This window comes from Erythrobacter sp. F6033, from assembly GCF_023016005.1.
Taxonomy (GTDB): domain Bacteria; phylum Pseudomonadota; class Alphaproteobacteria; order Sphingomonadales; family Sphingomonadaceae; genus Erythrobacter.
On the sequence record NZ_JALKAZ010000001.1, the window covers coordinates 623,575 to 681,245 of the forward strand.

Annotated in this window: 41 protein-coding genes (2 of these 41 only partly in view); 18 read left to right on the top strand and 23 right to left on the bottom strand. The window is 56.2% G+C overall.

The window, feature by feature from the left end:
• Positions 1-1,121, bottom strand: partial view of a TonB-dependent receptor gene (locus MWU39_RS02980; RefSeq protein WP_247158490.1) — the 5' end (the start) only. The gene continues 2,017 nt to the left of window position 1, outside the view; the window shows 1,121 of its 3,138 coding nt (coding positions 1-1,121); its start codon is at positions 1,119-1,121; its stop codon lies beyond the left edge, outside the window.
• A gap of 191 nt (positions 1,122-1,312) precedes the next feature.
• Positions 1,313-2,191 (bottom strand): LysR family transcriptional regulator, encoded by an 879-nt coding sequence (locus MWU39_RS02985; RefSeq protein WP_247158491.1) that lies wholly within the window; start codon positions 2,189-2,191, stop codon positions 1,313-1,315.
• A 125-nt stretch (positions 2,192-2,316) separates the two neighbouring features.
• Here MWU39_RS02985 and MWU39_RS02990 point away from each other — a divergent pair, with 125 nt between their 5' ends.
• The gene (locus MWU39_RS02990; RefSeq protein ID WP_247158492.1) at positions 2,317-2,793 is read left to right on the top strand and encodes a lasso peptide biosynthesis B2 protein; all 477 of its coding nucleotides are present in this window, start codon (positions 2,317-2,319) and stop codon (positions 2,791-2,793) included.
• A gap of 12 nt (positions 2,794-2,805) precedes the next feature.
• Here the strand turns inward: MWU39_RS02990 and xylA are convergent, their stop codons facing one another.
• The 5 genes from xylA to MWU39_RS03010 all read right to left on the bottom strand — a co-directional run bounded on the left by xylA (position 2,806) and on the right by MWU39_RS03010 (position 7,627).
• Positions 2,806-4,125 carry a xylose isomerase gene (gene xylA / locus MWU39_RS02995; RefSeq protein WP_348646392.1) on the bottom strand — a complete coding sequence of 440 codons (1,320 nt, stop codon included), beginning with the start codon at positions 4,123-4,125 and terminating at the stop codon, positions 2,806-2,808.
• Positions 4,119-5,576: a xylulokinase gene (gene xylB, locus MWU39_RS03000; protein WP_247158494.1), complete on the bottom strand. Its 1,458-nt coding sequence runs from the start codon at positions 5,574-5,576 to the stop codon at positions 4,119-4,121. Before xylB ends, xylA begins: the two co-directional genes overlap by 7 nt.
• Positions 5,546-6,391 (bottom strand): aldose 1-epimerase, encoded by an 846-nt coding sequence (locus MWU39_RS03005; protein ID WP_247158495.1) that lies wholly within the window; start codon positions 6,389-6,391, stop codon positions 5,546-5,548. The genes xylB and MWU39_RS03005 overlap by 31 nt, the downstream gene beginning before the upstream one ends.
• Positions 6,385-6,507: a hypothetical protein gene (locus MWU39_RS14520; RefSeq protein WP_281501062.1), complete on the bottom strand. Its 123-nt coding sequence runs from the start codon at positions 6,505-6,507 to the stop codon at positions 6,385-6,387. The genes MWU39_RS03005 and MWU39_RS14520 overlap by 7 nt, the downstream gene beginning before the upstream one ends.
• Positions 6,508-6,574: 67 nt before the next feature.
• The gene (locus MWU39_RS03010; protein WP_247158496.1) at positions 6,575-7,627 is read right to left on the bottom strand and encodes a LacI family DNA-binding transcriptional regulator; all 1,053 of its coding nucleotides are present in this window, start codon (positions 7,625-7,627) and stop codon (positions 6,575-6,577) included.
• 301 nt (positions 7,628-7,928) lie between these two features.
• Here MWU39_RS03010 and MWU39_RS03015 point away from each other — a divergent pair, with 301 nt between their 5' ends.
• Both MWU39_RS03015 and MWU39_RS03020 read left to right on the top strand, forming a co-directional pair.
• A complete protein-coding gene (locus tag MWU39_RS03015; RefSeq protein WP_247158497.1) occupies positions 7,929-8,387 on the top strand; it encodes a cupin domain-containing protein in 459 nt (152 codons plus the stop codon).
• Positions 8,384-9,748 (top strand): gluconate:H+ symporter, encoded by a 1,365-nt coding sequence (locus MWU39_RS03020; protein ID WP_247158498.1) that lies wholly within the window; start codon positions 8,384-8,386, stop codon positions 9,746-9,748. The genes MWU39_RS03015 and MWU39_RS03020 overlap by 4 nt, the downstream gene beginning before the upstream one ends.
• Here MWU39_RS03020 and MWU39_RS03025 read toward each other — a convergent pair.
• Together MWU39_RS03025 and MWU39_RS03030 are read right to left on the bottom strand one after the other, a co-directional pair.
• Positions 9,737-10,228 (bottom strand): gluconokinase, GntK/IdnK-type, encoded by a 492-nt coding sequence (locus MWU39_RS03025; RefSeq protein ID WP_247158499.1) that lies wholly within the window; start codon positions 10,226-10,228, stop codon positions 9,737-9,739. The genes MWU39_RS03020 and MWU39_RS03025 overlap by 12 nt on opposite strands.
• 7 nt (positions 10,229-10,235) lie before the next feature.
• The gene (locus tag MWU39_RS03030) at positions 10,236-12,788 is read right to left on the bottom strand and encodes a glycoside hydrolase family 3 protein (RefSeq protein ID WP_247158500.1); all 2,553 of its coding nucleotides are present in this window, start codon (positions 12,786-12,788) and stop codon (positions 10,236-10,238) included.
• Between the two features lie 122 nt (positions 12,789-12,910).
• Here MWU39_RS03030 and MWU39_RS03035 point away from each other — a divergent pair, with 122 nt between their 5' ends.
• The 4 genes from MWU39_RS03035 to MWU39_RS03050 are packed head-to-tail and all read left to right on the top strand — an operon-like array spanning position 12,911 to position 17,443.
• Entirely contained in the window at positions 12,911-13,960 is a 1,050-nt protein-coding gene (locus tag MWU39_RS03035; protein ID WP_247158501.1) for an SMP-30/gluconolactonase/LRE family protein, read from the top strand.
• A gap of 13 nt (positions 13,961-13,973) precedes the next feature.
• Positions 13,974-15,329: a glycoside-pentoside-hexuronide (GPH):cation symporter gene (locus MWU39_RS03040; RefSeq protein WP_247158502.1), complete on the top strand. Its 1,356-nt coding sequence runs from the start codon at positions 13,974-13,976 to the stop codon at positions 15,327-15,329.
• Between the two features lie 10 nt (positions 15,330-15,339).
• Entirely contained in the window at positions 15,340-16,395 is a 1,056-nt protein-coding gene (locus MWU39_RS03045; RefSeq protein WP_247158503.1) for a LacI family DNA-binding transcriptional regulator, read from the top strand.
• 43 nt (positions 16,396-16,438) lie between these two features.
• The gene (locus MWU39_RS03050) at positions 16,439-17,443 is read left to right on the top strand and encodes a glycoside hydrolase family 5 protein (protein ID WP_247158504.1); all 1,005 of its coding nucleotides are present in this window, start codon (positions 16,439-16,441) and stop codon (positions 17,441-17,443) included.
• Positions 17,444-17,464: 21 nt separating this feature from the next.
• On the opposite strand, the gene MWU39_RS03055 is transcribed toward MWU39_RS03050, so the two are convergent.
• The 6 genes from MWU39_RS03055 to MWU39_RS03080 are packed head-to-tail and all read right to left on the bottom strand — an operon-like array spanning position 17,465 to position 24,272.
• The gene (locus tag MWU39_RS03055; protein WP_247158505.1) at positions 17,465-18,316 is read right to left on the bottom strand and encodes a sugar phosphate isomerase/epimerase; all 852 of its coding nucleotides are present in this window, start codon (positions 18,314-18,316) and stop codon (positions 17,465-17,467) included.
• Entirely contained in the window at positions 18,313-20,025 is a 1,713-nt protein-coding gene (locus MWU39_RS03060; RefSeq protein WP_247158506.1) for a GMC family oxidoreductase, read from the bottom strand. Before MWU39_RS03060 ends, MWU39_RS03055 begins: the two co-directional genes overlap by 4 nt.
• A 24-nt stretch (positions 20,026-20,049) precedes the next feature.
• Positions 20,050-20,550, bottom strand: a complete 501-nt coding sequence (locus MWU39_RS03065; RefSeq protein WP_247158507.1) for a gluconate 2-dehydrogenase subunit 3 family protein — start codon at positions 20,548-20,550, stop codon at positions 20,050-20,052.
• Positions 20,551-20,609: 59 nt separating this feature from the next.
• Positions 20,610-22,016, bottom strand: a complete 1,407-nt coding sequence (locus MWU39_RS03070; RefSeq protein WP_247158508.1) for an MFS transporter — start codon at positions 22,014-22,016, stop codon at positions 20,610-20,612.
• Positions 22,017-22,038: 22 nt separating this feature from the next.
• Positions 22,039-23,097 carry a sugar phosphate isomerase/epimerase gene (locus MWU39_RS03075; protein WP_247158509.1) on the bottom strand — a complete coding sequence of 353 codons (1,059 nt, stop codon included), beginning with the start codon at positions 23,095-23,097 and terminating at the stop codon, positions 22,039-22,041.
• Positions 23,094-24,272: a Gfo/Idh/MocA family oxidoreductase gene (locus MWU39_RS03080; protein ID WP_247158510.1), complete on the bottom strand. Its 1,179-nt coding sequence runs from the start codon at positions 24,270-24,272 to the stop codon at positions 23,094-23,096. Before MWU39_RS03080 ends, MWU39_RS03075 begins: the two co-directional genes overlap by 4 nt.
• Positions 24,273-24,450: 178 nt before the next feature.
• Between MWU39_RS03080 and MWU39_RS03085 the strand changes: the two genes are divergently transcribed.
• From MWU39_RS03085 to MWU39_RS03125, 9 genes are all read left to right on the top strand, one after another.
• Positions 24,451-25,977, top strand: a complete 1,527-nt coding sequence (locus MWU39_RS03085; RefSeq protein ID WP_247158511.1) for a tryptophan halogenase family protein — start codon at positions 24,451-24,453, stop codon at positions 25,975-25,977.
• Entirely contained in the window at positions 25,974-27,014 is a 1,041-nt protein-coding gene (locus MWU39_RS03090) for a tryptophan 7-halogenase (RefSeq protein WP_247158512.1), read from the top strand. Before MWU39_RS03085 ends, MWU39_RS03090 begins: the two co-directional genes overlap by 4 nt.
• Positions 27,011-28,543: a tryptophan halogenase family protein gene (locus MWU39_RS03095; RefSeq protein WP_247158513.1), complete on the top strand. Its 1,533-nt coding sequence runs from the start codon at positions 27,011-27,013 to the stop codon at positions 28,541-28,543. The genes MWU39_RS03090 and MWU39_RS03095 overlap by 4 nt, the downstream gene beginning before the upstream one ends.
• On the top strand, positions 28,540-30,045 hold the full coding sequence (locus MWU39_RS03100) for a tryptophan halogenase family protein (protein WP_247158514.1): 1,506 nt from the start codon (positions 28,540-28,542) through the stop codon (positions 30,043-30,045). The genes MWU39_RS03095 and MWU39_RS03100 overlap by 4 nt, the downstream gene beginning before the upstream one ends.
• A 148-nt stretch (positions 30,046-30,193) precedes the next feature.
• Positions 30,194-33,370, top strand: coding sequence for a TonB-dependent receptor (locus MWU39_RS03105; RefSeq protein ID WP_247158515.1), 3,177 nt, complete (start codon positions 30,194-30,196; stop codon positions 33,368-33,370).
• A 225-nt stretch (positions 33,371-33,595) separates the two neighbouring features.
• The gene (locus MWU39_RS03110) at positions 33,596-37,255 is read left to right on the top strand and encodes a hydantoinase B/oxoprolinase family protein (protein ID WP_247158516.1); all 3,660 of its coding nucleotides are present in this window, start codon (positions 33,596-33,598) and stop codon (positions 37,253-37,255) included.
• Positions 37,252-38,463: an Nramp family divalent metal transporter gene (locus MWU39_RS03115; RefSeq protein ID WP_247158517.1), complete on the top strand. Its 1,212-nt coding sequence runs from the start codon at positions 37,252-37,254 to the stop codon at positions 38,461-38,463. The genes MWU39_RS03110 and MWU39_RS03115 overlap by 4 nt, the downstream gene beginning before the upstream one ends.
• Positions 38,464-38,934: 471 nt before the next feature.
• Positions 38,935-39,624 (top strand): response regulator transcription factor, encoded by a 690-nt coding sequence (locus tag MWU39_RS03120; protein WP_247158518.1) that lies wholly within the window; start codon positions 38,935-38,937, stop codon positions 39,622-39,624.
• A gap of 30 nt (positions 39,625-39,654) precedes the next feature.
• Positions 39,655-40,203 carry a hypothetical protein gene (locus MWU39_RS03125; protein WP_247158520.1) on the top strand — a complete coding sequence of 183 codons (549 nt, stop codon included), beginning with the start codon at positions 39,655-39,657 and terminating at the stop codon, positions 40,201-40,203.
• Here the strand turns inward: MWU39_RS03125 and MWU39_RS03130 are convergent.
• The 6 genes from MWU39_RS03130 to MWU39_RS03155 all read right to left on the bottom strand — a co-directional run bounded on the left by MWU39_RS03130 (position 40,194) and on the right by MWU39_RS03155 (position 53,182).
• Positions 40,194-42,362 (bottom strand): CHASE2 domain-containing protein, encoded by a 2,169-nt coding sequence (locus tag MWU39_RS03130; RefSeq protein WP_247158521.1) that lies wholly within the window; start codon positions 42,360-42,362, stop codon positions 40,194-40,196. The genes MWU39_RS03125 and MWU39_RS03130 overlap by 10 nt on opposite strands.
• 15 nt (positions 42,363-42,377) lie before the next feature.
• Positions 42,378-43,718 carry a FecR domain-containing protein gene (locus MWU39_RS03135; RefSeq protein ID WP_247158522.1) on the bottom strand — a complete coding sequence of 447 codons (1,341 nt, stop codon included), beginning with the start codon at positions 43,716-43,718 and terminating at the stop codon, positions 42,378-42,380.
• Between the two features lie 126 nt (positions 43,719-43,844).
• On the bottom strand, positions 43,845-47,441 hold the full coding sequence (locus MWU39_RS03140; protein WP_247158523.1) for a hypothetical protein: 3,597 nt from the start codon (positions 47,439-47,441) through the stop codon (positions 43,845-43,847).
• Positions 47,441-49,657 (bottom strand): SdrD B-like domain-containing protein, encoded by a 2,217-nt coding sequence (locus tag MWU39_RS03145; RefSeq protein WP_247158524.1) that lies wholly within the window; start codon positions 49,655-49,657, stop codon positions 47,441-47,443. Before MWU39_RS03145 ends, MWU39_RS03140 begins: the two co-directional genes overlap by 1 nt.
• A gap of 29 nt (positions 49,658-49,686) precedes the next feature.
• On the bottom strand, positions 49,687-51,891 hold the full coding sequence (locus MWU39_RS03150; RefSeq protein WP_247158525.1) for a DUF11 domain-containing protein: 2,205 nt from the start codon (positions 51,889-51,891) through the stop codon (positions 49,687-49,689).
• A 1-nt stretch (position 51,892) separates the two neighbouring features.
• A complete protein-coding gene (locus tag MWU39_RS03155; RefSeq protein ID WP_247158526.1) occupies positions 51,893-53,182 on the bottom strand; it encodes a DUF11 domain-containing protein in 1,290 nt (429 codons plus the stop codon).
• A 719-nt stretch (positions 53,183-53,901) separates the two neighbouring features.
• Between MWU39_RS03155 and MWU39_RS03160 the strand changes: the two genes are divergently transcribed.
• Complete coding sequence (locus MWU39_RS03160; protein ID WP_247158527.1) at positions 53,902-56,001, top strand: adenylate/guanylate cyclase domain-containing protein; 2,100 nt, start codon at positions 53,902-53,904, stop codon at positions 55,999-56,001.
• Position 56,002: 1 nt separating this feature from the next.
• Entirely contained in the window at positions 56,003-56,719 is a 717-nt protein-coding gene (locus tag MWU39_RS03165; protein ID WP_247158528.1) for a hypothetical protein, read from the top strand.
• A gap of 37 nt (positions 56,720-56,756) precedes the next feature.
• Here the strand turns inward: MWU39_RS03165 and MWU39_RS03170 are convergent, their stop codons facing one another.
• Positions 56,757-57,182, bottom strand: coding sequence for a lasso peptide biosynthesis B2 protein (locus MWU39_RS03170; RefSeq protein WP_247158529.1), 426 nt, complete (start codon positions 57,180-57,182; stop codon positions 56,757-56,759).
• A 58-nt stretch (positions 57,183-57,240) separates the two neighbouring features.
• On the bottom strand, positions 57,241-57,671 hold the 3' portion of the coding sequence (locus tag MWU39_RS03175; RefSeq protein WP_247158530.1) for an EAL domain-containing protein. Its footprint extends 1,903 nt past the window's final position; only the last 431 of its 2,334 coding nucleotides appear in the window; its start codon lies beyond the right edge, outside the window; the stop codon is at positions 57,241-57,243.

Sequence of the window (57,671 nt, forward strand, 5' to 3'; positions counted from 1 at the left end):
TCGCTCAGCTCATAGTTGAAAAGGGCCTGCGCATTGTAACGCTTCTTCTCGGAGTAGAGAAACCGGTTCGCGCCAAGATCATGGCGCAGCACGCGGTCGATTGTGCCGCCATTGTCGGCGCAAATACCGTTGCCCAGATCGATCACCCGGCCGTCGCTGTCCGCAGCGCCTGCTGGCCCGAAAAGAACGCAAGGTTGAAGATGGAAATCATCATCGCGCAGGGCGGTCGTGTTGGATGATGTGGCGCTGGAGCCTTGAATGTCGAACGCACCCCAAGGGCTATTGATCGATCGGTTATCGAACTGCGTATCCCCTTCGAAATCGGTTCCTACCAAGAATGGGCGCAGATCGCTCGACGCGGAGTAAGGGCGGTCTGTAGCGCGCAGGCCATTTTCGTAGAAATAGCCGCCATAGAGGGTCAGGTTTCCGCGATCATCGGCAAAATCGAAACCGACCCCGCCATTGACCCGGAAACTGAAGAGACCAGTGCCGTCAGAGGCGCGGTAGTTAGCCTGCAGGAATCCGCCATCGCGGTTGCCGCGCAGGATCGTGTTGACCACGCCCGCCACAGCATCGGCACCATAAACCGCAGATGCACCATCACGCAGCACTTCGACGCGGCGCACACTGCCCGGTGCAATTGTGTTGGTGTCAGGCGATACGACCGGGACAAACAATTCTGTCTGGAAACCCGGGTTAAGCAGCATCCGGCGGCCATTGATAAGCAGCAGCGTATTGCCTGTTCCGAGCCCGCGAAGGTTGATTGAGGCGATATCGCCACGCGCGCCGTTCACGCCGCCTGCTGTGCTTTGCTCGTTGAATTCAACTGAGCCAGCCTGAGGGATCGCGCGGAAAATTTCGTCACCTGACGAAGGGTCAATAGAGTCGATCAGGTCTTCGCCAACGACCGTTACCGGCAAAACATCATCCACTTGGGCGCCGCGGATCTGTGTTCCCGTTACGACGATTTCCGGCTGATCTACGTTGCCTTGCGTGGAAACATCGACTGGCTGTGGCTGTTGATCCGTCGCAGTGTCGGTTGCCTGAGCGTGCGCGTTAGCGCTGGCGAGAGCCAGAACAGATGCACCTGCGAATGAGATAATGCGCGGTCCGGTTTTCATGAATGTCTTCCCCTATTGTTTTGCGCAATCCGCCTCCTCAAACGAATTACGCGCCCTCCATTTTGTGTCATGATTAGACGTCAATCCGCCTTATCACGCAACAGCATTCCAAAATCATATGCCATAAGGGCTATAGCCTTACGTTATGACCAGCCGCAATCGACCGGTGGGTGACCCGGTTCTTTGAGCGGTTAACCGAACAGATGGCGCAGGCTGTGAATTCCCGACGTAACCAGCGCACTTTCGCTTTCATCGGCGAGTGTCATGGCGACAAATGGCAGGGTCGGGGACCCGGCGAGCGCAAATGACTGGACGTCATCACTGACGAAACGTTTCGCGGTGAAACCATCGACAATCGCGAAGCCGGCGCCAAGCGCAACCAGTTCGGCGGCGACATAATATGTCTGTGCCGAAATCGCGACAAGGGGTTCGACCCCGGCATTCTGAAGAAAGGTCTCTATTCGATCCGCCACTGGGCCGCTGTCACGGAGGCCGATCATTTCCTTCCCGTCTAGCGCGTCTGCGGTCAGCACACCTGATGCGCTCTCAAACATGCCGGGTCTTGCTAGCAGAGCGAGGTCGACAGCGTTGATCGCCTGACAGCGGATCCGGTCATCGAATTTGTCGTCAAAACCAATGCAGAGGTCGAAACGCTTTTCGAGCAAAGCCGGTGTGATCTCTTCGCTGTGCAGGGTGCTCAGGTCAAAGCTGGCATCGGGATCATCTGCTCGCATCGCCGCCACCATGGGCGGGGCAATCGCGAAGCCGAGCGAAGGCAGCACTCCTATCCGAAGATGGCCGCCTTTGCGACTGCGGATGTTGTCTGCTGTCCTGTCGAGCGCCGAAACACGCTCGTATATCTCGCTGACTTCGCGGAAGAGCTCGGTCGCGGCATCGGTTGGGTAAAGCCTGCCCTTGCGCCGATCAAACAACGGGAAGCCCAGCTGGTCTTCCGCATGGCGAAGAACTTTGCTGACCGAGGGTTGTGAAACGAAGAGATTGCGCGCTGCGGCGCTGATCGAACCTTCGCGGTAGACATGGTAGAATACTTCGATGTGACGAATTCGCATCGGTTCAGTCTACACAGCTTGGCGGGCTTCTGAAACCGCCTCGATCGAATGCGGACATTGCAACGGGGCTCATCAATCATGGGTGTTTGCAGGCCCGTCGCTCTGCGACTAGGAAAGCTCGCATCATGGTTCGGCTCAAACAAAAGTGGAAGACTGCTACCAGTCAAAAACCACTCTTCTATCTGTGGTTGATCCCGGCTTGGGTTCTGCTTGGGCTTAGCCGCCTTGTTATCCTGACCACTCCATTTCGCAGCTATTCGCGACGATTAGGTGTGATCGACGGAGCTGTTCTGCGAAGTCCGCTTGCGACGTCCAAACAGGAAGCCAGTGCGAGCGCGATCGGAACAGCCATAAAAGTGGCCGCGAATTACGCGCCTTGGAATGCCAACTGCTTTCCCAGAGCGATAACCGCTCGGATCATTTTGGGGGTACACGGAATTCCTTATGCGCTTTTCTTTGGATTGCGGAACAAGGCGACTGAAACAGGTGCGCAGGAGCTAGCTGCCCATGCGTGGGTTGTGTCCGGACCTGTTTATGTCACGGGGGGCAACGGCTTCGTCCAATACACCCCGGTCGGATGCTTCGTTTCGCACGATGCCTAGCTGACTGAATTATCAGCTGTGCCGGCTGATCAGGTTCTCCAAAAATTCCTGCCGACCCGATCTCACGCCCGGTTGCAGATTGTTCTCCACGGCATGATTGGCGGCCTGTTCCAGTGTCACTTTGCCTGACAACACATCCCGTCCGAAATTGTCTTTCCAACCGGCGTATCGATCAGCAACAAACCGATCCAATTGTCCCTCTTCAATGATTGAAGCCGCGGCCAAAAGCGCACGGGAAAGAACGTCGACGCCGCCGATATGTGCATGGAACAAATCTTCCGCATCGACCGACTGGCGGCGGACTTTTGCATCGAGATTGAAGCCACCGGTTTTGAAGCCGCCGCCTTGCAGGATGTAATACAGCACCGGTGTCAGATCGGGGACGTTGTTCGGGAATTGATCGGTGTCCCAGCCATTTTGCGGATCACCACGATTGATGTCGATTGAGCCCATGATCCCGAGCGCGTTTGCTGTTGCGATCTCATGTTCAAAGCTGTTGCCAGCCAGTGTTGCATGGTTGGCCTCGATATTGACTTTGACCTCGTCCTCCAGCCCGTACCGTTTCAGAAAACCATAAACGGTGGCGGTGTCGCGGTCATATTGATGTTTGGTTGGCTCGTGCGGTTTTGGCTCGATCAGGATCGGGCCGTCAAACCCGATCTTGTGCTTATGTTCCACGACCATCGTCATGAACCGTCCAAGCTGATCAAGCTCGTGCGCCAGATTGGTGTTGAGGATCGTTTCGTAGCCCTCGCGGCCACCCCATAGGACGTAGTTTGCTCCGCCCAAACGGTTGGTGGCTTCGAGCATGGAGCGGACTTGATGTGCGGCCCATGCGAATACATCAGGATCGGGGTTTGTCGCGGCTCCCGCAGCATAGCGCGGATGGCTGAAGAGGTTGGCGGTGCCCCAGAGAAGGTTAACGCCGGTTTCGGCGATCTTGCCCTCCATCTTGTCGACAATAGCGTTCAGTTCGCTTGTGTAGCTGGCCGTGTCATCGTGATCCGCCATCGCATCGACATCGTGGAAGCAATAGAACGGCGCGCCGAGTTTGCTGAACATATCGAACGCGGCATCGAGCTTTATCTGGGCATGCTCCGCCGTCACCGGTTCACCGGGTTTCCACGGCCGTTCAAATACGCCAGCGCCAAAGATGTCGTGCCCCGGCCACGCGAAAGTGTGCCAGTAACACACCGCCCAGCGCAGATGATCGCGCATAGATTTTCCGAGCACTTTGCGGTTCGCGTCATAGTACCGATAGGCAAGCGGATTGGTGCTATCCGTTCCCTCGAATGCAACGGCTGGAATGTCTGTGAAATAGCTCATCAAAATTCTCCGAAACTGGATTTAAGCGTGGTGTAGAGCGACCGGAATCTGGTGAGCCGGTCCTCATCAAATTGTTGTGGTTCGAACCGCGCGAGTTCGGGCGGCTGGACGCACACGTCGGCAACTTTGTCATGCGTTGCTGCCAAACGCGCGAGCCGCGCTGCGCCGTTGGCAGGGCCAAAGCTTGCGCCGTCGCGGTAGATAAGCGGCAAGCCAAGCGTGTCTGCGAGTATTTGCGCCCAATATTCTGATCGCGACCCGCCGCCAATGACGGACAATTGCTCGGGCCGTGATTGCATCGCATCAAGCCCGTCGCGCAATCCGAAAGCGACGCCTTCGAGCGTGGACCGGATCAACTCGGCGGGCCCGGTTTCCTGGGTCATTCCAAAGAACACACCTTTGGCGAACACATCATTATGCGGCGTCCGTTCACCCGTTAGATAGGGCAGGAACAACGGGAGCTTTGATGAAGGCGTGCTGCTCTTGGCGGCGGCTTCTAGCGCGCCAGGGACATCAGCAAAACCGGTAAGCTTGGCCGCCCAGTCGAGGCACGCGGCGGCTGACAGCATCACCGTCATCGAGTGCCACCGATCGGGCAAAGCGTGGCAGAAGGCGTGCACGCCATTCTCCGGGGCGGGTTGAAACCCATCCGACGCGGCAAATACCACGCCAGAGGTGCCGAGGCTTAGGAAAGCCTGTCTGGGTTCGGTCACGCCGGCCCCAATGGCACCCGCAGCTTGATCACCGGCGCCGCCAGCGACGGGAACCACAGGAATACCGAGTTCATCAGCAATCGCCGAACGTACCGTACCCGAAACTTCCGAGCCTTCGATCAGAGTGGGCATCTGGCTTTCGTTCAGACCGGTCGCAGTCAGCATTTCCGCAGACCAGCGTCGCTGGGCAATGTCCAGCCAAAGAGAGCCGGACGCATCGGACATCTCACTGACTTTCTCACCTGTCAGGATGAGCCGCAAATAGTCCTTGGGGAGGAGCACTGTCCGCGTCGCAGCAAACACATCCGGCTCTTGCTCGCGCACCCACAGCAGCTTTGGCGCGGTAAATCCGGCCATTGCGAGATTGCCGGTGTGCTTGCGCGCAAGCGGGGCGAGCCCATCGCAATAGGGCGCGCTGCGTCCGTCATTCCATAGGATCGCCGGTCGTAAGACATTGTCGGCGTGATCGAGTAAAACTGCGCCGTGCATCTGGCCCGACAGACCAATGCCGCGCACGCTCGCTCTCAGATTTTTGGGCAAACCAAGAACGGAGGCCTTTGTTGCCGCCCACCAATCAGCGGGCGATTGTTCAGACCACAATGGCTTTGGACGTTGCACGCCGAGAGTCGATGAATTTTCCGCGAGGACCCTTCCAGCATCATCGACAATCACGGACTTTACGGCGGACGTCCCAAGGTCAATTCCAAGCCACATCAGCTCGCGTGCTCCAATTGAAAACGACATTCAGCCGTCATGCTCTGTCCCGGCTCAAGAACCGTCAATCCTGTGATGTCATCATCAAACGCGCTGTTCACGGCATCGGGGATGTGGCTGACGGGCTCGACACAGAAATAGTCCTCACCCGGCGGCGTATAGACATGGGTGAAGGGGAGGTTAGTCGATGAATGGATCGTCAGATGGTAGGTTGGCCAATCGATGCGAACAGGATTTGCGCAGCCTACAAAACAATCATCGAAACCGGAATTCGCAAACCAGCGCGGCTCCTTTCTCAAATCGTAGTGCTCCTCGGGAAGTCTGTCAGGCCCGGTTCGCCAATATCCAGTCGCCTCCGTCTTCAAAGTGGCTCCCTCGTTCGGGAAATAGGGATGTATGCCAATTCCCACGGGCATCGGAGCTTCATCGTGGTTGGTCACAGAAATCGTCTGGGAAAAGCCATCGGCATGCACTTGAAAGCGTTGCTCGGCTTCAAAGACCCACGGCCACAGCACGCCGTCGCCTTTCAGTGTCAGAACCGCGCTATCACTCGACGATAGCTTCGTGGCCCAAGGACTGATCCATCCCATCCCGTGCAGGGCATGTTCGTGTTCGCCGAATTTTGAGGCGGCGGGAAGGGTGCGCAATTGCCCTTCTTTCTCGATATATCCATTCGCAATCCGGTTGCAGAACGGGACAAGCGGAAAGCTTCCCAATTCGAGCGGGCTGTCACTATCGCCAGAGGATCGGAAGATGTCGATTCCGCGCCACTTGAATGCGGCAACCCCTCCGCCTCGCCAGGGATCGATGGCCAATTCAGTTTGATCGGACAACAGTTTCAGCATCGGGTCAGACCGACAATGATCACACCGCTGTCAAAACCGAACAGAAATCGGCGAAGCGTCACAACGGGCACAACCAAGCTGACAAAGCGCTTGTTTCGCGGATTTTCGCTCGCCACCCGAATCTCCTCTTCATAGCAGTTCAAACGGATGTTAGCGCTAACGAAAAGAAAATCTAGCGCTAACTTACTCCTTGCTCGGGCCGCACGATCCTCTGACGATTAACTCGCAATCCAGCGGCGCTTCGGCGCTCTCGATTTCCTCCGCGTCAGCGGGCTCGTGGATTTGCTTTAGGACCAGTTCAAATGCTGCGGCTGCCATGGCGCTGACTGGCTGATCGATCGTTGTCAGTTCCGGCCAAACCGATATGGCAGAAGGGCTGTTGTCGAAGCCGACTACGCTGAGATCGTCTGGCACGATCAGCCCTTTTCGGTGCGCCACACCGATGGTCGCCGCTGCCATATCATCGTTGCTGGCAAAGATAGCTGTCGGCGGTTTGTCCAGGCCGAGCAATTGCGCTGCGGCTTCTACGCCGGATCTATAGGTGAACTGACCTGGGGCAATGTAATCGGGGTCTACCCTGAGCCCTGCGATCTCCATTTCTCTTCTAAAACCACGTTCGCGCAGCAGGCTTGATGCCTGATCCGGTTTGCCTTGAATGAAGCCGATGTTTTTGTGGTCCAGATCAATTAGGTGCCGCGTCATTCTCGCCGCTGCCTCTTCATCGTCGATCCGAATATCTCGAAAAGTCATAGCTTTGTTGCCATTCGCGACGGTCGCGACGGGAATCTGCAGTTCATTGAAGACAGAAAGGATTTCGTCCGATCCCGAAATGGGCGGGGGCAGGATCACGCCAGCGATGTTGGCTTTTGCCAGCCGCAAAGCAGAGCTTACATAAGAAGCTGGCCGATCTTCATCGCAGATGTCGACGATCAAGTGGTTGTCGGTGCGTTGTGCCGCGCCAAGCGCGCCGTGGAGGAACCGGCCAAGATAGCTGTCGGACGGGTTGGCATAGATGAGGCCAATGTGGACTTCCCCGCCTTTGGCGAGGCGACGCGCGGAGCGATTGGGCTGGTAATTGAGAGCTTCGACAGCCTTCAGGACTTTCTCGCGTGTTCCCGGGCGAACGCCGCTTTCGCGGTTCATAACGCGCGACACTGTCATCGCTGAAACGCCGGCCTGCCGCGCGACGTCATCGATCTTCACAGCTTGGGTTGTACGTCTTCTGGTTCGGGTCATCTTGCTTCTTTCGGCGAAACCGTAGCGGCGCCAGCTGGCCATTGCAACGGCATCGGGCGACGTAAAGATAGCGCTACCATTTTGCGAAATGGTAGCGTCGAATTTGATTGCGGTTTCGACCTAGCAAATATGCCAATCGATTGCGGGCGGCTGGAGCAGGGAGAATGAGGAGGGGCGAGCCGACGTTTCACCCGATAGGCGCAATCCAGCTCGCAAGATGTCGCTGCTTCAAATAGCCGAAGGAGCCTTGCACATCGTTTCTGACAACGTTATCAGTATTTGATCAATCGGGGAGAATTCAATGACAATCAGAGCCATTTTAGCGGCGTCTTTTGTGCTGGCACTTCCGGCATGTGCATCTGACGAAGTTGTTGCCGCTGAAGGTGCCGGTCAGGAAACGCGGGTTTTGACAACTGAGACCGCGAAAGCCACGACCGAAGAGTGGGGCGTGTTTAAAGAGTATTTCGCAGGCGAAACCGCGGCGACGACTGATCTGCTTTCCGGCACCGCGACCATCAAAGCGGGCATGGAGATCCACCCGCCGCACCGTCATGCCGAAGAGGAATTTCTCATGGTGGTATCGGGTGAGGGCGAATGGACCGTAGGTGAGGACACTTTCACCGCGCGCGAGGGTGACATGCTCTATGCCGCGGCGTGGGACACCCACGGGATCAAAAATACTGGCAATGAACCGCTGACTTTCGTGTTTTGGAAATGGAATTCTCGCGGGCTACCAGTGCCGGTTGATCCTGAATTGTGAGCGACCTCGCTCAGTTCATTTCTGACTGGCAACCCCTGCTTGCCACGCTCGTAGGTGTAGCAGGCCTATTGTTTCTGATCATCGTGCGACGCGTGAATGCGTTTGCAGCATTGCTCGTCGGCGCGCTGGCAACCGGATTGATGGCCGGCCTATCTCCGCCTTCCGTGATTGATGCCGTGACGAACGGGTTCGCAGGTGTCCTGGGCTTTATTGCGGTGATCGTCGGGTTAGGGGCCTTGCTCGGCGTATATCTCGAAGCGAGCGGAGGCGCATCGGCTCTAGCAAGATCAATCATAGGCAACCGTCCCGCAGGACCGGCCGGTATTGCCATGGGTTTTGTCGGATTGATCATTGCGATCCCGGTGTTTTTTGATGTGGGATTGATCCTGCTGTTTCCGCTGGTTCAGGCGCTCTCGAAACGCGCTGGCAAACCGGCGCTGTATTTTGGTTTGCCGCTCCTTGCCGGATTGGCCACGGCGCACGCTTTCATCCCGCCGACACCGGGTCCGGTTGCCGTGGCGGAGATATTGTCGGCGCAGCTGGGCCTCGTCATCATTTGCGGCTTGATCGCGGGAATACCGGCAATGCTGGTCGCTGGCCCATATTACGCGCGGCTCGCGGAAGGGCGCGGTTGGCTTGAAACGAACGCGGGCTCATCAGCTGCACTGGTAAGCGAAGACACGCCCCAGCCAGACGCGCTGCAAAGCCTTGCTCTGCGCGCGATGGCTGTTCTTGCATTGCCTCTGGCCCTGATCGTGCTCGCTGCCTTTGCGCCTATGCTCGGTTGGCAGAGCGAGATTGTTGCGTTCATCGGCCATCCCTTCGTTGCTTTGATGATTGGCTGCGCCCTTGCAGCCTGGATCTTGCGCGGCGACAGCGAAGAAGATCGCGAGAAGTTGAGAGACGGACTTACTCGGGCGTTCGAACCAACCGCGGTGATCCTGCTGGTCACTGGCGCTGGCGGCGCATTCAAACAAGTGCTTGTCGATACAGGTGCAGGCAAACTGCTGGCTGAGAGCTTTCTGGGAGCTGGCATCACCCCGATCATTGCAGGCTTCCTCCTCGCGGCAATTGTGCGGGTGGCGCAAGGATCAGCGACCGTCGCAATGCTCACCGCTGCGGGGCTCAGCGCTCCGATTGCCGCTGCGGCCGGACTGGAAGGATGGGATTTGGCGCGCATGGTGATCGCGATCGCAGCGGGCGCAAGCATTGTCAGCCATGTGAACGATTCCGGCTTTTGGCTGGTCTCTCGCTATTTCGGGCTGGATGCGAAACAGACTTTGCGGACCTGGACAGTCGCATCGACGCTTGTCGGCTGCGTTGGCTTTGCCGTTGTCTTGGCCTTGGGCCTAGTCCTTTAACTGACTGATAATCGCGTCCGTAATCGTTTCGACATCTGCCATCGCATCAATGGTATGCGCACCTTCGGGCACGCTGAGCGCCTCGATCTGATTGTCTAGCAGGGAAACCGGCATGAAGTGATCGCGACTCTGCATCCGCCTCGCCAGTTCATCCCGAGAGACATTGAGATAGACAAACCGGACATCGAATTCGAGCGCGCTTGAAAAGCATTCCTGCACATACGGTGTGAGCGCAGAGCAAGCGACAACCATCACGGGAGCATTTCCATAAGTCGCTGACTTTAACAGCGCCGCGATCCAGTCGATCCGGTCAGTATCATCAAGCGGCACGCCCGATGCCAACTTTTCGAGGTTCTTCGCAGGGTGATAATCATCCCCTTCGAGCATTGGTACACTCAACGCATCAGACAACGCGCGCGCGACGGTCGATTTGCCGCACCCGCTCGGCCCCATAATCACGATCAGGCGCCGATTTGCCATGATCCGATCAGTCCCCGCAGTCGCGTGCCGCGTCGAGATCTGGGGCAAGCTTGATATCCGAAATTGCGATGCTGGCCCGGCTGTCCGACCGCATGATAAAGCCCGTTCCGACCGAGCTCATATCCGCGCCCATATCAGCGAAGCAGGCGAGAGAAAGGCGCACTTCCTCCCATTCGTCAGATGCGACCGTCAGAGGCACGCCATCGTTACAATCCGACAGCGCCTCACAACCTACGCCTACACGCAGTTTTGCTGGGCTATCGCCAAGGTTGCGGACAAAGAAAGACATCTCCATCGCGCCGTTGCTTTGACGGGAGAAGTCCGCGCGATCGTGCGTGGCAAAACGCATGACAGGTCCGCCGGTGAGCCAGTCGATCCGAAGCGAATCTTCCTGTGCGAGCCTATCAAAACCGGAATATACGAGATCGCCGCCATCCCAAGTGGTCGAGTTCAACCGTGTTTGCGTTCCGCGGACATTGCCATAAAGCGACCAGCCGCCTTGGGGTTGTCCGCCTGAGAATAGCACATCACTCGATGCGCCTGCGCCATCGGCAAGTCCTGACTCTTCGGAAAGCGTAGCTATCTCCGCTGCGTCAGAAAGGCTGAGGCCAAAACCGTAAGCAAAGAGCGGATCATAATCCTCATCGCCGACATTCAATGTCGCTTGGGTTGGCAATTTGGGCCACGAGAAAGACAGCTTTCCAGTGAAGTCGAATGCAGGATCGCGTTGGAACAGCAAATCACTAACCCCGCCGCCTTCGCTGCCTGGGAGCCATGCGGCGACGAAAGCATCGGAGGCGTTCAGTTCTGGGTTCACCCAAAGCGGTCTGCCCGAAAGGAACACCGAAACAACGGGCATCCCTTTTTCGCGGTATCCCGAAAGCAAGCCTGTATCGAAGTCGCCGTCATCGAAATCGAGGTTGGGGCGGTCGCCCTGAAATTCGGCATAGGCATCCTCGCCATAGACCGCGATGACAACGTCAGCGTCATGATCGCCGGTGCCGTCTTCATCGAAAATCACCGTTCCGCCGGCCTCTGCGACAGCTTCCTGTATCCCGGCAAGGATCGATTGACCGCCGGGGAATTCATCGTTCGTGTGCGTTCCCCCCTGCCACGAGAGTGTCCAGCCGCCTGCTGCTTTGGCGATACTGTCGGCTCCGTCACCGACCACAAGCACACGCTTGCTCGCGTCAAGCGGGAGGGTGCCTTCGTTATTCTTAAGCAGCACCAAGGATTTACGCACCGCTTCACGGGCGATTGCGCGGTGTTCTGCGTTGGCGAGTGTGTCCGTGTTGCCAGCTCCCGCTCGGGTGCTCGGCGCGCCGCGCTCAAACAAATTGTATTGCAGCTTCACTCGAAGAATGCGGCGAACAGCATCGTCAAGCCGCTCCATCGAAATGGTGCCGGCTTTCACATGCTTCAGAGTGCTTTCGTAAAGACCCTTCCAGCTGTCTGGTGCCATAAACATATCAATGCCCGCATTGAATGCCTGGGCACAATCGGTGTTGCTGCAGCCGGGAATTTGGCCGTGGGCGTTCCAGTCGCTTACGACGAAGCCGTTGAAGTTCATCCGGTTTTTCAAGACATCGGTGATGATGCCTTTGTTGCCCGTCATCTTTACGCCTTGCCAGCTGGAGAAGGAGACCATGACGGTCTGCACCTGAGCCTCAAGCGCGGGCAGGTATCCGGTCGTGTGAATATCGCGCAATTCCTCTTCGGAAATGCTCGCATCGCCTTGATCGCGGCCACCGTCGGTCGCGCCATCGCCTGTCCAGTGCTTGGCGGCCGAGATGATTTTGCCTGACGTCATGAAGTCATCTTCGCCAAAAGTGCCTTGGAGGCCTTTTACGATGCGATCGGCGTAGGATGCGACGATCTTTGGATCTTCTGAAAACCCTTCGTAACCACGGCCCCAACGGTCATCGCGCGGCACGGCGAGAGTTGGGGCAAAAGTCCAGTCATGCCCGGACACCACAAGCTCTTTTGCGGTGACTGACATGATGCGCTCGATCAAATCGGGATCGCGCGCTGCTCCCAAACCTACGTTGTGCGGGAACACCGTCGCGCCAAGCAAGTTCGTGTGCCCGTGAACCGCATCAATGCCCCAGATGATCGGGATGGCGATTTCGACGCCTTCCTTGTCGGTAGAGGCTTCCCAATAGGCATCAGCCGTTTCCAGCCATGTAGCGGCGTCAGCATAGGGCAATGGGCCGGGGGCGGAGTTGCCGCCACTCAGCACAGAACCGAGCCGGTAATTTTTGACGTCCTCTGGAGTGACCGTGCCGGAGTCTGCCTGAATCGTCTGACCCACTTTTTGTTCGAGGGTCATCTTGGCCATGATCGCGTCGATGCGGACTTCGATAGCAGGGTCGAGAGCTACCGCCGCAACCTCCGGCCAGATTTCTGCCCGAACAGAACCCAGCTCTCTTTCCGCGGCGCTGGCAGTGCCGGTTTCGCCAGAAGCGGGCGCATCGACGCCTTTCGTCTTTGCGTGTCCGACCGCGGTCAAACCGGCGGCGAGCGCGATAACAGACGCGAGTTTAAGCTGCTTGCGATTCACTAGTTCCCTCCGATAGCCAGCAGCCTTGCTCAGCGCCGACGCGCGACTCAGATGGCACACCGGACAATTTTTGACAAGGTTGTCAATTTCTGACTATCAAGGGCTTGGAGGGATCAGAGACTATGGATTTATCGCGGCGAACATTGATGGCCGGATCGGCGGCACTTGCGGCCTGCGGATGCACTTCGGCCGGACGGATCGCAGCGCAACCCAGCTCTGATCTGACGCCTGAAATCGAGTTTGAAAGCTTTGATACGCGATTTGCAGAATGCATCGACATGGAACAATCTGGCAGACTGCTCTCAACCGGACACTGGTGGGCCGAAGGTCCGACTTGGGATCGAAAAAGACAACGCCTCTATTTCACAGACGTGCCGCGCAATCGGGCCTATTTCTGGTCTGCAAAAGAGGGTGATGGCATCTTTCTGTCCCCCTCTGGTGTTGATCCGAAACTCGCTGGCGGAATGCGTGAATCCGGCGCAAACGGCCTTTTGATTGGGCATTCAGGCGAATTGCTGATTTGCAACCACGGGTCGAGAGCGGTGGAGTCACGCGATTTTGAAACGGGTGATCGGACCGTTCTTGTCGATCGGTATCAAGGAAAAAAATTCAACAGCCCCAATGATTTGATAGAGGCATCAGACGGTACGATCTACTTCACCGATCCGCCATACGGGCTTGAGGGGCTGAACGAATCTCCGCTCAAGGAAATGGACCGAAATGGCGTGTACCAGTTGCAACGTGATAGGGCTGTGACACGCATTATTGACGATATGACCTTCCCGAATGGCGTTGCCTTATCACCAGACGGGTCCGCTCTTTATGTCAGTCAATCAGATCCCGACGCCCCGCTCATTCAGCGCTTCCTGTTAAGAGATGGTGCGATAGAGACAAGCGATGGGCCGGAAGTTTGGTTCGATGCGAAACCATATATGCACGAGGCTGGTGGTCTTCCTGATGGCTTGGCCATTTCTGCGGAAGGGCTTGTTTTCCTTGGAGGACCTGGCGGAGTTCTGGTCATCACTGCTGAGGGCAAATGCCTTGGGCGGATCGGAACAGGCCGCGCGACGGCCAATTGCGCGTTTGGTGAAGATGGCAGAACGCTGTTCATCACCGCAAAAGATCGGTTGGTTTCTGTGCGAACAAAGGTTGCCGGATTGGGTCACTTCTGATCTGTAGGATTTAATGACTGACGCAACCAAGGGCGGAAAAGTAAAGCGGCTGGTCGGCTACGGAATCGGTGATTTCGGGCTGAACATCTACTGGAACAGTCTCTCCTTCATCCTTGTATTCTGGTACACCGATGTCGTCGGGCTCGATCCAAAAATCGCTGGCTGGTTGTTCGCCGCAGGTTTGGCATGGGATGCGATCTCTGATCCGTTTGTCGCGAACCTGGCTGCATCCAACCGCTCCCGCTTCGGTGTATACAGACCGTTTCTGCTGTTTGGCAGCATCGCCTTGGGGGCAAGTTTCAGCCTGCTGTTCTGGCGCCCCGATCTGGAGGGATGGCCTTTGCTTGCGGCGCTACTCGGCGCGGCGATACTGTTCCGCACTTGCTACACGATTGTTGCCGTTCCCTATTCTGCGCTTTCTGCCCGCCTGACGTTCAATTCTGTCGAACGGGGTGAACTGTCTGGTGTGCGCATGTTCTTTGCCTTTTGCGCATTGCTTTGCGTGATGAGTTTTGCATTCCCGCTGAGCCGCGAATTTGGCGGGAACGCCGGATATACAGATACAGGGTTTTTCAAAACGGCGACGCTTGGAGCTGTGCTCGCGACGGTTGCATTGGTCGCCTGCTTTCTGTTCACCCGGGAAAAGCCCCCTTTGGGTAAGGACGAACGCCAAAGCGCCTGGAGTTTTTCGACATTTCTAATCGCATTCCGAGAGAATGACGCGCTGCGATCGCTCTTGTTCTTCCTCTTGCTCAACTCGGCAGCTGGATCAGCGCTCAATATCTCGCTGGTGTTTTACATCACGTCGAACGGAGCGGCATTCGCAGCCAAGGAAGTGATCCTGACCAGCTTTGCGGTCGCTACTTTATGCGGGACTCCTTTGTGGACGTTTGTTGTTCGATCACTGGGTAAGAAGAGAACCTGGTACCTAGCGACCAGTATCATGGCCGCATCTGGCGGGCTGCTGTTCACAATGGGGCCAATCCTTGTGATGGGTGTACCGCTTCAGATCCTTGCATTCGGTTTCGCCAATTCGGCGTTCGCGATCATTATTTGGACATTGATCCCGGATACGGTTGAATATGGGCAAAACGCGCATGGGCGGAGGGACGAAGGTGCTATTTTCGGCAGTAGCCTGTTCGTTCAAAAATCGTCAGGGGCAATAACGGGACTGGGGATAGGCTATCTGCTGTCGGGTATTGGCTACGAAGCAAATCTCACACAGCAAACAGTCGGGACAACAAACGCGCTCGCGACCTTTATCGCGGTGGTCCCGCCGGTACTTTTGATATTTGCCGCAGCAAATTTGTTCCGTATGCCGCTAAGCAGGGATTTGCATGCGCGCATCGTCGACAAGTTGTCGCGTTAGAGGAGTGGAAATGGCACGAGGTACGGATACAAATTCTGCAAAGATGAAGGACGTTGCCGAGCGCGCCGGTGTTTCTATTAAGACTGTTTCCCGTGTCTTAAACAACGAACCTCACGTGCAGGAAAAGTTGCGTCAAAAGGTCCGCGAGGCCGCCGATGCGTTGGATTACGTGCCAAGCCAATCGGCCCGTTCGCTACGCGGCAGTCGATCCTACGATGTTAATCTGGTCTGCCACGTTGCGGGTAGCAATTATGTAAATTCCATTCAGTTCGGCGCGGTTTTCGCCTGCCAGGAGCTGGGGTATCAGCTCTCGATCAGTTTGCTCGAAAACCTGGGCGGTAAATCTATTGCCGAAATACGATCCGCATTCGAAGGCTTGATGCGTCGGCGTAAACCGGACGGTGTCGTCTTGCTCGCACCCTACGCCAATGATGAGAAGATCGGCTTTGTCTTGAATGAAATGGGCATCCAAGTCGTACGCGTTGGACCGGTTGATGGCACTCAAAACCAAGGCTTGCTGGTCGAGATTGACGATTACCAGGCGTCGATTGATGTTGTGCGGCACCTGACTGCGCTGGGCCACAAGCGGATCGGTTTCGTTAAGGGCAGTCAAGATCAGCGCTCGGCACACGTCCGGTATTCCGGGTTTTGCGTCGCGATGGAGGCTGCAGGGCTGACAGTTGACCCTGAATTGGTGCGACCGGGCGCGTTCGACTTTGCTGCGGGCTATGATGCAGGTGTTCATTTCCTTCAGTTGGATCAGCCCCCTACCGCTGTTTTTGCTTCGAACGATGATATGGCGGCAGGAGTGGTTGCAGCCTGCACTGAGCGCGGTGTGAAGGTCCCGACGGATCTATCCATTGTTGGCTTCGATGATGCCGAAATCGCAACGCGAATGCGGCCGTTTTTGACCACAATTCGTCAGCCACTGCATGATTTGGGCGCGCGCGCGATCCATGAACTCATCGGCAGCTTTAACAGCAATAATGGCAATTCGGCGCATCGTGTCGTGCTGGATCATGAATTGATCATTCGGGACACCACCGCACCGCCGCCAGTTTCGTAATTTGGGCAGACTAGGGAAGAGAGACATGAGACTTTCAGGAAAATTGACAACGTTATCATTTGTGATCGCGTTGGGTGTTGCTGGCGGAGTCAATGCGCAGCAAACTGATGAGGTGGAGGCGGTCCAGACCGCTTCGCAATTTCAGATGAAACGCTGCGTCAATATGGGGAACGCGCTCGAAGCACCGAAAGATGCATCTTGGGGACGTTTGTATTCCAAAGAAGACTATGACCGGGTTGCAAAGGCCGGGCTCGATACCGTCCGTATTCCGGTGCGGTGGAGCGACTACACGGGGCCAGCACCTGATTTTGGTATTGATCCAGAGTTCATGGCGCTGGTCGACCAGAACCTAAAATGGGCGCAAGACGCCGGTTTGAACGTCATCCTCAACATCCATCATTTTGAAGAGATCATGGAAGATCCCGAAGGGCAGATGCTTCGCTATGGCATGATCTGGGATCAGCTTTCGAAGCACTACGCAGAACAACCTGAAAATGTCTGGTTTGAAGTGCTCAATGAGCCGTTCAAAAACCTTAAGGGCACGCAAATGCGCCGTGCGCAAACGGTAGGTCTAACACTGATCCGCAATCACAATCCGGATCGCATCGTCATTCTTGGCGGCGAGGAATGGTCAGGCATCCGTACGCTTGCGACAAACCTCGCAACGGATGATCCGAATGTCGTATACACCTTTCACTATTACGATCCGTTTCCCTTCACGCACCAAGAAGCAACCTGGCTTGGTGATGATATGCCTAAGGGCAAACGGGGTTGGGGCTCGAAAGCGGACAAGGCGGAACTCGCCGCTGCTGTCGACACCGCCACAGCCTTTCGTGACGCGATCAAACGACCGGTTTTCCTCGGCGAGTTTGGCGTCAACTCGCCAGTTGATAACAAAGAGCGCGTAAAGTGGGCAGGTGCAGTTAGTGCCGCGATGGAAGGCGCCGACATCCCCTGGTGCCTCTGGTCATACGGCAATACGTTCGCGCTTTACGACAATGAACGCGGTTTCGACCAATCGATGCTCAAAGCCCTAACGGGAGAGTGATTTGTATGGCTGCGGCTATGCTTACTTCGTCAAGTGAGCGTAGCTGCGGCCTACTGATGCCAGCGGATCGTTCGGGTTGTCATGCTCGACATAAAACCGTTCAAGTCCGGCTTTTTCAGCCAATGCAAAGTGACTGGCAAAATCGATTGTTCCATCACCAACAGAAACCATCTCGCCCGATGATGTGCGGTCTTTGATATGGCATGATGTGAAACGCCCGGGCGCTTTTTCAAATAGTGATGCGGGCTCGATACCGGCCTCCGCTGCCCAGAAGAAATCGATTTCCATGGTCACAAGCTCGGGATCCGTTTCTGCAAGCAGAATGTCATAACCGTTCGTGCCTGCTTCATCGATAAACTCGAATTCGTGGTTATGGTAACCGACCATCATGTCTGCGGCTTTGGCTTCTTCACCGCGTTGGTTCAGCAGTTCGGCAAGGGCGCGATACTTGTCCAAAGTTCGTTCTTCCTCGGGTATCCAACCGAGGTAGAGACGGTCTTGTCCGAGCACCTTTGCCTCTTCAATCGCTGTTGAGAAATCATCGCGCAGCTGCGGCAAACGCACATGTGCAGAGCGGCTCATCAAGCCCAAATCGTCCATCATAGCGCGAATATCCGCTGCTTCGTGGTCGAAGAGGCCAGCGGTTTCGCAGTCTTTGAAACCTATTCCGGCGAGCGCTTCGAGAGTTGCTCTCGGATCAGCTTCGAAGAGGTCCCGGACCGTATAGAGCTGCACGCCAAGCACGCCGTCATAAATCGGCTTCGCTGCGTCGGCGTCTTCCTCACCCGTGGGAGCAGAACAGCCCGAGAGTGCGCCCAAGCCCATCAATGCAGCGCTGCCCAAGAGGGTGCGGCGGTCCGTGTGGATGTTCATGTCAGACTTCCTTCTTTCATTCGCGTCGCGGCGTAGTCGACCGCACGGGCGGTGAGCGCCATGAATGTGAGTGACGGGTTTTGGCATGCTTCAGACGCGAAAGCGGAACCGTCGGTGGCGAAGACATTGGGCACGTCGTGGCACTGGTTAAACCCGTTAAGCACCGAAGTCTTCGGATCTCGGCCCATCCGCGCACCGCCCATTTCATGGATGCAATGGCCGGGTACCGGCTCTTCTTCGAAGGCCTGAATATCAGTGCAGCCAGCAGCCTCTAGCATTGCAATAGCATCGTGTTTCATCGCCACGCGCATTTTCCGCTCGTTGTCACCCCAACTCACGTCGACGTGTATCTGCGGGATACCGTAATTGTCGGTCTTGCTCGGATGCAGTGTGACACGGTTTTCTGCGCGCGGCAGCATCTCACCAAATCCCTGAAGACGCATTGTCCAATTGCCTGCGGGCTGGCGCAGTTCGTTTTTCAGTTCCTCGCCAAAACCTCTTCCGCCGAGTGCGCGCGTCCACGAACCTCGATTGCTGCCCCCTTGATAGCCGTAGCCTCGGGTGAAATCGGCGTCAGTTTCGTTGCCGAGGTTGGAGAAGCGCGGAATGTATATCCCGTTCGGTCTGCGCCCGGCGAAATACTTGTCTTCAAAGCCCGGATAGTTGCCCTGCGCGCCGATCCGCGTGTGGTGATCCATCAGATATTGGCCCAGCGTGCCGCTTGAATTGGCGAAACCGTTTGCGAAGCTCTCTGACGTTGAATTGAGCATGATCTGGACGGTGCCCAGAGTTGAAGCGCACAGGAAAATGACTTTCGCGGTGAAGTCCTTGCTCTCCTTGGTCTTGCGATTGATGGTCCGCACACCTGTCGCCTTGCCGGTTTCGGCATCATACAGAATGCGCTCGACGAGCATGTCAGACATCAGCGTCATATTGCCAGTCCGGTTGGCCGCGGGGAGGGTGGCGGAAACGCTCGAGAAATAGGCCCCGAACGAACAACCGCGTTCGCACTGATTGCGGAACTGGCATGAGCCGCGACCTAAGCTGGTCTGTTCCTCGGTTGGCTTGGTCAGATGAGCCGCGCGCCCAGGAATCAGATTGCGCTCTGGGAAAGCGGCTTCGATCTTAGTTTTGGCGTCTTGCTCGACACAGGTCAGCTCCATCGGCGGCTGGAAGATACTGTCGGGCAATTGCGGCAGACCTTCCGCCGATCCGCTAATCCCGATAAACTTCTCGACATAGTCATACCACGGCGCGACATCGGCATACCGGATCGGCCAATCTGTCCCGTGGCCATCAGCTTTGTTCGCACCAAAATCGAGGTCGCTCCAGCGATAGCTTTGGCGCGCCCACATAAGCGACTTGCCGCCAACCTGATCACCCCTAAGCCACGCGAAGGTTTTACCCTCCTCTACCGAGTATGGATTTTCCTTGTCATTGATGAAGAAACCACGCGTGCTTTCGCGAAATGCATAGCAGGTGCTTTGCACCGGATATTCCGCTTCGGCGAGCTGCGGATCGACACGGTCGCGGTGCTTCATATCCCAGGGGTTCTGGTTCTCACCAACATAGTCGACGCTATGCTCGGTCATCTTGCCGCGTTCCAGCACGAGGGTTTTCATCCCCTTCTCGCAGAATTCTTTCGCGGCGTAGCCTCCCGACATGCCGGAGCCGACAACAATTACGTCAAAGTCTTCATTTAGAGCCATTGAGAAGGTCCTGATTGGGGAAAGTTAGACGCCGCGGTCGAGCCAGGCGCTGCCAATTTCGGCAAGCGGCACGCAGGCATCGTAGCGGCCCGGAATCTCTTCAAAGGCGAGTTCCTGTGTAGCCGCTTCTGAGGTGTAGAAACCGAAGATGGAGAGGTCGCGTATCTGCTGCCATTGCGCACGACCTGGCGCGTCATAATCGCCTTGATCAATTTCTGTCAGGGCGCGGTCTTGATCTTCGGAGCTTAAGGCCGTGAAATCACCTCCGCTACCTCCAAGACTGGATGCAAGGTCTGCCAGACCCTCCACAAACTCGTCCTGCTGTTCGGAGGTGAAGAAATCGGTGAATACGTTGCTGATGTATTCCGGCACACCTGCATCAATCGCACCGGGCGTTTGTGTGGCGGGAATAACCCGATCGGCGATGGATGCGATCAAGCGCTTGTGCGCATCAAGGCTCGCCGGAGCAGAGCTGCAACCGGCAAGGCTCGCAAGAGTTGGCAGGACGACCAAGGCGCCAGCCACAGTAACGCTTCCTCGCAAGATTGAGCGCCGGTCGATTGAAGGGGAGCAGTGCGACATGACTATGCCTCCTCTGCCGACATTTCGAGCCGTTTTCGTGCAAAATAGAGAGCAGCGAACACGACAATCAGAATGACTGGAAAATAGACGAGCTGGGACAAGGCACCTTGCCCGGCAGCGACTTCGACCGCAGTTCCGGTCAGTCCGCTTGCTTCGGCTTCGGCTCTCGCGCCGTCGATCCATCCGCCAATGATCGGGTTCCAAATGGTAAGGGCGAACATACCCGCTGCCCCGACAAGGCTCATCCCCAGCGCGCCCGAGCGCGGCACGTATTGTGCGGTGACACCGATCATCGTGGGCCAGAAGTAACAAACGCCCACTGCGAAGACGATCGCCGAAGCATAGACCATCGCTCCGCTGGCTGATGCCATCATCAACAGGCCGATGGTTGTCAGGATCGCGCTCATCAACAACACGCCAAGAGGATTGAGCGCGTGGATAAGCGGGCCAGCGAAATAGCGGCCGACCGCCATGATCCCGGTCACCATGCCAAGCACGATCATCGCCTGACCCGGAAGATTACCGAGCTGCGCACCCAGAATGCGATCAACCCACTGCTGCGTTCCCAATTCCGATGTGGCTGTCACGCTCATAATCGCCATCAGCAAAACAAGCAGCAACGCATCGCGCGTCCGGCCTGCTCGAAACAGCATCAGCATAAAGGTGAGGCCCAGCACTGCCAGCAGCGGCAAAATAAAGGTTCCTGGAAGTCCGGCGACCAAATTGTTTGGCGTGCCGATGAGGACCAGCAGGCCAAGAATAGTGCCCATAAGCACCACGCCTCTTGTGTCGAGATCGACGGTTTTTTCGCTTGCCGGAACATCCGGAAATTGCGTCGTAAATACCATGAACCCGTAGATTGCGGTCGGGATCAACATAACGGCAATTTGCGGCTGCCAGCCAATTCCGGCGTTGGTCATCAGATAGGAAATTACCGCCCCGATCACGATCCCGCCGGGGAACCAGACATGGAAGCGGTTCAGCCACTTCGTCTTTTCATCGCGGTAAAGATCGGCAACCAGCGGGTTACACGCAGCCTCAACAGAACCGTTGGCAAAGCCGATAAAGAAGGTCGAGATCAAAAGGCCCAGAAAGCCGTCGGCAAGGATGGTCAGGACAAGTCCGAGCAGGTGCCCGGCAAAAGCGAGGATCATAATCAGGCGCGGCCCAAGCTTGTTGTAGAGAAAGCCGAACACCACCATCGCCAGCGGAAAGCCGAGGAACGCCATGCTGTTGACCCAGCCAAGCTGGGTGTCGCTCAATGCGAACTCTTCGGACAATTGAGTCAGGATGCCCGCGCGAATTGCAAAGGTCATCGCCGTTACAATGAGCGAGATACAGCTAAGCCAGAATAGCCTGTTGCGATTTACGCCGGTCGACCCGACTGCGTCCATGGATGCGGTTGCCATTGATCTCTCCCTATCGCCGCCGTCAGCTATTGATGCCGAGCGCACGTTTTAGCTTGGCCGGATCAGCCGTTCCGCCCGCAAAATCGTCGAATGCGTATTCGGTTGGTCGGATGATATGGTCGGCGATGAAAGGCGCGCCTTCAGCGGCGCCTTGTTCCGGATGTTTGATGCAGCATTCCCATTCGAGCACGGCCCAACCGTCAAATCCGTACTGGGTCAGCTTGCTGAAAATCTGGCGGAAATCGACTTGACCATCGCCAAGCGAACGGAAGCGGCCCGCACGGTCCTGCCATCCCTGATACCCGCCATAGACACCGGTGCGCCCGTTGGGCCGAAACTCTGCATCCTTCACATGGAATGCTTTTATGCGGTCATGATAGCGATCAATGAAGTCGAGGTAGTCGAGCTGTTGCAGCACGAAATGGCTCGGGTCAAACAGGATGTTGGCACGTGGATGATTGTCTACTGCGTCGAGAAACATCTCAAACGTCGCGCCATCATGCAGGTCTTCGCCCGGATGAATTTCATAGGCGCAATCGACCCCGTTGTCTTCGAAGACATCAAGTATAGGGCGCCAGCGCCGCGCCAATTCTGCGAAGCCCTCTTCGACCAGCCCGGCTGGGCGCTGCGGCCACGGATACACAAGGTGCCACATCAATGCTCCGGAAAAGCTGGCGTGGGATTTCAGCCCCAAACGGCGGGAGGCTATTGCGGCCTTCTTGACCTGGTCTACGGCCCATTCCTGACGCGCATCCGGTTTGCCGTGCAAATGCGCAGGAGCAAATGCATCAAACAATTCATCATAGGCGGGATGGACAGCAACCAATTGCCCTTGAAGATGTGTCGATAGCTCTGTGATCGTCAGGCCATGCTCGGCGCAGCGACCGGCCAGCTCATCGCAGTAATCCTGACTTTCTGCGGCGAGATCGAGATCCATACAGCGCGGATCATTCGATGGTATCTGGATGCCTTTATAGCCAAGGCCCGCCACCCATTCTGCAATGTTGTCGAGCGAGTCAAAAGGCGCTTTGTCGCCCATAAACTGGGCCAGAAAGATAGCGGGTCCGCGTAACTGTTTCATGCGAGCAGTCCTTTAAGGTCGGGTCCGACAGAGGGCGCCTTTACATCGGTCCATGCGCCGCCATCGGCGCTGCTGGCGATTGATGCTTCGAGAAACGCCATTCCGCGAAGCGCTTCTGCGATGCCAGGCACGCCGAGTGAGATGGGAGCGGCTCCATCGCGTACAGCTCTGGCCGTGTTCCGGTACAGATTGGCGAAGGCTTCAACGTACCCTTCAGGGTGACCAGAAGGGAGCCTACAGCGCGACAACGCTTCCTCATGAAGCGGCTTGTCGATTCCGGCACGGTGGATGATCGTTTCACCCGAGCCGCGACGCTCGATCAGAGTGTTGGGTTCCATCTGGCGCCATTCGAGACTGGCGTTTTCACCGTAGACGCGAATGAACAGATCGTTCTCGTCACCTGCGCAAATTTGGCTTGAGATGAGCGTGCCGGTCGCTCCGTTTTCGAGCGTGAAGTCGATTGCTCCATCATCGTCGAGCGGACGATCGGGCAAATGACTTCGCAGGCGGGCTGACAACGTGTCCATCCGCGAATGAGCGATGAATTCAGCCAGACTGTGCGCGTGGCTACCAATGTCGCCCAGCGCTCCGGCTGGTCCGGCAAGTGCTGGGTCGACCCGCCACGCTGCTTGCTTGTTGCCGCTTTTCTCCGCGGGCTGAGCCAACCATCCTTGCGTGTAGTTCACGATAACTTTGCGAACCGCGCCAAACTCGGGACGGGCAGCAATCGCGCGGGCTTGCCACACCATCGGATAGCCGAGATAGGTATGCGTAAGGGCGTAAGCTGTCTTCGTTTGCGAGAGCGTCTCGGCTAGCTGTTCGACCTCGGCCAAGGAAATGCCGGCGGGCTTGTCTGAAATGACATGAGAGCCTGCGAGCGCGGCTGCTTTAGCCATGGGCACATGGGCGTGATTTGGCGTGACTATGGACAAGCACTGCATTGCATCGCTGCGTGCGGCTTCTGCAGTGAGCATTGTCTCAGTGTCGGAGTAGCAGCGGTCTTCAGCGAGCCCGAGATCGCGGCCAGTCTGCTTGCAGATTTCCGGATCGCGGCTGAAAGCGCCACACACGAGATCAATTTCGCCGTCGAGCGCAGCAGCCATCCGATGCACTGCGCCGATGAACGCGCCTGCGCCACCGCCAACCATGCCCATTTGCATGCGCTTCGAGTCCAAAATTCCCTCCCAATCGACAGAATTGCACCCCACAATCTTGTCTTACGTTGTCAATTTGTATTACCGAAACTATTCAGGCGTCAAGCAAAAGGGTAAAAAACCTGTCAGCGTCCGTTGTCAGGCCTGTTGACATCGCAAGACCGCATGCGATCTTGCGGTAAGGGGAAAGGAGTTTCGCGTGTCCGGGATCGACGCCGAAGACAGAATCAATCGCGTCGTTATCGTCGGTGGAGGCACCGCCGGGTGGATGACCGCAGCTGGCCTTGCCAGCATGTTGGGGCCGACCGGACTGGAAATCACCCTGATTGAGTCCGAGGCTATCGGTGTGGTCGGGGTCGGTGAGGCTACGCTTCCGCATATCAAGCAGTTCAATGACACAATCGGTGTGAATGAAGCCGAATTCATGGCTGCAACGTCCGCAACGTTTAAACTCGGCATCGAGTTCGTAAATTGGGGACGGAAGGGCGACAGCTATATCCATCCATTCGGCGAATTCGGCCTGCCGAATGACGGGGTGCCGTTCCACCACTACTGGCGCAAATTCTCCGATCATCCGGAAGTTGGCCCGCTTGATGAGTATTCTCTACCGGTCATCGCGTGCCGAAACGGAAAATTTCAACCCCCTAGCGAAGATCCCCGGTCTGTCCTGTCGACGTATCGTTACGCCTATCAGTTCGATGCGCTCCAATACGCACCGTTTATGCGTACGCTTTCCGAGAAGCGTGGTGTCACGCGGATCGAAGGCAAAGTTACCGACGTTTCGCTTAAGGGCGAAAGCGGGCGTGTCGCGTCGCTTACCCTAGATGACGGCCGCGAAGTTTCCGGCGACTTGTTTGTTGATTGCACCGGTTTTTTCGGGCTCTTGATCGAGAAGGCGCTGAAGACTGGCTATGATGATTGGAGCGAATGGCTCCCGGCTGATCGGGCCGTTGCGATGCCGTGCGAAAGCGCTGGTCCGCCGGCTCCCTTTACACGCGCAACCGCGCATGAGGCAGGGTGGTCTTGGCGTATTCCATTGCAGCACCGGACGGGGAATGGCCATGTCTATTCGAGCCAGTTCCTTGATGATGAAAAGGCCGCCGAAACGCTCATCGCCGGCCTCGATGGCAAGCCGCTGGCGGACCCGCGCTTTCTCAGGTTTGTCACTGGCAAGCGCCGCAAGCTTTGGAACCGGAATGTTGTGGCAATTGGCCTTTCCGGTGGGTTTTTGGAGCCGCTTGAATCCACCAGTATCTATCTGATCCAAGAAGGTATTACCAAACTGCTCGAACTGTTTCCGCAGACGCCCGATACTGTGGTTGAAGAGCGTGAATACAATCACTGGATGGATCTGCAGTTCGAGCGCATTCGCGACTTTCTTGTGCTGCATTACAACGCGACCGAGCGGGACGATTCCGATTTCTGGAACCACATGCGCACCATGAATGTGCCGGATAGCCTGCGCGAACGCTTGTCGCTGTTTGGGGCGAACGGCCACGTCTCAGCCTATGAGCATGGCCTGTTTCTGGTCCCAAGTTGGATCGCGGTTTTGATTGGTCAGCGCGCCATGCCCAGCGGTTATGATGCGCGGGTTGATCGCATTCCCGATGAGCAGGTCTTGCAACATCTGGCTGGGTTGAAGGCGCATATGGCGAAGGCCGCTGCATCAATGGGTGATCACGCTGAATATCTTGCACAGCATGCAGGGATGGACCGCGCTGCATGACCACAAAGCGCATACTGGTTAGCGGGGATCGGCTCGGGGTGAGCGTTGTCGGGGCGACACTGGCAAAGCGTTGGCTCGGCCCGGGGCGGGAGCTAATCATTGCCGCAAGCGGTTCTTCTGCATCCGGTGACGAGCTGTTGGCTCGACCGGAAATGCTTGGTTTCCACGGCGAACTTGGCCTTGCTCCCGATGCATTTATGCGAGCAGTCGATGCGCGGCCCGCATTCGCATGGTCTGCGCAAACGCCGGGCGGCACGGTCTCCATACCGTTCTCGCCATTCGGCGTTGGCAGGGGCGGCGTAGAATTCCATCATTATTGGCAAAGGGGCGCCGGGATTCAGGCTTTGCCCGACCTGTCTGATTTTTCTCTTTCGCTGGCTTTACACGATGCAGGCAAGGCGGTGCCGATGCAGCAATTGACGCAGCTGCCAGTTCAGTTCGGCATGGCTCTCAATCGTGAAAAGTATGCGGGGCTCTTGCTGCAATTTGCCCAGCAATCAGGGGCGCGCATAGTCGGAGAAGATGCGGCGGGGTTGGGGGCTGACATCTCCATTCGAGCCGGACGGGATTGCAAGGAAACGATGTGGAGCGAAGGCGAAATAGTCATTGCGTCGTCAACTGATCTGGCCGGGATCGAACTGCAGACTTTGGCTAACGCTGCTAGTCGTATTGCAGGCCTTGTTGGCGATCTGACCGACCAACCAAACGAACGCTCGGAATTCAACCGGCTGTCCAAGAATGAGGCGGCGCGGATTGCCGATATGCGCACGCTTTTGGCGGCAAAGGACTTGCGAAAAAGTGCATCACCGCAATTGACCCGTAAGCTGGATTTGTTCGCCGCCTGCGGCCGCATACCGACCGAGGATTTCGAAGTCTTCAAACAGCCGGAATGGCTCACGGCGTTGCGCGCCCGAGGTATCACCCCGCAGCGGTATGATCGGATGGCGGATCGATTGCCTAGTGATGAGTTGATGAAATGGCTCACGGAATTGCGAAAACAGATTGTGCAAATCGTGGGTAAGGAAATGGCAGCATGATGGCGACGCAGGTCAAGCGTGTCGTCATCGCAGGAGGCGGCACAGCCGGTTGGATGACCGCAGCCGCACTCGCAAAAACCCTGAGCGGAGCGGGAATATCGGTCACGCTGGTAGAGTCTGAAATGATTGCGACCGTCGGTGTGGGCGAAGCAACCATCCCGGCGATTGCCAAATTCAATCAGCGTCTGGGTATCGACGAGCACGAATTCATGCGTGCGACCCAAGCGACCTATAAGCTTGGGATCGAATTCGCTGACTGGGGCGCTTTGGGGGAGAGCTATTTTCACCCGTTCGGACGCTATGGCTTTGACCTTGAAGCAGTCGAATTTCACCAGCACTGGGCGCGGCTGCGCGGTCAGGGAGATCCGCATGGCTTAAGCGAATATTCGCTCAACACTTTGGCGGCGTATCAAGGCAAATTTCTCAGACCCGAAGCCGATCATGGCCCGGTCATCGGGCAGCTTGGCTATGCATTTCATTTCGATGCGTCACTTTATGCTGCTTTCCTAAGGAAGTTCGCTGAGCAGCGTGGCGCGACACGGATTGAAGGACTGATCGAAAGCGTTGAGCAGGATAGTGAGAGTGGTCACATCACTGCGCTAATGCTCGATCACGACCGAAGGGTTGAGGGTGATCTGTTCATCGATTGCACCGGCTTTCGCGGGCTGTTGATCGATGGCGCTTGCGGTGCAGGGTATCACGATTGGAGCCACTGGCTGCCATGCAACCGAGCCGTAGCTGTCGCGTGCGAGAAGAAAGGCGACCCGGTGCCTTATACGCGCTCCACTGCGCGCGAGGCTGGCTGGCAATGGCGCATTCCGCTGCAACATCGTATAGGCAACGGACATGTGTTCTGCGATGCCTATTGCAGCGCCGAACAGGCTGAAGAAGTGCTGCTGGCCAATCTCGATGGCAAGCCGGTCAGTTCGCCAAATCATCTCCGGTTCCGCACAGGACATCGCGATCAGTTCTGGTCTTCGAATTGTGTCGCAATTGGGCTTTCATCGGGCTTTTTGGAGCCGCTGGAATCGACCAGCATCCATCTTATTCAGATGGGTATTTCCAAACTCATTTCGCTTTTCCCAAGCTCCGTCGAAGCTCCTGTTGAGCGCAATGAATACAACCGTCTGATGCGTGACGATTTCGAGCATATTCGTGACTTCCTCGTGCTGCACTACAAAGCAACTCGGCGCGATGATGCGCCGTTCTGGGATTATGTTCGTGAGATGAGCATTCCGGAAAGCCTATCGCGAAAGATCGAGTTGCTTAGTTCGCAAGGGCGGTTCTTCAAATACGATGCGGAGCTGTTTGACGTGACCAGCTGGCTTGCGGTTGCAGAAGGGCAGGGGTGGGGGCCGCAAGGTTTCAATCCGCTCGCGCACTGCCTGGAAGAGAAAAATCTCGCCCAAAGCATGGCAAATATGCGCGGTGCTTACGCCAAGGCCGCGGCAGCGATGCCTGCCCACCAAGCCTATATTGATCGGTTCTGCAAGGCAGCGCCGATAGAATTGAAAGCGAAACCTATATGAACCCGCATCTGCTTGACCGAGTTGTAATCGTTGGCGGCGGAACCGCAGGGTGGATGACCGCGGCGGCGCTCGGGCATTTGCTGGAAGGATCGCCCACCCGTGTAACATTAATCGAATCCGAAGCTATTGGGACGGTCGGCGTCGGTGAAGCGACAATCCCGCCGATCATCGCATTCAACACCATGCTCGGCATCGATGAAGACGAGTTTGTTCGGGAAACAAATGCAACCTTCAAACTGGGCATCGAGTTCGTCGACTGGAAAGAGTTGGGCCATTCTTACATCCACCCGTTCGGTGATTTCGGGCGGGATTTCGATGCAATTCCGTTTTACCAATATTGGATTCACAGAAATCTGGCAGGCAAAAAAGATGATCTGTTCGCCTATTCTCTGATGGTTGAGGCGTGTCGCCGCGAAAGGTTTCGCAGGCCTGTCAAAGACCGTCCGCAATCGGCCTATGCGGGGATCAATTATGCATTTCAGTTTGATGCCTCCCTTTACGCCGCCTTTTTGCGCCGGTTTGCAGAAGGCAAAGGTGTCGAGCGGATCGAAGGAAAGATCAGCGACGTCGCGCTTGATAGTGAGAGCGGCCATGTGACCTCGCTCACGCTGGAGAATGGCCAGAGTATCGATGGAGATTTCTTTGTCGATTGCTCTGGATTTCGCGGACTTCTTATCGAACAGGCTTTGGAAACCGGATATGAGGATTGGCGCAAATGGCTGCCTTGTGATCGCGCAGTTGCGATGCCTTGCGAGAAGATCGCTGACCCTATTCCCTATACCAGAGCGACAGCGCGCGAGGCGGGATGGCAATGGCGCATCCCTCTCCAGCATCGCACCGGCAATGGCTATGTCTATTGCAGCGAGTTCTTGAGTGACGACGACGCAGAGGCGACATTACGCGCCAACCTCGACGGAGCGCCGATGGCAGAGGCCAACAGGATACGCTTCACAACCGGCCACCGGAAGAAATTCTGGAATGGCAATGTGCTGGCCCTGGGTTTGGCTGCTGGCTTTATGGAGCCGTTGGAATCCACGAGCATTCATTTGGTTCAGACCAGTCTTGCAAGATTGCTGACCCATTTCCCTGACAAGCGTTTCAACACAGCAGACATCGATGCCTTTAATCGAAGAACCCTGCTTGAGTATGAGCGCGTGCGGGATTTTCTTGTGCTCCACTACACCGCGACCAAGCGAGACGACACGCCGTTTTGGCGGCATTGCCAGTCAATAGAGTTGCCATTCGATCTGGAACGCCGCGTCGCGCAGTTTCGTGAAGGTGGGCGGATATTTGAAGAGCCAAACGATATCTTTGGCACGGCCAGCTGGTTGGCTGTGATGTATGGTCAGGGGATTGAGCCTCAATCCAGCAACCCGCTTATTTCGAAAGTCCCGATCGCGAAAATTGATTCGGTAATCCGTGGCATTGGCGCAACAATTGACAACGCTGTTTCTGAAATGCCGACACATTCAGAGTTTATCGAACGCCATTGCAAGGCGTGACTACGGGCGGAAACGCACATTCAGAGAACGGCCGTGAGCAAAATCCACAACCGAAAACAAACATTGTTGACAACGTAGTCAATATGGGATTTTATCAGGATAGAACAATACGCGTGCTATCGTCTGGCACGTGACGGGAGGGAAAACTGTGAAACTATCAAGCGCACGCGCCGCTGGTGGACTTATGTCCAAAACTCTTTTTACGAGCGTTTCCACGCTTGGGCTTATCGCTGCCGCGCCAGCGATGGCGCAGGATGAGCAGGCAAACGAGCCCGCTCCTGAGATAGAAGAAGGTGACGCCATTATCGTTACGGGTCTGCGGGAGTCGCTTGCGACTTCGGCAGCGCAAAAACGCAATGCCGACACAGTCGTTGATGTGGTTACCGCATCCGATATTGGCGCATTGCCTGACCGTTCGGTTGCGGAAGTCCTTCAGCGTGTTCCCGGGGTAAGCGTTCTTCGTTTCGCGGGTCCAAACGATCCTGATCACTTTGCGGTTGAGGGAAGCGGCGTTGTTATTCGCGGTCTTCCATTCGTCCGTTCTGAATTGAATGGGCGCGATGTATTCGGCGCGAATTCAAGCGGCAATCTCGGTTTTGAAGACGTTTCTCCTGAACTGCTCGGCAGCGTTGTCGTGTTCAAGAGCTCCACGGCCGATCTTATTGAGGGCGGTGCAGCTGGAACGGTTGATCTGCGTACGCGCCTGCCCTTGGATCAGTCTGGGCTTGTTGTAAGCGGCTCGATTGAAGGTAACTATGGTGATCTTGTAGAAGAGTGGAGTCCTTCCGGTTCACTACTCATTTCCAACACTTGGGATACAGGCGCGGGCACCTTCGGATTGCTCGGAAATGTTGCCTATGGTGAGTTAAAATCCCGCGCCGATGGCACGGGCCTCGTCGACTTCGTGGAAACCGCCGACGGTTTTGTGCCATCGGGTGGTAGCATCCGCACTCAGGAATTTGATCGCGAAAGGCTGACCATCGCTGCGGCTGCGCAGTTTGAAAGCAATGATGGCAGATGGCTCGCCACGGCCCAATTCCTCCGGTCCGATTCTGAATTGGTGTGGGGAGAGAATGTGATCGAGACAGGCGCAGACAGCGCCGGTGCACGGTCTAATCTGGACTCTAGTGATTTCGTCTTCGACGATGATGGCATTTTCACGGGCGGTACGATCAGCGACAACAATCAGTGGCGCGGTCCGAACAACAGCGGCCTGTTGCCGCCTGCGTTCTTCCCTGGTGCCGGTGGCCAACAACTTAACCTGTTCCGTGAGCGCTTCGAACAAGATGTGACCACGGATTATGGCCTCAACGTAAAATTCTCTCCGACGGACAATCTGCGCTTCAATTTCGATATCCAATATATCGAGTCTACCGCTGATGTGGTCGACTTGACCGTCCATACATCGTTCTTCTCGCGCATTGGCGTCGACAGCTCTGTTGGATCTGTGCCAGAGTTGAGCCTGATTGCCCCGGTAAATCAGCCAGCGGACTACTTCCAGGATCCGAGCAATTACTTCCTGCGTTCGGCGATGGACCACATCTCTCAGAACGAAGCGGACTCGCTCGCCTTCCGCGGCGACGTGGAATATGATTTCTCCGGTGATGGCTGGTTGAAATCGGTTCGTGCCGGTGCGCGGTACCAGCAACAGGAATCGACTTTGCGCGAATCCGACTTCAACTGGGGTAATATCTCGGAAGTGTGGACTGGCGCCGACTTGCAACAGGTGGCTGCGGGCGCTGATCCTATCCTGACTGTCGGTGGCAATCTCAATCCTGCCCTCAACGCGCTGGTCGACCCAATCTTCGGAACGTTTGAGTTCCAAGACTATCAACGCGGTCTAAACACTGGCCTTGGTGGTCCGATCCCGACTTACACTGGTCCGGGTGCGGCAAACTTCCAAGGGTTCCAAGATACCTTCAACGGTATCATCGATGCCCTCTATGGCGCGAATGGCATCAGTCCGACGGGGAACGGTTTTAGTCCGTCAGGTTGGCGTCCGCTGACGTCGCGCCCTGGTGTGGTCGCAGGTACGCCGTTCCTACCAAGCGAAATCGGTCAGATTGAGCGTGACAACTTCGCGGCTTACGTCCGGGTTGATTTCGAACAACCTTCTGACACGCTGCCGCGTCTGTCGGGCAATGTTGGTCTGCGGTACATCCACACGGATCGCTCGGTAGACAGCTCACTTTCGATCGGCAGCTTTGATTCGATTTTCCCGAACACGCTCGTTTGCGATCCGGGCTTTACCAGCCCGAACCCGGCCTTCGTCGTTCCGGAATATTGCAGCCTTGATCTCGACGCGTTGGAAACGGCGATTGGTGATGGTTTCGCCATCAGCCGCAATCTTCAAACGTCCTATGATGACTTCCTGCCGAGCCTGAACCTCAAGCTCGACTTGCCAGGCGATCATCTGCTGAGGCTCGCGGTTTCCAAGACATTGACACGTCCAGGCGTGTTCCAGTTGAACGAGCGGATCGACATCAATACTCAAGTAGGTTCGGCTATCCCGGATGGCGCTGGTGGAACGATTCAACCGTTCCAGGGCTTCTTCGGCAATGCGACAGGTAACGCATCGCTTCTGCCGCAGACGTCGTGGAATTTCGATGTCTCTTGGGAGTGGTACTTCGCTCGCGCTGGTTCTTTGACAGTCGCCGCGTTCCACAAGGAAATCGAAGAGTTCATTTCCTTCGCGCCTGTCCAAGTCGATTTGCCGGGTGATCAGTTGTCGGCCGATTTCGTCAACAACTCTATTATCAACCCACTGCTTCGGAATACGGAAGTCAACTCAGACGAACGCGCGAGTGTCTCGGGCTTTGAGGTTGCTTATCAGCACTTCTTCGACTTCCTGCCGGGTGCTCTCAGCGGGTTGGGGACACAGTTCACTTACACCTATATCGACTCAGCTGGTGTGGCGAACGAACTGGACGCATCGATCCCAAGTGATGACCCACCGACGGCACGTTTTGCGAATGACTCGGGCATTTTCCCGCGGATTTCACGGCACAACATCAACGCAGTGGCTCTATATGAGAAAGGCCCAGTCCAGGCCCGTCTCGCTTACAACTGGCGTAGTGAATTCCAGTTGACGCCGCGTGATGTGATCTTCCCGTTTGCATCGATCTATCAACCGGCGACCGGCCAGCTTGATGCATCACTCTTCTTTGATGTGACCGACAACTTTACCGTTGGTGTTCAGGGTGTGAACCTTACGGACGACATCACTGAGACGACGCAAACGGTGAACGAAGCTGGGCTGCAGGCTCCGCGGAACTTCTTCCGCAATGATCGCCGCTACACGGTAATCCTCCGGGCGAATTTCTAACCACCCCAAGCTGTTCTCTTCAGCTCAGACTTTATGGCCCGACCGTATATTTTCGGTCGGGCCTTTTTCATGTCAAACCGCCAATGAAGGCCACACCCCTGCCGAGATGCGCGGGGCACGGCAAGCACGTTAGAGTGCCTTCAGCAGCTATCCGGGTTTGCATTGATTGCGCCACTCGCGCACAGATGCTGCACTGAGGAATGCGGACAGTGGGCGTCGATTTGAATGGATAGCGAGCAGGCGAACACCAATGGCAAATGGGAGTTCTGGATCGACCGTGGCGGGACGTTCACAGACCTCGTTGTAAAGTCACCAGAGGGAAGCCTGACGACCCGCAAATACCTTTCAGTGAATCCAGAAAGTTATGATGACGCGGCGATATACGGCATCCGTCAGGCCATGGGCTTGCCGGACGCAGACCCGATACCTGGCGGTGATATCGCAGCGATCAAAATGGGGACAACCGTTGCGACCAATGCGCTGTTGGAGCGCAAGGGAGAACCAACGGTATTTGTGACTACGCGCGGCTTTAGGGATGTCATCGAGATAGGCTATCAGGCGCGGCCCGATACTTTCGCGCTCGACATCAAAAAACCCGAATTGCTTTATGGTGACGTGGTCGAAATCGATGAACGGGTCAGAGCAGACGGGACAGTTGAGCTACCCGTCGATATCAGCCACGCGCGTAAGGCGATGCAGGCTGCTTTCGACAATGGTTTTCGTTCAGTAGCCATTGCGCTGATTCACTCGTACAAATTCCCCGAGCACGAGCAGCAATTGATCGAGATTGCACGGGAAATTGGCTTCACCCAAATCTCCGCCAGTCACGAAGTGACCCCGCTGACCAAGATTGTGTCGCGTGCTGAAACAACAGTGGTCGATGCCTATCTGACGCCAATTCTGCGGAGCTATGTCGATCAAGTCTCGGGTGCATTCGCGCCTGGTCAGGAGCCTGATCAGCTGCTGTTTATGCAATCATCGGGCGGTCTGATTGATGCGGCGAGTTTTCGCGGCCGCGATGCGATCCTGTCAGGTCCAGCAGGCGGGATTGTTGGCTGTGTCCAGAGCGCAAGTCAGGCCGGCTTCGACAAGGTTATCGGCTTTGACATGGGCGGCACGTCAACCGACGTATCACACTACTCTGGCGAGCTTGAGAAAGTCTACGAAACCGAAGTCGCGGGCGTACGGATGCGGGTGCCGATGCTTCATATCCATACCGTGGCGGCGGGTGGTGGCTCGATCCTGAAATATGAAGACGGCCGCTTCCGCGTTGGTCCGCAATCTGCTGGCGCCGATCCTGGCCCTGCTTGTTACCGTCGGGGCGGTCCACTCGCCGTGACCGATATCAATGTGTGCCTCGGCAAGCTGAAGCCCGAATTTTTCCCGCAAATATTTGGTTCCGGGCAGGATCAACCGCTTGATCGGGAAGCTTCGCGCAGCGGCTTTGCCGCGATTGCCAATAGCATCGCAGACGGACGTTCTGCAGAGGATGTCGCCGAAGGTTTCCTAGAGATTGCGGTCGAGCACATGGCGCAGGCGATCAAGAAAATCTCTACGGCTCGCGGCCATGACGTGAAGAATTACGCCCTCAATTGCTTTGGCGGCGCAGGCGGGCAGCATGCGTGCCTCGTAGCCGAACGTTTGGGCATGAGGACCATCATGCTCCACCCGTTTTCGGGTGTGCTTTCTGCTTACGGTATGGGGCTTGCGTCGACACAGGTGGAACGACAGCGGGTCATTGGCAAAGAGTTGCACCACAGCATCGAGGGCGAGATGGCAGCATGTGTCCGTGAGCTTTCGCGATCCGGTGCTGCCGAGCTGTCGGAACAAGGTGTTGAACCAAGCGACATCTCCGAACGCGCTGTTGCCTTACTCCGCTATGCCGGGACCGATACGACGTTGACTGTGCCGGTGGCCGAAGCAGTGACGATGCGCGAAGATTTCGAGGAAGCACATCAAAGGCAATACGGTTTTACTGCCAAGGAAAAGGCGGTGTTGCTGGATACATTGATCGTGGAAAGCAGAGCAGGAGGGGCGCATCCGGCAAATGGTATTGTGGGGCAACAAGCAGGGGAGCCAGCGCAGCCGGTCGCCGAAACCGAGTTTTTTGCCAAAGGCGCCTGGCATTCAGCGCCGGTCTTTGAAATTGAACATCTTGCTGTCGGACAGGGCGTGCAAGGCCCTGCGATCATAGTCGAAGAAACGGGCACGATTATCGTTGAGCCGGGCTGGTCAGGAACAATCGATCGGCACGGGCACCTAATCCTGACGGCTAACGATCAAGCCTTCGATAGTCGCTCCGTGTCACTCGAAGCCGATCCCGTCACGCTTGAGATTTTCAACAATCTGTTTCGCTCCATTGCAGAGCAGATGGGCATCATTCTTCGCAACACATCGCAATCGGTCAATGTGAAGGAGCGGCTCGATTTCTCCTGCGCAATCTTTGACGCCGAAGGCGCTTTGGTGGCCAATGCGCCGCACGTTCCCGTGCATCTCGGGTCGATGGACGCGACCGTAAGAACTGTGATCGATAGCGGGCAAAGCATCGAGCCGGGCGATGTGTTTGTGCAGAACAATCCGCATAACGGCGGCTCCCACCTACCTGATATCACAGTGGTCTCCCCTGTTTTTGATAAGGCTGGCGAGGCAATTCTGTTCTACGTCGCATCCCGCGCACACCATGAAGACGTCGGCGGTATCTCGCCGGGTTCGATGTCTCCGTATGGGCGCACAATCCACGAAGAGGGGATCGTGCTTGATAACTTGAAACTGGTTGAGCGCGGCGAGTTTCAGACAGCGCGCATTGAGCAGGCTTTGAGCGCAGGTGATTATCCTGCGCGCAATATCCCGCAGAATATCGCCGATCTCATGGCACAGGTCGCGGCAAATGCGGCCGGTGCCAGCGAGCTCAGACAGCTCGTCGCAAGTTACAGTTTGCCAGTCGTACAAGCCTATATGCAGCATATTCAGGACAACGCCGAAGCATCTGTCCGGCGGCTCTTAAAGACTTTGAAGTCCGGCGAGTTCAGCGTCAATCTAGACAGCGGCGCGGTGATCGCAGTCGCAATCTCGGTCGATCAGGAAGCGGCATCGGCGACCATCGATTTTACAGGAACCAGCGCTCAGCTTGATAGTGCTTTCAACGCGCCGCAAGCGGTCACAAAGGCGGCGGTTCTGTACGTGATGCGCTGCCTCGTCGCCGATGAGATTCCGCTCAACTCAGGTTGCATGAAGCCGCTCAAGATCATTGTTCCTGAAGGTTCAATGCTCAATCCGGTTTATCCGGCGGCGGTGGTCGCGGGCAATGTTGAGACCAGTCAGGCGATTACCGATGCGCTGTTTGCAGCGCTCGGACGGCTTGGGTCGGGACAAGGCACGATGAACAATCTGACCTTCGGCAATGATCGATACCAGTATTATGAAACGATCTGTTCCGGTGCGCCGGCGGGCCCGGGCTTTGATGGCGCGCATGCGGTGCATACGCACATGACGAATACCCGCATGACTGATCCCGAAATCCTCGAAGCACGGTATCCTGTTGTCCTCGATGATTTCAGCATTGATCGTGGGTCTGGCGGGAAGGGTCAATGGAATGCCGGTGATGGCATCACGCGGACAATCCGTTTCCTTGAAGAGATGGAATGTTCGATCCTTTCGGAGCGGCGCAGGATTGCGCCGTTTGGCTTGATGGGCGGTCAGGACGGTCGCCTTGGTCGAAATCGGGTGGAACACGCGGATGGCACGGTGGACGATGTGGGCGGCAGCGGGCAGACCATTGTTCGTGCAGGAGACAGGATCGTGATCCAGTCGCCCACCGGCGGCGGTTTCGGCCCCGTTTCCAAAAGGGTTGTTTCAAAAAAGGCGGGGGAGCCAAGCAACCAATGATCAAACGTCTTCGCAATATCGGCCCGGGCGCAATGGTGACGGCTGCCTTTATCGGGCCCGGCACTGTCACAGCCTGCACTTTGGCTGGCGCAAATTTTGGCTTCGCATTGGTGTGGGCGCTGGTCTTCGCGACCCTTGCGACGATCATCTTGCAGGAAATGTCTGCGCGGCTCGGCGTCGTGACGCAAAAGGGGCTGGGAGAAACGATTTCGGGCTTGCTCGACCAAAGCGTTTGGAAATGGCCGTTGATCGTTTTGGTGGGATTGGCTCTCTATCTTGGCAATGCAGCCTATGAAGCGGGCAATCTTTCTGGTGCTGCTTTGGGCATTGCTGCCGTGGCGGGTGAGGGCAGTATGGTTTTCAGCCTGTCCGTCCTTACAATTTCTGTCCTTGCCGCAGCGCTGCTTTTGAGCGGAAGTTACCGGCTTGTTGAGCGCGTGTTGCTTGTTTTGGTCGCCATTATGGCCGCAGCATTCGTCGCGACTTTTGCGATCGTTCGGCCGGACCTTGGCAGTCTGTTTGGCGGCATGGTCTCGCCCACCATTCCCGATGGGGCGATGTTGACCGTAATTGCGTTGATCGGGACGACGGTGGTGCCGTACAATCTGTTCCTGCATTCCACCGCAGTCCGGCAAAAATGGTCGGGCCCACAAGACCTGGGCGCGGTCCGAGCTGACACAGTGGTTGCAATCGGTTTGGGCGGCTTGATCGCAATTCTGATCCTTTCGACATCGGCTGCCAGCCTGTTTGCGGCAGGGATCGAAGCCACGAATGCCGCCGATATGGCGACACAGTTTGAGCCATTGTTTGGGGCGTATTCAAAGTATTTGCTCGGCATCGGGCTGTTTGCTGCGGGCCTGACCAGCGCCATTACCGCGCCGCTTGCCACCGGTTATGCGATGACAGAGATCCTGAAGCTTAAGGGCGGTCAGAGTTCTACAGCTTTCCGGGTCATCACATTGAGCGTAATCGCCATTGGTGCGCTTCTCTCACTCACGGGCACGAAGCCTATTGAGATTATTGTTCTGGCGCAGCTTGCCAATGGCCTGCTGTTACCGATCATTGCGGGTTTCCTTTTATATGTCGTCAATCGCCGTGAGTTGCTCGGCGAATTTGCAAATCGTTGGCTCGCAAACGTGCTGGGCGCGATCGTGGTGATGGTCGCTACCGGGTTGGGAATTCGCTTAATTGTAACGGCGTTGAGCTAGTCAGGCTGTACCTCGCCATGCCGGCGAAGCGCGTGAGGTTTTGCACCTGTTTACACCCGCTATCGATTTGAAGTGCTAGCGCAGGCTCATTGAGATTCGATTAGGGGGGGCGCGACGGATGGATCGCCAAGTATCAGACAAAGCTCAAAGCGGGAGCATGCTGTTCCTCGCGATTGGTCTCGGCGTAATCTCTGTCCTGTCGTGCTTTTTCTTGGCTGCGGCCCAAATGCCATCCGAGCCAGCGCCTCTGGCCGCGCCCACGCAGTCATCGCAGCAAGCGGACGTTACAAACACGCAGTGAAATTCGGATGTGAGATCAAGTCCGAGTAATAGCTGCTTGCCAATTTTACGAGTTGGATCATTCGGTAAAGACTTGTAAATTCACTGCCAATCGCGGCCCACCATTCTGGCGGATTGCAATCCAATATGTAAAACGGCTTCAGGGCGGATACTTCTGAGAGAGATTAAACGATGCGGATTGCACTTGCTGATGATGAACAGGATATTCTGGATCAGGTATCGTTTGTCGTTAAAAATGCCGGGCATGATGTGAATTGTTTCAGCGACGGGATTTCGATCCTTAACGCGCTCAAGCGAGAAACCTTCGATGTCGTCATGCTCGATTGGAACATGCCAGGCATGACGGGCCTTGAAGTGCTGGAATGGGCGACAGAAAATCTGGATGCGCCGCCGGCCTTTATCTTGCTCACCAGCCGTCAGGACAAAGGCGACGTGGTCAGCGGCCTGGAAGCAGGTGCTGTCGATTATGTTGTTAAACCGGAATCGGATGAGGTCATTCGCGCCCGCATAGAGGCCGCAGGTCGCCGGGCTTCAAGTCCTGAGCACAAGCGCCACGATTGGTATGGGGCGTATGAAATTGACCGGCTCGAAAAATCGATCAAGCGCGAGGATGAAGTCATTCAATTGACCGCGAAGGAATTCGACCTCGCCGACCTATTCTTTCAAAACCTCGATCGCCCGCTCTCGCGTGGGTATCTGTTTTCGCGGGTATGGGGAGGGCATGCTGAGATCGAGACGCGCACAATCGACATGCACGTATCCCGCCTGCGCTCGAAATTGAAGCTTTCGCCCGAGAACGGGTTTGTGATCCGGACGGTTTTTGGTTTCGGATATCGTATGGATCAGTATGCTGAAGAGTGATCGTATCACTTGAAAACAGGTCCGCGCCAAATGACCGGTAAAATCTCGAACACATTGCCCCGGTTTGCCGCCTTGTCGCTCTCTGCCTTGTTGCTGGCGGGATGCGCGATTGAGCAGCCGTCATCTCTGACGCACCGATTGGCTTTGTCGAATGCGATCACTGACGTTGAGATGACGGCTGATCCTGAAGCTCTTGCGATGAAAGTTGGTTTTGCCGACGCCCTTACTCGGGCATTTTCGGAGCAAAATATCTCAAGCAAAACGGGTAGTCGCTGGATTGCGGATTTTGCCGTTTCAGCGCAGCCGGCGCAGACTTCCGTCGTTACCGTTGCGCAAGAACAGCAGGGTGTTTCTCCGTCAGCCGGTGGCGGGGTGAAGGCGAAGTGGTTTCACAAATGCAAACCAGAACGTGTTCGGGGAAGCCTTGCCGTGTTCGATCGCGACGCGAATGAGCTTGTCGGCAAGGCGGAAGGCCACTTCATCGCGTGTCCGGGGGATCGCGCCGAGATGGACGCACTGGCTGCATTGTTGGTGCGATCCGTCACCAGCTCTGCCGCCCTGGGCACTTCTCAGGAATAGGGGATCGCGATTTTGAACTCCGTGCCTTCGCCAGGCGCGGTTTCAATCGCAATGCTTCCGCCGTGCTTGTCGACCACCTGCTTCACGTAAGCCAATCCGAGCCCGGCACTTGGTCCTGCGCCGTTGCTCTTTGCTCCAAAGCGGGCGAATGGGTCCTCAACGCGTTCCGGAGGCAGACCCGGTCCTGAATCGCGGACTCCGATCACGATCTGGTTTGTGTTCGAGACATCGACCGATAGAACCACCTTGGTTCCTTCGTCCGAGAACTTGATTGCGTTGCCAACCAGATTGTCGAGCGTGCGCGCCATTGCTGCGGGGTCGAGTTTTACGAACATCGGCTCTTCGCTTTCGCGGGTTTCAATCGATATCCCTTTGCGGTGTGCAAGAGGGAATGCACGGTCAGCAGTTTCGAACAGCACGGAGTTGATTTCGACCTCTTCCAGATTGATGCCTTCGGTCGAAACGCGTGCAATCTGAACGAAATCATCTGTAAGCTTAAGCGTTCTGCGTGCCTGGCTTTCAATGCGGGAGAGGCGTTCTTCCTTTTCAAGCGTATCGCCTGAATTCCCGGTCAATCCAATGATCGCAACCTGCGGCGAACGCATATCGTGCGAAAGAAATTCCAGTGTTTCGCGGCGTTGCCTCTCGTCCGCTTTCATCGCCGTAATGTCTCGCATGACCAGCACTTCGCTTCCGACCGTCGGATCGATTGAAGCCTTGGCCAGGAGATAACAGCGCTGATCTTCGAATTCGATTTCCTGGCGCGCTTCGTCATAGTGCGCGCCAGAATTTGCGACGAGTTCGGCAAATGTGCAGTTTTCTTCAACGCAGGTCGCACCGAACAAATTGGTCGCCGCATGGTTCACCATCGACACCGATCCCGCAGCGTCGAAAACGAGCATCGCATCAGGCGTTGCGTTGATGACGTCCTGCACCAGCTGTAAGTTTCGGCGTACCTCTCCACTGAGCATCTTAACTCGCGAGACTTGCCGTGCGACCACGTCAAAGCCTTCACCTTCGCGGCGAGCGGGATCATCCGTTGCCGAGCGCAGTGTGTTCGCTTCGGTTTCCAAAAATCGGCTCACAGTCGCGAGGCGGCGCCATGCCCAAAGCGGATAGGCGAGGATGATAGCGAGTATCGCCGGGCCCGTCGCGACCCAAACATTTCCGAAACGCACGGTGGCGAATGTCAGGATCAGCAACCCAGCAATAAGGCCAGTGGCGATAATCAGGCTGAATTTCGGAGATGAGCGCCAGAACACAATGAAAAGCACGAGGATTGCTAGCAATTGCAGCGCGAGCGTCCAAACGACTGACGCGGGCAGAACCAATTGATCGTTTAATATCGCGCTTAACAAATTGGCCTGCATCTCAACGCCGCTCATCAGGCCGCCCGCATAGCCGGGGATCGCATATTGATCGCCCAATCCCAGCGCCGTTGCCCCAACCAGAACAGTCTTGCCCTCGAACACATCAGCAGAATGGTTGTTTGCAACAATATCAGCGGCAGGTTGGGTGCGGATTTTGCCAGTGGGCATATACGGCACGATTGCGGATGGCGGCAGGTCTAAACCGGATTCTGGCGCAGACAGTTCAAGCAGAGATTTGATAAAATGAGGGTAGCGATCATCACCCTGAGATGCGGTGAGCTCAAAACTTCGGGCAGTGCCGTCGCTGTTCAGCTCGATTCCCACATGACCCAGTCCCGCGGCACCGCTTCTGATCGGTTCAATTGGGAACAGTGCGCCTGATTGTCCGGGGTAATCCGCCAAGCTATGCGCGAGTATGACATTGCCCGCGTCTCTGATTGCGTCGCCCAATTGCGCATCGTCTTCGGCATTGCTCGGTTCAATGTAGAGAACATCAAGACCGATGGCGTTGGGCCGGGAATCCGACAGGTTACGGATCAGACGGGCGTGAATATCACGGGACCAAGGCCAGCTGCCGAGATCGGCAAGCGACTTTTCGTCAATCTCTACAATGACGATGGATGGATGCGGCTCTTTGGCCATTGATTGCATCGAAAAATCAAGAATTTGCTGATCGAGCCGTTCGGTCCAATCGTTTTGCTGCGCAATAATGATCAGACCGACGGCTGCCACCAAAAGCAGCGCCCATTCCGCGAACAAACGCGAAGTCTTGGTCAAAGTCGATCCCACCAATCCGCCTCGGCGCTATTCGTCTACGTCGAACGTGAGCGCTGGAGTCCACACCTTGATGATCTCGCTCGGCTTTAGCTCGCCGTTGACCATTTCTTCCTTAAGGATTTGAAATGTCGCCTGACGCCATGCGTACTTACCGGGTTTTAGATTGCTGACGTAAAGTCCGTTCGATTGAAGTCCCACCTCATCAACCACCAGAACTTCAGGGGTCTCTACGTTCCAAAGCTGGAAGGCGCCGAAGGAGTTCCCCTCTCCTTCGGACAGCCAGACGAATTTGAATGCATCGGCAAAGGGCGATTCTTCAATCCCCGCCGCCGCCCCGACGCGTTTTCTGCGGAAGCCATCCTCAATCGGCAGGCCCTCCAATCCGCTTTCCGCGATGGCCCTGCTTCGCACACGCAAGCGGCCATCCGGTAGATCGTCGAAAGTGATCTCCAAGTCTTCCGAAACGCCCTCGGCGATGATTTCAATGAAGCTCTGATCGCGCGCAATTTGCGTGCGATACGCTTTAGCATTGTCCAGAGGTTGAATCTGAAACGTAACTTTTTCGCCTGTTTGGGTCTTGGCCGGATCAATCAATTTGGGGGCAGACAGCAGGGCTTCGGTTTCGCCAAGCCCTTGAAGAAACGCAGAAATTCCGAATTTTTCGGGGAGCGACGTTTCGCTGCCAGCGCTGGCAACGGAAACAACGCCTTCGGTCACTTCTGTGAGCGAGGTTTCTTTAGCCTCATCAAAGGCGACGCGGAATTTCGTCCCGCGAACGGCGGTAACCGCGCGCGGCGTGCTAACATTGTAACGCTCGTCACGCTTGAGTTTTGGGGCCTCTATCGCACTCCGACCGCGCAGCACTTGCACATCGAAATCGATCGCTTCGTTAATGATGTAGCGTTTGGCGCCGCGGATGCGGATTGAAGAGTTAGACGGCAGTGAAATCTTGGATGCGCCGGTACCTCCGAGAGTAATAAACTCTCGGGCACCAGTCGTGATGACTGCGCCTGCACCGATAGTATCGTTCTGTTTCGCGCTGACGCTCGATCCATTGCGGTTGACTGTAACGTCGCCGGACACGTGCAAAACCCGAACCGGTTCGGGCTTGGACTTCAGAATATCGCGCGGCAGTTTGAGCACTTTGCCGATTGGCAATCGGCGCGGGTCGCGGATTTGGTTGAGCACCATGACCTGGCCGATCACGCTCGTATTGGTGAAATACTTGCTTGCCAAACCGATCAGAGTGTCGCCCTGCCGGATCGTATAATCGATCGTATCGTTTTCCTGCGCTGCGGCAGGCGTGTGGAGGCCAAATAACGCGGCCGCAGCGAGCAGCGCTCCCCTCGAGCAATTCAGTGCCATCATGTCCGCTCCGCTACGCTTGATTTACTTAGTCGCAGCGTAGTGCATCACGCCGGATGCTCCAAGTCGATCACTGCGATCTCACACTTTTTTACAACGCGCCCAGCTCGTAGGCGAAGGGCTTTCACATCAGAATGTGCCGAGAATATTTAGGAATGGTCCGTGGCTGGTATAGCTCTGATCGGTCAGGTCGTCAGAGAAATCAGACCACGAATAGCCGACACCGATCTTCACGTTCTCACCAACGTGACGATACGCACCGAGCAACGCGCCCAGACGCAGGTCATCGGCCTGCGTGACCCACAATGCGCGTCCTTCAGCGAGAATATCCCACTGTTTCAGAACATTGTAGTCTGCACGAAGAACGGCAAGATGCGCGTCCGAGCTGACAAATTCGTCTGAATCCCGGCCCAAGGAGACCCTGCCGCCGCGATAGGCATAGCGGGTTCCCAGCGTGAGTTCTTTCGACAGGTCGAAGTTGAAATCGGCGCTGAAGATTGTGCTCACCTGTTTCGGGCTCTCAATCTGGCCTGATCCTGTGAACTGTCCGGCTGGACCAAGGTCTTCGAAATATTGCAGGCGAACAAGCCCGTTGATCCGTTCATTGTTCACTGGGCGGTATGCGAACCCGGCAACAGCTTCGGTGAATTCAGCGGCACGGATGCTGCTGCCTTCATTGTCTGCCATGGCCAGATTGAACTGGCTTACGAAACGCCAATCAGGGTTGACGGCATAGCTCAGGTTCGAACGCAGAAGCCATACGGTCTGGCCACCATTGGCATCTTCATCATCGCGCACTTCGATTGCCGCACCAGCGCGTACATCGTCGGTGGTGTAGCCAAAGGATACCGAACCAGCGGTGCGCTCAAATGGGCCACTTTCAGGGTCATCAACGCGGCCATTTTCGAATGTGCCACTGATGCTGATATGCTCTGTTGGCGTGAAGTTCAGGCCAAAGCTACGGGCGAGGGTAGAGGTGTCGCCGCCAACGCTGATACGGTTTTCACCGAATACAGAGAGACTGTCGGAGAAGCGCTGACGCGATCCAACCACCAGAGCGCCGCCCTGATTGTCTGCAAACAGGTTCTGCGGTTCAATTCCGGTATCTGTACGGTCTGCAAGCAGACGGTATCCGACATATGTTTCAGCACCTTCGCCGAGGCGGTGGTTGAGCAACGCATCGATACCCAGACCGCCATCGCCGCCGGACACTTCGCCAGTGAAAGACAAACGATCGGTGATCTGCGCAGTCGCGCCGCCGCCGACGCGGTTGTTGCTAGCACGAGTGTCATCCCGCGAAAGGCTTACCTGGCCAAAGCCATTCAATGTCCAGCTGCTACCCGCAGGTTGGAATTTGAGCTCAAGCGCAGCATCGGTGCGTTCACCGACCTGGGTCGAGTTAAAGCCTGTTGCCGGAGCCAGATCTTCGTGACGGACGCCTGCCGATGCGGTCAGCTTGCCGCTGCCAAGCGTAAATGCCTGCGTGACATCAACTTCACCGGTGCGGTTTGTACCGCGATTGTCGACAGTGATTTCGTCAAAGGACGCTACAATCGCGCCGCTCTTGCCAACCGGCAAATCGACTGCAGCGCCCCAACGCACGGTGTCCTCGATGGTCAAACGACCAGAGCTCGAGAAACCGCGATCCAATTGCTCATAGAACGCACTGATTGTACCCAAATTGCCCTGTTTGTTGGCGAGTTCAGCGAAGTTTACCGCCGCTTCTGCACGCCATGCATAGGCCTCGTCCGTGATCACTGGCGCTTCGAGGTCTGTGAACGACAAACCGCCATCGAAAGAGTTCGATTGAGCGAAGCCAGCGCCTTCGGTTTGCGCGACTTCAGCCTTCAAGTAAGTTCCTGAAGTAATGCGCAAAACAGCGTCTGCGCCAAGCAGCGTCTGGTCAACGTCGGCCGTCGAATCCGATTGCGCAGTAACGCCAAGACGCAGCGTATCGCCGATCCAAACTGTGCCACGGCCGCCGATATTGTAGCCATCAATCTCACCCACAGTTGGGGTGTATTCGTAGCGTACAACGAGAACCGGGATGTTGCCCGAAAGGCTGCCTTCGCGAACGGTGCGGCCCGTGCTGACAGTCGTCGGCAGAGGGCGCAGCAGTGTCAAACGACCGTTGAATGGATCAAAATCATAGTCTTCGCGTGGGTGCAGTTCCTGCGTTTCCACGACGATTCCGGTCTCGCGGTCGCGAATTTCGACGCGAACGCGCTCAGAACCGATCGAAACGTCCTGCCGCTCAAGGAAATAGAGCGAGCCGCCGGTTCCGCGGAATTCTTCGCGCGCAGGGACGGTGCCCGGATCGGACGCGAACGCGATCAATTGCGCGTCGCGCTCGCCAAAAGCGGTCGTTCCTGCGGTGTTGATGTCAACCAGCGCGCCAAAAAGGCCGCGATCAAGCTGTGCGAGCTCGGTGCTGGTCACTTCAGCGATGAAGTTACCGATGACAGCCTGGCTCACGCCGTTATCGGCGCGCAGATAGAACCTGCCCTGCGTTGGAGCATCCTCGACCAATGTCGAATCGTCACCATAGGTTGGGTAGTATTGTTCCGAGTTCAATCGGCGCAAAAGCTGTCGCGGATCTTTTCGATCAAGATTGGAAAACAGATCTTCGATCGGTGCTTCGCCGGTGTCGAGAGCCGCGGTGAGTTTCCAGTCTCGCCCGATTGGTCCCTTGGCGTAAAATGCAGTGCGTCCAATGGCATAGTTGCCATCAGCAAGCGTGCTGCCGCTAACAATTTCGGCCGGACCGCTGGAGTATGATCGACCGATTGTGATCTCACCTTGAGCAACCACGAACCATTTTTCCCGGTTGATATTGAGATCGCGCACAGCGGCAAATTTGATGTCGTTGCCCTGACCGATAGTGATTGCGACCGACTTGGTTTTGTCCGGTACGATCTGCTCGCTGACAAATTTGCCATCGGAAGTGACAGGCACAATCTGCTCACCAACGCGAACGAGTTTTGTTTCAGGATCAGCGCGCCCGGTTACAGTCACCGTTGCGACATTGCGCATCCGGATCGTGCGCATGATAGCTTCGTCATGCTGTCCGAAAACGTTCTTGCCCGGTTGGATCTGGTCGGCATCGAGCTCGTCGAGCGCGACCATTTCTTGCGGTGCAGTTTCATCAAACCGACCTTCGGCATCGTAAGCGCGCAAGACATAGACCATCTGCTCGGGCGCATCCGCGCTGACCTGCCAGCTCGCAAATCCGCTCGAGCCAAGTTTGATGGTGGCGAATGGGACAGACGTCGTCGACGCACCCGCTTCGAAAATCAGAATTTCCTGACGCGCGATGAGGGCCGGGTAGTTGTTGTACCCGATAAAGGTGACGCGGCCGCCGCGCTCAACCAGACGTTTTGACTCGGCCATGCCGATGGCGAGCACAGGCTGAAGCTTGCGTTCATCGCTGCGGACTTCGATCTGATAGGCTTCGGTGCCGGCGGTCGTGTCTGCAACAATTTCACGCTCTTCAAGCTGGTCGCCATCTTCGACTTGATCCGGCTCCATAATCTGGATGCTCAAACCATTGCTGGTGTCGGCAGATTTCTTGTCTGTAGGAGCGATCTCGGTCTTGTCTTGAACAAGAGCCATTGCCGGTGCCGCGAGCGCGGCGAAGGCGAGGGTGGTGAGACCCAGGCCAAGACGGACGCTATCCTTCATTTGAGCAATTGCTGCGCTGAAGCGGGGGGTGCGGTTCTGTTGCATTATTGGTCTCCCGCCTGTGATTTCTCGACGGCGTGCACCTGAATGACAGGCGTTACGTCGCTGCTTTTCGCTGCGAATGTCGTCTCTACGGCGGTCTTGATGGCGTTGATCCGATCGTTGATCAGATCACGGGTTTCGCTGCCGTCGATCAGATAGACGGCGCGGATCATGGTCGCTCCTTCGCGTTCATCGGCGAAGGCCTGAAGGCGAGCCATGTTGTCGGGACGGATGCTGCCGTCAACGGCGAAAGCTTCGGCTTCGAACGTCATGCTTGCCTGCAAAGCCAGCGCAGCGCCGAAGTTGAGCTCGCCCATTTTACCCCGTGTGAGCCTGATCGAACGGGGGTTTTCGGTGGTCATTACCCAGCCTTCAGGCAGGGTGGCGGTGTCGACCTTCAGGACATAGTTCGAGCCGATACGCGCGTCAGGAACTGCGGCGCAGGCGATGTGATAGCGCCCGAACTCGTCGGTGGTTATCAGCTCACCTTTGACTGTCGCCAGGCGGACAGACGGAATGCCGCGCTCGCCTTCGTCCTGATATCCGTTGCCATTGGCATCGACGAAGACCTGACCGATCAGTTCGGAGCAATCGAACAGAGTGCTCGGTATGATCGAGACGGTTGCTGTTCCGCGGTTCGAGACCAGCTCGCCAGCGTCGTTCTCGGCAAGGCCGGTGTTTACGGCCTGGCCCTCGGTGATGCCTGCGCCCGCGATGAGGACGAAGTTGTAACGGATCGTTCCATTGGCCGGGATCATCTGATCACGCCAGACCAGTTCGCGATTGCTGTTGGTCTGTTCGGGCTCAAGCGGAACGCCATTTACCCGAGCACTTCCAAGGACATAGGTCATACCCGCAGGAAGAATGTCGACCACATCGATATCGTCGCGGCGGAACTGCTCTTCGTTGCGAACGGTGATCTCGTAAGGAATGAGATCGCCTGTGCTTGCCGAACGTTTCGTCGAGGTCTTGGTGACCATTAGATCGCCGCGCGAAAGGAACGGATCAAGCGGAATGTGATTATTAATCACGTCCGGATCGCCGCTTTGGAGGCGGAATGACAGGTAGTAGACGGGGTTCGGCGTCGTCGGCGCTTCCATTGTCGTGTCGACCAGGAACGGGCTGCCCTGACCAGAAGGATCGAGCGAGCCGCCCTGCGGTGCAATAATTGTCGAGATGAAGCTGAATCCAGCAGGCGGAGCCACCTGAATTGCATATTCAGCCTCGCCTACCGGGCACGCCCCTGCAGCGCCTGGAATGACATCAAAGCGGTATTCGCCTGTTGAGTCAGTAACTTGATCTTGCTGACTTGGGTCGAGCAAGCAGTCATCTGGCAGGCGGTTGCCTCGGCTGTCGACCAGCGTAAGCGTGGCACCTGCTACGACTTCCCGTGTAATCGCGTCGTAAACCACACCGGACGGATCAATCGGAAGGTTCTGATCGGGCAGGGTTGATGCGTCCTGCAACAGAACATTCGTGATAATTTCGTAGACGACGTTGTTGTTCGGGTGACGGAATACGATTGTGTATTCTGGACCCGCAACGAGATCTGCGAATTCATAGAAACCATCTGCGTCGGTAACGACAACCGCGACGACCGTATCGCCGTCCAGGACTTCTACAGTCCAGCCCTCAAGCAGCTCTTCACCGTTATCGAGCGTGCGGTCGCTATTTGCGTCGAAATACACCGTACCGGACAGTCCGGCAGGCGGTGTGATGACATTGATCGAAACCGTTGCAATCTCGCAATTGTCAGGCGCATCGATTTGGCAGATTTCGTAGTCGAATGTGTAATCGCCTTCCGGAGTATTCGGGTTGACGCTTACAAGGCCGGTCGTCGGATCGAACGCAATCCCAGGGGGGAGAGTAACTCCCGCTGGCAAAGCGACGGTCGCATTTGTCGGATCGGCCTGTACCCCGCCTATCGTATCGCCATCGAAGACGTTCAGAACATCGGTTGCGCCGGTTCTTCCATTGACTTCGATAAGGGTGTCGTCGGTGGGATCGATCGACAGCAGAAGGGTATCTGAATCGACCGCCGTATTGTTGTCAGCATTGGCGTCGAGAACGCCGCTGGGGACACTGATCGTGGCGGTGTTGGTGACAACACCGGCCATGACCAGACCCGGAGTCACGATCGCGAGGAACGGGAGGATGCTCGTCAGCATCCCCCTAAGCGGATTGCTTGGCAAACCTGTAATATGTTGTGAGGTGTACATCGGCAATCCGCCCGTTCGCTCGCTCGTTATCAATCGACCGTACAGGTGTAGGTGATGGTCGCAGACTCGCCCGAGAGGAGCGTTCCGAGCGTAATGCCCGAGCCTGTGAGATCGCCAATCGTGAACGAGCCCGAAGGTGTACCAGAGCCAGTGAAGTTCACTGGGTTGGTGACTGGGCAGCTCAGTCCTGTGCCTGGGTTATCCGTGAGGACAGCACCAACAGCGGCATCTGGGCCAGAGTTGGTGACGACCAAGGTGTATGTGACAGATTGACCAGAGGTCAGGGTATCGTTCGCTTGGTCAACCTCGCCATTCACGCCAGGCGTGTTTGTCTTGGTGATCGAGAGATCGACAACCGCACCGACAGCAATATCGACTGTAGCGGTGTCACAGTTATCCGTATCTGCAACTTCACAGATCTGGTAAGTAACTGAATACGTTCCAGGAGTTGCGCCCGACGGTACGTTGATCGAACCGTCCGGATTGATCGTGACGCCGGTCAAACCGCCATCATTTGTGATCGTTGGAATGACATCGGCTGGTGCAAACGACGCGTTGTTGAGCGTGTCGTCTGTGAACACAGTCGGAGTGGTTCCGCCAGTCGATGGGATCGAGGTACCGGTGAAGTCATCGTCATTGGCAACGATGGTGTTGATGACCGTAACGGTTTCATCAAGATCATCGCCGACAGGTGTCGGATCGTTCTCATCGCTGGTTGCTGCCGTCGTGACGTTGGTGATCGACGTACCTTCGGTACCCGAGTCGACCACGCCTTCGATGGTAAGGGTGGCAGATGCGCCGTTTGCAAGTGTCGGGATGGTCCAGACACCGGTTCCAGCTACATAGGTACCCGCTGTGACGTTGCCGTTGTTAAGTGTGGCGATCAGGCCAGCAGGTAGACTGTCAGTCAGCGTGACATTGGTCGCGTTGTTGCCGCCATTGTTGGTGACAACGATCTCGAATGTAACGGTTGCGCCAACAGCAGGCTCGGATGTTCCCGAAGCCAGTGTTTTGACAGTTACAAGATCGGCAACGCCGCCAACGACTACCGTTGCAATCGCCGTATCACAGTTATCAGTGTCGGCCGCCTCACAGATTTGGTACTCGACGTTGTAAGTGCCCGGTGTCGCGCCGCTTGGTACGGTCAGCGTACCATCCGAGCCGATTGTTACACCGGTCAGGCCGTCATCATCGACGATGGTTGCAATAACATCCGTATCCGCAAATCCGGCGTTGTTGAGCGTATCGTCCGTGAACACAGTTGCTGTGCTGCCACCGGTCGATAGGATTGGCGTGCCCGAGAAATCATCGTTGTTCGCAATGATGGTGTTGATGACTGTGACGGTTTCTACCAGATCGTCTCCGACAGGTGTCGGATCAGTCTGATCGCCGGTTGCAGCCGTCGTAGTGTTGGTGATGGATGTACCTTCGGTACCCGCGTCAACCACACCTTCGATCGTCAGGGTTGCAGATGCGCCGTTCGCAAGTGTCGGGATGGTCCAGACACCGGTTCCGGCTACATAGGTACCCGCTGTGACGTTGCCGTTGTTGAGTGTGGCAGTTAGGCCAGCAGGCAGGCTGTCAGTCAGCGTAACGTTGGTCGCATCATCGCCGCCATTGTTCGTCACAACGATTTCGAATGTGACCGTGTCGCCAACCGCAGGCTCTGAACTCGCAGAAGAGAGTGTCTTCGCGGTAACCAGATCGGCAACGCCGCCCACGACGATTGTCGCAAGTGCGTCCGCACAGTTGGTCGGGTTGGCCGCTTCACAGATTTGGTAACGAACGTTGTACGTACCGGGCGTGGTGCCGTTTGGAACGGTGATGGTACCATCCGAAGCGATCGAGACACCGGTGATACCGTCATCATCAAGGATCGAGACGATCACATCCGTGTCCGCGAAGCCAGCGCTATTCAGCGTGTCGTTCGTGAACACTGTCGCGGTGGAGCCACCGGTCGAAAGGATCGGTGTCCCCGAGAAATCATCAGGAAGTGCAGCGATATCGGCGAAAATAGTATCCGTATCAGTCGCAGAGTTGTTCGACAGATCGCTATCAGTCGCACCAGCTGGGGCGGTAATAGTTGCCGTGTTGGTCGCGCTTTGCGCATAGGCTGCGCCCGGCACGGCCAGTGCCACAAAAGGAAGTGCGCTGGTCAGCATACGAGCCACTGGCAGGCCCGGTGCTTTTCTAACAGCATACTTGTCGGCAGAAATGTTGTCTAAATTCATCATTTTAGTTCACCTGGCAAGAGTAAGAGAGAGTGGTCGTTTGACCGGTTGAAAGGACTCCGAGCGCGATTCCTGCGCCCGAAAGATCGGCAAAAGTGAAGGATCCGGCAGGAACGCCGTCACCCGTGATTGTGATTGGGTTGGAACCGTTGCAGGTGATGCCTGCCCCCGGCGTATCGGTAACCAGTGCGCCGATGACGGGGTCTGGTCCGCCATTGCTCACATTGATGGTGTAGGTAGTTGTCGAACCCGACAGGACAGTGTCGGCCGCTTGGTCGACATCCCCATTCACGCCTGGCGTGTTCGTTTTCGTCACCGATAGATCGACAGTGCCGGTAACAGTCACTGTTGCTGTGGCGGTTTGGCAATTTGTTGCAAAACCGATTTCACAGATCTCGTAATCAAAAGAATATTCGCCAACCGGCGTGCCTGCGGCGACTGAAACTTCGCCCGTGGCTGTGTTGAATGTGAAGCCGGAGGGAAGGGTGGACCCGCTGGCGAGACCAACAACAGTGTTGGTCGTCCCGGCGGCCACAGTATTTAGAGTGTCGCCCGTATAAACGTTGAGAGCGCTTCCGCCCGCAGCTGACGTTACGCTGCCGGTATCATCGACTGCGACAACAGAGCCAGCGGCACTGGTGATTTGCATGTTGTTCAGGTCGAAATAAAACAGCGCATTCCGACCATCCTGAACATCGTCATGCAGCAGGGTGAAATTGCGTGTCGCAGTCGTCATCGTAAACGTGGCGGCTTCGTCGACAGGATTGTCACCCGCAGCATTTGAAATAAACGTTCCGACGCCGCCGGCCGCGCTTAGCCGTGCGGACTGGTTCGCGAATGCCGGCGGTGATGCGAATGAGTGGACTTCAATTGTCGGCGAAGTCCAGGTGCCGGCTACAGTCATCGCAAGTGCGTCGCGAGGTGCCGTGCCATCGAAATCATCGATGTCGTTGATGCTAATCGCCTGAACCAGAAAGCCTGACGTTTCGAAGGTGAATCTGATTGTTCTGTCGCAAGCGGTGACACTCGATCGGGCGAAGGACCCGATGTATCCGGCTGCGTTGATGAATGTACAAAACGTATCTTCCGGGATCGCGCGAACAGTTATTACGCGGCCATTCGCATCTGTGTACGTGGCTGTGTGCGCATCCGGATTTGTCGCAACGGTGAAGGTGTCTTGGGCCGCGGCTTCATCTGCAAAGCACACGGAAGACACACCAAGAACCGCAGCCATCGCTGCAGTCTTGCCGACCCTTCCTACACTGTTCCACATAGAGTGGCGTGTGCGTTGCATTGATAGTGCCCCGTTCGTTCAAACTCTTTGTGTTTGTCGGGATGCGCCTGTGACTGACCGGTTGGTCGGTTTCGGGAACGCATCCGTAAAACTACGAGGTCACTTGTTGCGTAAAATGGTTAACGAACTCTTCAAGCCGAAACGATTTGACGCTATTTTACATGTCAGGTTTGAGCGGCAACGAGGCTGGACCCTACGATTGAATGATCGATTATCGGACCGATATTTCGAATAGGATAGCTGCAATAGAAATTATATCATAAATATATTTTAAAGCTCTGATATTTTTATTTTAAATGCGTTTATTAAAGTATTTTCGAGGGCAGAGATTTCAGCGCCATGCTAGCTGCATGGAGGGCGTGATAATCACGTGCTAAAGTAATTTCGAGGTGCCGAATTCCTTACCTTGAAATTAACTATGACCTGCGTTTTTGCAGCTCATCCAAACGTTACCAAATCGGCCAGATCGCCAATCTGAGTGGCGCTCCAGCTCGAATTTGAATGCGTGGATTGAGCTCCAAAGATGCCAAGATTAGCCAGAGTTGACCGGGCGTTTTTGTGCGACGAGGGGTTCGATAGTTGATCGAAATTGAGCTCAACAGGATGTCCAATTTTGAGTTCGTTTCGAATTGCCGTATGCCAACAGAGCGCCGGGTTGATGGTATCTGGAACCAAAATTCCAGAGCTTCTTCAATCCGGATTTGGGGGAATCAGAGACTATGTCTGAAGCGACGAAGCGGGCGCCATGGGGTGTGCAGATTTTGCAGCGCGGCTGGCGAAATGTGCGCGAGGCGGGGACCATTCAAATCCTCGCGACCATTGTTCTTGTGGCCGCGGCTTTGTTCATCGCGCGGTTCAGCTGGACCCTGCCGGATGGTGAAGTTCCAACCCCGCTGACGAGCGAGGCTGAACGCGCGCTCTATGATCTGCGAAGCTATTTTGCAGCTGACATTGTTGAGCAGGATGACCGTGTCGTCATGGTCGTTTTCACCGATCAGACTTTGATCGATGCACGCAAACGTTCGCCGTTGCCGCGCGATATTTTGGCCGAAGCTTTACGCAATCTCGATCAAATGAATCCGAAAGCAATCGGGATCGATATCCTGTTTGACCAGCCACAAGATGAAGACCTTGAATTGGTCGAAACGCTTCGTTCACTGAAAGCTCCGGTGGCTGTTGGGTACGCAGCGGTGGCTACGAACGAAGCCGATATAACCTATGAACAGCAACTCTATCTGGAAGAGTTCATGGCTGCGCTTGAGGGTAGCGGCGCTCGTCCAGCCAGCATTCGTTTGGATAACACTTTTGGCGCAACCCGTGTTTGGCCAAGCATCGAGCCAGACTTACCGCCGCTGCTCGCGCGCGCCATGCTCGAAGGTGCAAAAGGGCCCGTGGAAGCATTCGCGGGATACGAAGGCGCGATCGAATACCGGCGCAGTCTTTATGAGGAGGAGGTTGTTGATGGTGGCGAGGGAGCCGAAGAAAACGCGTCCGCGCCGCTATTTCAATCGCTGGACATCGCAGCATTTGTTGGTCTTGATCCAGAGGTTATTCCGCTCTTTGCAGAAGCAATCGAGGGTAAGTACGTTTTGATCGGCGGGGATATTGTCGATTATGACCGCGTCGAAACGTCCTTTACATCGGTTACGGGAAACGTCCCTCCAGGGATCGCAGTCCATGCAGAGATGATTTCTCAGATGCTTGATGGCCGCGTGATGCCGCAGATCTCTTCCGCCATATTGTGGCTTATGTCCGTTGTCGTAGTGCTCAGCGCGGTTTTGACTGCGCTGCTTGAATGGCCGGCGAGGCGGCTTGTCCCACTGCTTCTGCTTATGGCCGTATTGTTTGTTGGCATTCCCGTCTTTCTTCAGGTGCGCGACGTCGATACATACGGCCTGCCCGCAGTTGGGTGGCTTGTGGCATGGATTGTCGCTTTCACCGCCGTAACCGCCGCTGCGCGGTCTGTGGGCCGCAAACAACGCAATTTCGCGACAGGTGCGCTCGGCAAATACATCCCGCGCGACATCGCCAAACAGATCATCGACAGGCCAGAGCTGCTCGCACTGGGCGGGGAGAAACGCGAGATTTACGTCATGTTCTCCGATCTGGAAGGCTTTACGAAGATGAGCCACGCCATTGAGCCGGAAATGGTCGCAAAGCTGCTCAACCGCTATTTGGAGATGCTCAGCCAGGTGGTGCTCGACCACGGCGGCGTGATCGACAAATTCGTCGGCGATGCCGTTGTTGCGTTCTGGGGCGCGCCAATTGCGCGTGAAGACGACGCAGAGCGCGCTGCAAGGGCAGGATACGCGATCTGGCAGGCTGGTGAGGCTTTCCGAGCTGAAGTCGCTGAGATGGACGCCTCACTGCCCAAAATCGGCAAAACGAGGGTGGGGCTGCACTTTGGCGAGGCCGTTATCGGCAATTTCGGCGGCGAAACCCGTATCCAATACACCGCGCTGGGTGACAGCATGAACACCGCCGCCCGGCTGGAAGCCGCAAACAAGGCGCTCCAATCCTCTGTTATGGCGAGCCGCGAATTTGCCGAACGCTCGGGCCTCGATTGGTGGCGCGCAATGGGCAAAGTTCGCCTGCGCGGGCGAGCAAGGCCGGTGGAGATATTCGAACCTGCCCCCGGCTTCCCTATCGAAGATCGCGAGAAATTGGCGGAATCTTCCAATCTTGCCGCCAGCGACCCTGCTAAAGCGGTGGAATTGGTCGCGGAGGTGGTTGCTAGCCACCCTGCGGATTTGGCGCTATTGAATTTGATCAATCGCTTGGACAATTTGGACGAGGGGGGAACTTATGTTCTCGGCTAATATGAGTGTGCGTATTGCGGGTCTTGCTCTGGCGGGGGCAGTCCTGACCGGGCCGGTTGCCGCGATGGCTGGTGTGGTTGTGAAATCCACAGGCCCTTCGTCGAGCAAGTATCCGGTTGGAGCGAAAGTCGCTGATAGCGCGACGATCACGCTCAAGGCAGGCGACAGTGTGACTGTTCTAACCTCGCGCGGTACGAAGGTTATGAAGGGAGCCGGCACCTTTAAGGTCGGTGAGCGCCCTAAAGTGACGCGCTCGCGCTTTTCGGCGCTTACGCGGACCCGTGCAGCCAATCGCGTTCGTCTGGGATCGGTCCGCGGCGGAAACGACGAGAACATCGTGCCCACGAACCCAAGCCTTTGGTATGTGGATGTCACCAAGCCCGGTACGATTTGTTTGAACAGCATGGATACGGTTCGGTTCTGGCGTCCAGACAGCGCCTCAATCGCGACTTACAGCCTGACCGCTCCGGACGGAGTATCTGCCGACATCACCTTCGATGCAGAAGACAGTGTCGCTCCGCTTGATCCCGCCGTTATGTCGGTCTCTGCGGGCGGTACCTACTCGATTTCTGCCCCTGGAAGCGAAGCTGCAAATGTGCAGATCACCTTTGCGTTTATCGATGGCGAGTATCGGCGGGCCGATCAAATGGCCGAAGCCTTGATCGCCGCAGGGTGCACAACGCAGGTCGATCAGATGGCTGACCGGCTAAGCGAGTAAGCGCTGACCTTACGTTCTACCGGTCCGGTTTCCAACGCTAGCTCCGGGCGAAGCTGCTAAACTTCTCATATTGGTCCTGACCGGTGACGACGTTTTCGCCTGCCTTGAGCCATGCGTGCAGCGCGATGCCCGTTGCCGGGTCACGGCGTGAGCCGATCACGATGCTCGAAGGGATGCCCCGCCGCCTCAAAATCCAGTGACCCGTAATCGCCTGAGGGAAGCAAACGGCATCGAATTTCTGCTTGTCAGCCACCCGTTTGATAATCCGACCAATGTCAAAGGCCTGCTTCGATTGAGCCGTTGTCAACGCTGCAACGCCTGATTGGTCAGCGTCATTGATCACACCAATGCTGCCTTCCCACCACCGGAACGGAACAAACTTTATCAATGACCGAGCGAAGGCCAGGCCGAGGATTATCTCGGCTCGCAAAACGGTCTTCTTGATGGCTCTGATGATAGTCATGACGGTGCCTGCGTCATGCTCTGGTCAGCACATCGTGCCAAGCGATTTTTGAAGCGGTCTACGCGACAGCGGCCATGGCTGGTTTGTCAGTAGCCATCGCGAGAAAGTCGTCCCACACCATTGGTTTGCCAATGTGCCATCCCTGCGCATAGTCGCAGCCCAGATCGCGTAGTGCCGCAAGAGTAGCGGCATCTTCGACACCTTCAGCGACAACATCGAAGTTCAACGCATGAGCCAGCTCAAGCGTGGATTCTACCATGATGCGATCATTGCGGTTCTCGACCATGCCCCGGATAAAGCTCTGGTCGAGCTTCAATTCGTGAGCGGGGAAATCCTGCAGATAGTTGAGCGTGGCTTGGCCGGTTCCATAATCATCAATCGAGATCCGCGCACCAGCGGCGCGAAGCCGCTCGATAGCATTGCGGGCCTTAACCGAGTCAACCAAAGGCGCGCTTTCAGTGATTTCTAATGTAATTGATCCATCATGCT

Bases quoted from the DNA above. Each gene is read 5' to 3' on its own strand.
- MWU39_RS02985 (WP_247158491.1), bottom strand. From the start codon at position 2,191: ATGCGAATTCGTCACATCGAAGTATTCTACCATGTCTACCGCGAAGGT.
- MWU39_RS02990 (WP_247158492.1), top strand. From the start codon at position 2,317: ATGGTTCGGCTCAAACAAAAGTGGAAGACTGCTACCAGTCAAAAACCA.
- xylB (WP_247158494.1), bottom strand. From the start codon at position 5,576: ATGTCGTTTTCAATTGGAGCACGCGAGCTGATGTGGCTTGGAATTGAC.
- MWU39_RS03005 (WP_247158495.1), bottom strand. From the start codon at position 6,391: ATGCTGAAACTGTTGTCCGATCAAACTGAATTGGCCATCGATCCCTGG.
- MWU39_RS03010 (WP_247158496.1), bottom strand. From the start codon at position 7,627: ATGACCCGAACCAGAAGACGTACAACCCAAGCTGTGAAGATCGATGAC.
- MWU39_RS03015 (WP_247158497.1), top strand. From the start codon at position 7,929: ATGACAATCAGAGCCATTTTAGCGGCGTCTTTTGTGCTGGCACTTCCG.
- MWU39_RS03025 (WP_247158499.1), bottom strand. From the start codon at position 10,228: ATGGCAAATCGGCGCCTGATCGTGATTATGGGGCCGAGCGGGTGCGGC.
- MWU39_RS03035 (WP_247158501.1), top strand. From the start codon at position 12,911: ATGGATTTATCGCGGCGAACATTGATGGCCGGATCGGCGGCACTTGCG.
- MWU39_RS03040 (WP_247158502.1), top strand. From the start codon at position 13,974: ATGACTGACGCAACCAAGGGCGGAAAAGTAAAGCGGCTGGTCGGCTAC.
- MWU39_RS03045 (WP_247158503.1), top strand. From the start codon at position 15,340: ATGGCACGAGGTACGGATACAAATTCTGCAAAGATGAAGGACGTTGCC.
- MWU39_RS03055 (WP_247158505.1), bottom strand. From the start codon at position 18,316: ATGAACATCCACACGGACCGCCGCACCCTCTTGGGCAGCGCTGCATTG.
- MWU39_RS03060 (WP_247158506.1), bottom strand. From the start codon at position 20,025: ATGGCTCTAAATGAAGACTTTGACGTAATTGTTGTCGGCTCCGGCATG.
- MWU39_RS03070 (WP_247158508.1), bottom strand. From the start codon at position 22,016: ATGGCAACCGCATCCATGGACGCAGTCGGGTCGACCGGCGTAAATCGC.
- MWU39_RS03075 (WP_247158509.1), bottom strand. From the start codon at position 23,097: ATGAAACAGTTACGCGGACCCGCTATCTTTCTGGCCCAGTTTATGGGC.
- MWU39_RS03090 (WP_247158512.1), top strand. From the start codon at position 25,974: ATGACCACAAAGCGCATACTGGTTAGCGGGGATCGGCTCGGGGTGAGC.
- MWU39_RS03095 (WP_247158513.1), top strand. From the start codon at position 27,011: ATGATGGCGACGCAGGTCAAGCGTGTCGTCATCGCAGGAGGCGGCACA.
- MWU39_RS03100 (WP_247158514.1), top strand. From the start codon at position 28,540: ATGAACCCGCATCTGCTTGACCGAGTTGTAATCGTTGGCGGCGGAACC.
- MWU39_RS03110 (WP_247158516.1), top strand. From the start codon at position 33,596: ATGGATAGCGAGCAGGCGAACACCAATGGCAAATGGGAGTTCTGGATC.
- MWU39_RS03115 (WP_247158517.1), top strand. From the start codon at position 37,252: ATGATCAAACGTCTTCGCAATATCGGCCCGGGCGCAATGGTGACGGCT.
- MWU39_RS03120 (WP_247158518.1), top strand. From the start codon at position 38,935: ATGCGGATTGCACTTGCTGATGATGAACAGGATATTCTGGATCAGGTA.
- MWU39_RS03125 (WP_247158520.1), top strand. From the start codon at position 39,655: ATGACCGGTAAAATCTCGAACACATTGCCCCGGTTTGCCGCCTTGTCG.
- MWU39_RS03135 (WP_247158522.1), bottom strand. From the start codon at position 43,718: ATGATGGCACTGAATTGCTCGAGGGGAGCGCTGCTCGCTGCGGCCGCG.
- MWU39_RS03140 (WP_247158523.1), bottom strand. From the start codon at position 47,441: ATGCAACAGAACCGCACCCCCCGCTTCAGCGCAGCAATTGCTCAAATG.
- MWU39_RS03145 (WP_247158524.1), bottom strand. From the start codon at position 49,657: ATGTACACCTCACAACATATTACAGGTTTGCCAAGCAATCCGCTTAGG.
- MWU39_RS03150 (WP_247158525.1), bottom strand. From the start codon at position 51,891: ATGATGAATTTAGACAACATTTCTGCCGACAAGTATGCTGTTAGAAAA.
- MWU39_RS03155 (WP_247158526.1), bottom strand. From the start codon at position 53,182: ATGCAACGCACACGCCACTCTATGTGGAACAGTGTAGGAAGGGTCGGC.
- MWU39_RS03160 (WP_247158527.1), top strand. From the start codon at position 53,902: ATGTCTGAAGCGACGAAGCGGGCGCCATGGGGTGTGCAGATTTTGCAG.
- MWU39_RS03165 (WP_247158528.1), top strand. From the start codon at position 56,003: ATGAGTGTGCGTATTGCGGGTCTTGCTCTGGCGGGGGCAGTCCTGACC.
- MWU39_RS03170 (WP_247158529.1), bottom strand. From the start codon at position 57,182: ATGACTATCATCAGAGCCATCAAGAAGACCGTTTTGCGAGCCGAGATA.